The sequence below is a fragment of the Neorhizobium lilium genome, from assembly GCF_004053875.1.
Taxonomy (GTDB): Bacteria; Pseudomonadota; Alphaproteobacteria; order Rhizobiales; family Rhizobiaceae; genus Neorhizobium; species Neorhizobium lilii.
Window position 1 is genome coordinate 228,119 of the sequence record NZ_SBIP01000006.1, and the last position, 57,127, is coordinate 285,245.

General features: G+C 56.1%; 56 protein-coding genes and 1 pseudogene (2 of these 57 cut by a window edge). 29 read left to right on the forward strand and 28 right to left on the reverse strand.

From position 1 onward, the window contains the following. The 3 genes in view from EPK99_RS23385 to EPK99_RS23395 are tightly spaced (at most 35 nt apart) and all read left to right on the forward strand, a layout consistent with a single transcriptional unit that may run on beyond the window. Positions 1-84, forward strand: the 3' end of a protein-coding gene (locus tag EPK99_RS23385; protein ID WP_128445562.1) for a GMC family oxidoreductase. It extends 1,686 nt beyond the left edge of the window; only the last 84 of its 1,770 coding nucleotides appear in the window; its start codon lies beyond the left edge, outside the window; it ends in the stop codon at positions 82-84. 35 nt (positions 85-119) lie between these two features. Further along, positions 120-1,037: a DMT family transporter gene (locus tag EPK99_RS23390; protein ID WP_128445502.1), complete on the forward strand. Its 918-nt coding sequence runs from the start codon at positions 120-122 to the stop codon at positions 1,035-1,037. Positions 1,038-1,052: 15 nt separating this feature from the next. After that, entirely contained in the window at positions 1,053-2,255 is a 1,203-nt protein-coding gene (locus EPK99_RS23395) for a hypothetical protein (protein ID WP_128445503.1), read from the forward strand. Here EPK99_RS23395 and EPK99_RS23400 read toward each other — a convergent pair. The 8 genes from EPK99_RS23400 to EPK99_RS23435 form a co-directional block, all read right to left on the reverse strand. Continuing rightward, on the reverse strand, positions 2,194-2,925 hold the full coding sequence (locus tag EPK99_RS23400) for an HAD family hydrolase (RefSeq protein ID WP_164901869.1): 732 nt from the start codon (positions 2,923-2,925) through the stop codon (positions 2,194-2,196). The two genes, EPK99_RS23395 and EPK99_RS23400, sit on opposite strands and share 62 nt — an antisense overlap. Then, positions 2,903-3,709, reverse strand: a complete 807-nt coding sequence (locus EPK99_RS23405) for a phosphodiesterase (protein WP_128445505.1) — start codon at positions 3,707-3,709, stop codon at positions 2,903-2,905. The genes EPK99_RS23400 and EPK99_RS23405 overlap by 23 nt, the downstream gene beginning before the upstream one ends. Before the next feature lie 60 nt (positions 3,710-3,769). Beyond that, a complete protein-coding gene (locus EPK99_RS23410) occupies positions 3,770-5,065 on the reverse strand; it encodes an ABC transporter substrate-binding protein (RefSeq protein ID WP_128445506.1) in 1,296 nt (431 codons plus the stop codon). A gap of 82 nt (positions 5,066-5,147) precedes the next feature. Then, positions 5,148-5,978 (reverse strand): carbohydrate ABC transporter permease, encoded by an 831-nt coding sequence (locus tag EPK99_RS23415; RefSeq protein ID WP_128445507.1) that lies wholly within the window; start codon positions 5,976-5,978, stop codon positions 5,148-5,150. Further along, positions 5,975-6,895 (reverse strand): carbohydrate ABC transporter permease, encoded by a 921-nt coding sequence (locus tag EPK99_RS23420; RefSeq protein WP_128445508.1) that lies wholly within the window; start codon positions 6,893-6,895, stop codon positions 5,975-5,977. The genes EPK99_RS23415 and EPK99_RS23420 overlap by 4 nt, the downstream gene beginning before the upstream one ends. Beyond that, the gene (locus tag EPK99_RS23425) at positions 6,892-8,085 is read right to left on the reverse strand and encodes an ABC transporter ATP-binding protein (RefSeq protein WP_128445509.1); all 1,194 of its coding nucleotides are present in this window, start codon (positions 8,083-8,085) and stop codon (positions 6,892-6,894) included. Before EPK99_RS23425 ends, EPK99_RS23420 begins: the two co-directional genes overlap by 4 nt. Before the next feature lie 130 nt (positions 8,086-8,215). Further along, positions 8,216-9,031 carry a MurR/RpiR family transcriptional regulator gene (locus tag EPK99_RS23430; protein WP_128445510.1) on the reverse strand — a complete coding sequence of 272 codons (816 nt, stop codon included), beginning with the start codon at positions 9,029-9,031 and terminating at the stop codon, positions 8,216-8,218. 309 nt (positions 9,032-9,340) lie between these two features. After that, positions 9,341-10,186: an EamA family transporter gene (locus tag EPK99_RS23435; RefSeq protein WP_128445511.1), complete on the reverse strand. Its 846-nt coding sequence runs from the start codon at positions 10,184-10,186 to the stop codon at positions 9,341-9,343. 591 nt (positions 10,187-10,777) lie between these two features. Here EPK99_RS23435 and EPK99_RS23445 point away from each other — a divergent pair. Then, complete coding sequence (locus EPK99_RS23445; RefSeq protein WP_128445512.1) at positions 10,778-14,191, forward strand: DEAD/DEAH box helicase; 3,414 nt, start codon at positions 10,778-10,780, stop codon at positions 14,189-14,191. Beyond that, positions 14,188-15,990, forward strand: a complete 1,803-nt coding sequence (locus EPK99_RS23450; protein ID WP_128445513.1) for a phospholipase D-like domain-containing protein — start codon at positions 14,188-14,190, stop codon at positions 15,988-15,990. Before EPK99_RS23445 ends, EPK99_RS23450 begins: the two co-directional genes overlap by 4 nt. A gap of 245 nt (positions 15,991-16,235) precedes the next feature. Here EPK99_RS23450 and EPK99_RS23455 read toward each other — a convergent pair whose 3' ends face one another. The 4 genes from EPK99_RS23455 to EPK99_RS23470 form a co-directional block, all read right to left on the reverse strand. Beyond that, positions 16,236-17,831, reverse strand: a complete 1,596-nt coding sequence (locus EPK99_RS23455; protein ID WP_128445514.1) for a trypsin-like serine peptidase — start codon at positions 17,829-17,831, stop codon at positions 16,236-16,238. Positions 17,832-17,843: 12 nt separating this feature from the next. After that, a complete protein-coding gene (locus EPK99_RS23460; protein ID WP_128445515.1) occupies positions 17,844-18,785 on the reverse strand; it encodes a lipase family protein in 942 nt (313 codons plus the stop codon). A 257-nt stretch (positions 18,786-19,042) separates the two neighbouring features. Then, positions 19,043-20,242, reverse strand: a complete 1,200-nt coding sequence (locus EPK99_RS23465; protein WP_245582546.1) for a hypothetical protein — start codon at positions 20,240-20,242, stop codon at positions 19,043-19,045. A gap of 28 nt (positions 20,243-20,270) precedes the next feature. Beyond that, entirely contained in the window at positions 20,271-21,284 is a 1,014-nt protein-coding gene (locus tag EPK99_RS23470; RefSeq protein ID WP_128445516.1) for a hypothetical protein, read from the reverse strand. 79 nt (positions 21,285-21,363) lie between these two features. Between EPK99_RS23470 and EPK99_RS23475 the strand changes: the two genes are divergently transcribed. Together EPK99_RS23475 and EPK99_RS23480 are read left to right on the forward strand one after the other, a co-directional pair. Then, positions 21,364-22,251, forward strand: coding sequence for a hypothetical protein (locus EPK99_RS23475; protein WP_245582547.1), 888 nt, complete (start codon positions 21,364-21,366; stop codon positions 22,249-22,251). Between the two features lie 282 nt (positions 22,252-22,533). Continuing rightward, positions 22,534-24,162 carry a DUF262 domain-containing protein gene (locus EPK99_RS23480; protein WP_245582548.1) on the forward strand — a complete coding sequence of 543 codons (1,629 nt, stop codon included), beginning with the start codon at positions 22,534-22,536 and terminating at the stop codon, positions 24,160-24,162. Positions 24,163-24,544: 382 nt separating this feature from the next. Here EPK99_RS23480 and EPK99_RS23485 read toward each other — a convergent pair whose 3' ends face one another. The 7 genes from EPK99_RS23485 to EPK99_RS23515 form a co-directional block, all read right to left on the reverse strand. After that, complete coding sequence (locus EPK99_RS23485; protein ID WP_128445517.1) at positions 24,545-26,002, reverse strand: type I restriction-modification system subunit M; 1,458 nt, start codon at positions 26,000-26,002, stop codon at positions 24,545-24,547. Then, entirely contained in the window at positions 25,999-26,883 is an 885-nt protein-coding gene (locus EPK99_RS23490; RefSeq protein ID WP_128445518.1) for an HNH endonuclease family protein, read from the reverse strand. The genes EPK99_RS23485 and EPK99_RS23490 overlap by 4 nt, the downstream gene beginning before the upstream one ends. Beyond that, the gene (locus EPK99_RS23495) at positions 26,883-28,523 is read right to left on the reverse strand and encodes an AAA family ATPase (RefSeq protein ID WP_128445519.1); all 1,641 of its coding nucleotides are present in this window, start codon (positions 28,521-28,523) and stop codon (positions 26,883-26,885) included. The genes EPK99_RS23490 and EPK99_RS23495 overlap by 1 nt, the downstream gene beginning before the upstream one ends. Then, a complete protein-coding gene (locus EPK99_RS23500; protein WP_128445520.1) occupies positions 28,513-30,243 on the reverse strand; it encodes a restriction endonuclease subunit S in 1,731 nt (576 codons plus the stop codon). Before EPK99_RS23500 ends, EPK99_RS23495 begins: the two co-directional genes overlap by 11 nt. Positions 30,244-30,248: 5 nt before the next feature. Then, a complete protein-coding gene (locus tag EPK99_RS23505; RefSeq protein ID WP_128445521.1) occupies positions 30,249-30,632 on the reverse strand; it encodes a type II toxin-antitoxin system VapC family toxin in 384 nt (127 codons plus the stop codon). Beyond that, complete coding sequence (locus EPK99_RS23510; RefSeq protein WP_128445522.1) at positions 30,629-30,886, reverse strand: type II toxin-antitoxin system Phd/YefM family antitoxin; 258 nt, start codon at positions 30,884-30,886, stop codon at positions 30,629-30,631. The genes EPK99_RS23505 and EPK99_RS23510 overlap by 4 nt, the downstream gene beginning before the upstream one ends. Before the next feature lie 175 nt (positions 30,887-31,061). Next, complete coding sequence (locus EPK99_RS23515) at positions 31,062-32,162, reverse strand: RHE_PE00001 family protein (RefSeq protein WP_128445565.1); 1,101 nt, start codon at positions 32,160-32,162, stop codon at positions 31,062-31,064. Between the two features lie 229 nt (positions 32,163-32,391). Between EPK99_RS23515 and EPK99_RS23520 the strand changes: the two genes are divergently transcribed. From EPK99_RS23520 to EPK99_RS23535, 4 genes are all read left to right on the forward strand, one after another. After that, positions 32,392-32,634 carry a type II toxin-antitoxin system Phd/YefM family antitoxin gene (locus EPK99_RS23520; RefSeq protein WP_128445523.1) on the forward strand — a complete coding sequence of 81 codons (243 nt, stop codon included), beginning with the start codon at positions 32,392-32,394 and terminating at the stop codon, positions 32,632-32,634. Further along, a complete protein-coding gene (locus tag EPK99_RS23525) occupies positions 32,634-33,053 on the forward strand; it encodes a type II toxin-antitoxin system VapC family toxin (protein ID WP_128445524.1) in 420 nt (139 codons plus the stop codon). Before EPK99_RS23520 ends, EPK99_RS23525 begins: the two co-directional genes overlap by 1 nt. Then, complete coding sequence (locus EPK99_RS23530) at positions 33,043-34,209, forward strand: site-specific integrase (protein WP_128445525.1); 1,167 nt, start codon at positions 33,043-33,045, stop codon at positions 34,207-34,209. The genes EPK99_RS23525 and EPK99_RS23530 overlap by 11 nt, the downstream gene beginning before the upstream one ends. An 82-nt stretch (positions 34,210-34,291) precedes the next feature. Further along, positions 34,292-35,032 (forward strand): hypothetical protein, encoded by a 741-nt coding sequence (locus EPK99_RS23535; RefSeq protein WP_128445526.1) that lies wholly within the window; start codon positions 34,292-34,294, stop codon positions 35,030-35,032. Positions 35,033-35,039: 7 nt separating this feature from the next. Here EPK99_RS23535 and EPK99_RS23540 read toward each other — a convergent pair whose 3' ends face one another. Then, entirely contained in the window at positions 35,040-35,777 is a 738-nt protein-coding gene (locus EPK99_RS23540; protein WP_128445527.1) for a GGDEF domain-containing protein, read from the reverse strand. 261 nt (positions 35,778-36,038) lie between these two features. On the opposite strand from EPK99_RS23540, the gene EPK99_RS23545 reads away from it, so the two are divergent. Both EPK99_RS23545 and EPK99_RS25830 read left to right on the forward strand, forming a co-directional pair. Next, complete coding sequence (locus tag EPK99_RS23545; RefSeq protein ID WP_245582549.1) at positions 36,039-36,602, forward strand: alpha/beta fold hydrolase; 564 nt, start codon at positions 36,039-36,041, stop codon at positions 36,600-36,602. Further along, entirely contained in the window at positions 36,602-36,853 is a 252-nt protein-coding gene (locus EPK99_RS25830) for an alpha/beta fold hydrolase (protein WP_245582550.1), read from the forward strand. The genes EPK99_RS23545 and EPK99_RS25830 overlap by 1 nt, the downstream gene beginning before the upstream one ends. Before the next feature lie 28 nt (positions 36,854-36,881). On the opposite strand, the pseudogene repC (EPK99_RS23550) reads toward EPK99_RS25830, so the two are convergent. The 5 genes and pseudogenes from repC (EPK99_RS23550) to EPK99_RS23580 form a co-directional block, all read right to left on the reverse strand. Continuing rightward, positions 36,882-37,063 (reverse strand): annotated as a pseudogene (gene repC / locus EPK99_RS23550) (replication initiation protein RepC); the annotation flags it as partial. Between the two features lie 1,534 nt (positions 37,064-38,597). After that, complete coding sequence (repC, locus tag EPK99_RS23565) at positions 38,598-39,827, reverse strand: plasmid replication protein RepC (protein WP_128445529.1); 1,230 nt, start codon at positions 39,825-39,827, stop codon at positions 38,598-38,600. 155 nt (positions 39,828-39,982) lie between these two features. Further along, positions 39,983-40,963, reverse strand: a complete 981-nt coding sequence (gene repB / locus EPK99_RS23570) for a plasmid partitioning protein RepB (protein WP_128445530.1) — start codon at positions 40,961-40,963, stop codon at positions 39,983-39,985. After that, positions 40,960-42,186 carry a plasmid partitioning protein RepA gene (gene repA, locus EPK99_RS23575; RefSeq protein WP_128445531.1) on the reverse strand — a complete coding sequence of 409 codons (1,227 nt, stop codon included), beginning with the start codon at positions 42,184-42,186 and terminating at the stop codon, positions 40,960-40,962. The genes repB and repA overlap by 4 nt, the downstream gene beginning before the upstream one ends. Before the next feature lie 612 nt (positions 42,187-42,798). Continuing rightward, positions 42,799-43,128 (reverse strand): single-stranded DNA-binding protein, encoded by a 330-nt coding sequence (locus EPK99_RS23580; RefSeq protein ID WP_128445532.1) that lies wholly within the window; start codon positions 43,126-43,128, stop codon positions 42,799-42,801. Positions 43,129-43,442: 314 nt separating this feature from the next. Here EPK99_RS23580 and EPK99_RS25835 point away from each other — a divergent pair, with 314 nt between their 5' ends. Both EPK99_RS25835 and EPK99_RS23590 read left to right on the forward strand, forming a co-directional pair. Further along, on the forward strand, positions 43,443-43,979 hold the full coding sequence (locus EPK99_RS25835) for a helix-turn-helix domain-containing protein (RefSeq protein WP_245582551.1): 537 nt from the start codon (positions 43,443-43,445) through the stop codon (positions 43,977-43,979). A gap of 143 nt (positions 43,980-44,122) precedes the next feature. Further along, positions 44,123-44,560, forward strand: a complete 438-nt coding sequence (locus EPK99_RS23590) for a hypothetical protein (protein ID WP_128445533.1) — start codon at positions 44,123-44,125, stop codon at positions 44,558-44,560. A 74-nt stretch (positions 44,561-44,634) separates the two neighbouring features. On the opposite strand, the gene EPK99_RS23595 is transcribed toward EPK99_RS23590, so the two are convergent. Then, positions 44,635-45,405 (reverse strand): hypothetical protein, encoded by a 771-nt coding sequence (locus tag EPK99_RS23595; RefSeq protein WP_128445534.1) that lies wholly within the window; start codon positions 45,403-45,405, stop codon positions 44,635-44,637. 454 nt (positions 45,406-45,859) lie between these two features. Between EPK99_RS23595 and EPK99_RS23600 the strand changes: the two genes are divergently transcribed. Beyond that, positions 45,860-46,066 (forward strand): hypothetical protein, encoded by a 207-nt coding sequence (locus EPK99_RS23600; RefSeq protein WP_128445535.1) that lies wholly within the window; start codon positions 45,860-45,862, stop codon positions 46,064-46,066. Here EPK99_RS23600 and EPK99_RS23605 read toward each other — a convergent pair whose 3' ends face one another. After that, positions 46,067-46,576: a thermonuclease family protein gene (locus tag EPK99_RS23605; protein WP_128445536.1), complete on the reverse strand. Its 510-nt coding sequence runs from the start codon at positions 46,574-46,576 to the stop codon at positions 46,067-46,069. Then, positions 46,566-47,186: a hypothetical protein gene (locus EPK99_RS23610; RefSeq protein WP_128445537.1), complete on the reverse strand. Its 621-nt coding sequence runs from the start codon at positions 47,184-47,186 to the stop codon at positions 46,566-46,568. Before EPK99_RS23610 ends, EPK99_RS23605 begins: the two co-directional genes overlap by 11 nt. Before the next feature lie 87 nt (positions 47,187-47,273). Between EPK99_RS23610 and EPK99_RS23615 the strand changes: the two genes are divergently transcribed. From EPK99_RS23615 to virB10, 13 genes are all read left to right on the forward strand, one after another. Next, positions 47,274-47,834: a lytic transglycosylase domain-containing protein gene (locus tag EPK99_RS23615; protein ID WP_128445538.1), complete on the forward strand. Its 561-nt coding sequence runs from the start codon at positions 47,274-47,276 to the stop codon at positions 47,832-47,834. Positions 47,835-47,878: 44 nt separating this feature from the next. After that, a complete protein-coding gene (locus EPK99_RS23620; protein WP_128445539.1) occupies positions 47,879-48,202 on the forward strand; it encodes a TrbC/VirB2 family type IV secretion system protein in 324 nt (107 codons plus the stop codon). Position 48,203: 1 nt separating this feature from the next. Continuing rightward, on the forward strand, positions 48,204-48,494 hold the full coding sequence (locus tag EPK99_RS23625; protein ID WP_128445540.1) for a VirB3 family type IV secretion system protein: 291 nt from the start codon (positions 48,204-48,206) through the stop codon (positions 48,492-48,494). 47 nt (positions 48,495-48,541) lie between these two features. Then, a complete protein-coding gene (locus EPK99_RS23630) occupies positions 48,542-50,902 on the forward strand; it encodes a VirB4 family type IV secretion/conjugal transfer ATPase (protein WP_128445568.1) in 2,361 nt (786 codons plus the stop codon). Next, positions 50,895-52,058 carry a transglycosylase SLT domain-containing protein gene (locus tag EPK99_RS23635; protein WP_128445541.1) on the forward strand — a complete coding sequence of 388 codons (1,164 nt, stop codon included), beginning with the start codon at positions 50,895-50,897 and terminating at the stop codon, positions 52,056-52,058. The genes EPK99_RS23630 and EPK99_RS23635 overlap by 8 nt, the downstream gene beginning before the upstream one ends. Positions 52,059-52,069: 11 nt before the next feature. Continuing rightward, complete coding sequence (locus EPK99_RS23640) at positions 52,070-52,786, forward strand: type IV secretion system protein (protein WP_128445542.1); 717 nt, start codon at positions 52,070-52,072, stop codon at positions 52,784-52,786. A gap of 6 nt (positions 52,787-52,792) precedes the next feature. Continuing rightward, the gene (locus EPK99_RS25420) at positions 52,793-52,966 is read left to right on the forward strand and encodes a hypothetical protein (RefSeq protein WP_164901871.1); all 174 of its coding nucleotides are present in this window, start codon (positions 52,793-52,795) and stop codon (positions 52,964-52,966) included. A 4-nt stretch (positions 52,967-52,970) separates the two neighbouring features. Further along, a complete protein-coding gene (locus EPK99_RS23645) occupies positions 52,971-53,990 on the forward strand; it encodes a TrbL/VirB6 family protein (RefSeq protein WP_128445543.1) in 1,020 nt (339 codons plus the stop codon). Positions 53,991-54,044: 54 nt separating this feature from the next. Then, positions 54,045-54,278 (forward strand): hypothetical protein, encoded by a 234-nt coding sequence (locus tag EPK99_RS23650; protein ID WP_128445544.1) that lies wholly within the window; start codon positions 54,045-54,047, stop codon positions 54,276-54,278. 13 nt (positions 54,279-54,291) lie between these two features. Continuing rightward, on the forward strand, positions 54,292-54,663 hold the full coding sequence (locus EPK99_RS23655; protein WP_128445545.1) for a hypothetical protein: 372 nt from the start codon (positions 54,292-54,294) through the stop codon (positions 54,661-54,663). Positions 54,664-54,819: 156 nt separating this feature from the next. Next, positions 54,820-55,554 (forward strand): VirB8 family type IV secretion system protein, encoded by a 735-nt coding sequence (locus EPK99_RS23660; RefSeq protein WP_128445546.1) that lies wholly within the window; start codon positions 54,820-54,822, stop codon positions 55,552-55,554. Continuing rightward, on the forward strand, positions 55,554-56,333 hold the full coding sequence (locus tag EPK99_RS23665) for a TrbG/VirB9 family P-type conjugative transfer protein (protein WP_128445547.1): 780 nt from the start codon (positions 55,554-55,556) through the stop codon (positions 56,331-56,333). The genes EPK99_RS23660 and EPK99_RS23665 overlap by 1 nt, the downstream gene beginning before the upstream one ends. Further along, positions 56,330-57,127, forward strand: partial view of a type IV secretion system protein VirB10 gene (gene virB10 / locus EPK99_RS23670; RefSeq protein WP_128445548.1) — the 5' portion only. Its footprint extends 627 nt past the window's final position; the window shows 798 of its 1,425 coding nt (coding positions 1-798); its start codon is at positions 56,330-56,332; its stop codon lies off the right edge, out of view. The genes EPK99_RS23665 and virB10 overlap by 4 nt, the downstream gene beginning before the upstream one ends.

Here is a 57,127-nt window from a genome sequence, read left to right on the forward strand (position 1 = left end):
GAAGATATCATGCAAGCCGGCGAGTTGAATGAATTCGTCGGCCGAGGCTCCGGGACAGCAGTGTCGCTACAGGCCGGAAATTGAGAGCTTGCCCTTGTGGTCGAATTCCGAGGTGCCCAATGTCCAACGCAAATTATATAGGTCAGCGAACCTTGACCGGAATAACATTGATGATGGCGGCTCAAGTATTTTTTATCGGAACCGACACGTCGGCCAAGTGGTTGACAGTCATCGGCACGCCGGTCCTTCAGATCGTTTTCGTACGATATTTAGTCCATTTTCTTGCATCTGTGATCTACTATATGCCTGCGCGCGGATTTTCGATATTCGCCACAGCATATCCGGGGAAACAGTTTCTACGTTCAAGCTGCCTGCTGTGCGCGACGATCGCTAATGTCGTCGCATTGAAATTCCTTCCTATCACAGTCACGACAACGGTCTCCTTCGCAGGCCCTATACTGGTGACGGTATTGGCTGTCCCGCTTCTCAAGGAACATGTCGATGTCGCGAGGATCCTTGCAGTTTGCTTAGGTTTTCTTGGCGTTCTCATAGTTTTCCAGCCTTGGGGAGGAGACTTCCATCCGGCTCTGCTTCTGAGCTTATGCGTGATGGCCTGCGGCTCCCTGTATTACATCCTCACCCGAATGCTATCCGGCGTCGACGGCATGGCCGCGATGCAATGTTGGTCCAGCGCGCTTGGCGTGGTGCTTCTGCTTCCGCTCGCGGCCACTTTCTCAGCGTGGCCAGCTACTCTCTACGAATGGGTCATCCTTGTCCTGGTTGGCATCTTCGGAGCCATCGCCCACACCCTCGTCGCTGCCGCTCACCGTTTCACTGAGGCGTCGGTCCTCGCCCCCATCGTCTACACCCAGATCGTGTTTGCGACGCTGTCAAGCATCCTGATCTTCGGCACCTGGCCTAGCGCTGCGACATCAATAGGGGGTGGTTTTATCGTTTTGTCCGGTGCGTGGGTCCTGCAACAGGCAAGGCATCGACGGGCACGGCCGCCTAAGATTCGAGTGAGTGAGCCTACGTAACGCAGGCCAACGCGCATGGGTCAGATGAACCCGCTGAAATACAAGCGCGCACCAAAGGAGGATGGCGTCATGAAAATAAGCGACTGCACTTTACGGGATTACGTCGGTTCGGCATTCATCAACACTGCGGCCCTGGATTGCTCAATGCTCGCGGACCTATTGGATCAACTCGATTTAGACGAGCTTGAAATAGGAGACCCATTTTCCTACGAGTCCGATGCGTTACTCTTGAGCCGGTTGAAACTTCGCGCTCCGATAGCGACATTCTACGGACCGAAGAACCTTTCAACGATCCGGGCCGATTTGGAGAAAATCAAGGCTCTGGGGGTGGACGGCGTCGTTGTATCGATCCCGGCGTCCGATAAGTTTGCGCAAATCAAACTTCCGTCAGCGGCCTGGCAGTATCGTTTCGACCTGATTTCAACAACATTGGAACTCGCCGCCGAGGTCGGATTATACGTCGTCGCAACTGGCGAGGATTCGCCGTCTGCGGATATCAATTATCTGCGGGAATATCTTGCCATAGTGCATTCAGGCGGAGCACAAAAGTTTCGATACGCGGAGTCCGTCTCCCGCAGTTTGCCAGTACAGACTTTCTCCCGCATCAAAGGGCTTCTTGAGGCCGTTCCCGGCGCTCAGATTGAAATGCATTGTCACGACATGTTCGGGTTGGCGTTGGCTAACGGCATAGCCGGAGCCGAAGCGGGGGCGACATGGATTTCAGGGACGTTCTTGGGAGTCGGGGAACGAGGTGGAAACATCAACACCCTCGACGCTCTCGCCGTCGCGAAATTTTTGTTCGGAGATAGTGATAGGGATCTGTCCAATATCTCCGCCATCTCCGAGAAGGTGGCAAGCGACCTCGGGATCACCTTTCCCTCCTTCCAACGGGTCATTGGGCGGCACAGCTTTTCATTCGAGCAACTTGGGCCATTGAACAATCAATCTGCCTATCTTCCCTTCGACCCCGGCGATGTCGGACAGAATGTGTCCGTCGTTCTCAGCGGCAAGCATAGTCTTGGGACACTCGCGTATATCGCATCCCAAGCAGGCCTCCAGCATGATGAACTCGCGCTCCAAGCCGCCGACGTCAGTTTAAGGCAAACGCTGTCCGACACAGGAAAAGTGGTTGATCAGGAGACGGCAGAAGCTGTGATCAGAGCGATGCTGGATGAGCCAAAGCGCTCGAACCACATATCTCAGTTAAAAGCAGTTTGAGCTCGCTGAGGTCTGAAATGACAAGGTCCGGGCCAAACATTCTCAACTCCCCCTGCATTTGGGGAGAATGATGTTTACCTCCCACGAACGCGCAACTGCGCATGTGGGCGCGTCGGGCCGCTTCAAGCCCGACGCTGCTATCTTCGATAACCAGGCATTCATCCGGCTCAACGCCCATTACTTCTGCTGCGAGAAGAAAAACCGAAGGGTCTGGCTTCCGCAAACCGACGTCGTCCGATGAAAAAAATCGCGGCCCGACCAGGCGCAGAAGCCCAGCCGATCTCATTCGGTGGATCAGATCGGGGCGAGAGGCGTTCGATGCGATGCAATAGGGAATCGGAAGACCTTCCAGCGCGTCTACCGCGCCCCGGGTCGGAACCACCCCACTGGATATGGCGGCTCGCCAATCGATGCGAACATCCTCTATAAAGCCCTCTGGCAGCCGGCTGCGTATAAGCGCCTCTAAAAGAGGCTGATCCTGTTCCTTGGCCGCTCCTGACAATGCCGACGAGACGGCATGCGCTGCGACATCGAACCCAAGAAGGGTAAGTTTAGCCGAAATGATTTCGGCCACAAGGATTTCCGTTTCGGCAAGCGTTCCATCAAAGTCAAAAATGACAAGTTTTGGAGGGCAAGAGCCGACCAGGCTACGCGACGGCATAAAGTTCATTTTTCGGATCTCCGGGACGGATTGCCTGATAGCTTTCAAGCCCATGATGGGAGTGCACGATGACATTCTCGTCACCAAGGAAAATCACATCGTAGGACGGTGCCGCCGCAACAAGGGTTGATCGTCCGTATTGCTGGAAGTCGAGGGCGATGTGGTGGGCCGTACCACGGTTTGCGGTGAACGGAACGCCGCCAAAGCTTCCGGCCGCGGTGAGGTGCCGGTGGCCGAAAAGCATGTGCCGGACCGTCTTGTGCTTGGCGATGACACGCAAAAAACCCTCTGGATCCCTCATATCGTCTTCCGGGCCGAAAAAGGGGGCGTGGAAGTTGCTGGGTGTGTGGTGCATGGCGATGACAACCGGAACATCGACCGATCTGACAAGCTGCTCGTCCAGCCATTCCAACCGACCGCCATCAAGTGCGCCGCAATCACTGTCCTCATCATTTGTGTCGAGAAGAATGATCCGCCAACCCTTCAGGTCGATGACCTCTTGGGCGAAGCCGTATCCGCCGAAGACATTACGGTACGCACTGCGGTTGTCATGGTTTCCCAGCGTCAAATGGACCGGAAGTGCGACATCGGTGAGCATCCTCTGCAGGAGCTTGTAGGCTTCTGGGTCTCCTGTGTCGGTCAGATCTCCGGTAATGAGAATAGCAGCACTATCCGGGTGCTCCGAGCTTATGTGAGCCAGCGCGTCGCGCAACCGATGTGCAGGATCCAATCCGAACAAGGTTTTGCCCGGCGCGACAAGGTGAGGATCAGTCAGTTGGATGATCTTTTGCATGAATACGTTCCTTTTCGGCCCAGCTCAAGGAAGCCGGGCCTCATCAGCGAGGTGCAGGATTTAGTTCTGAAGGAGGGAATTCGTCGCATCGACAAGCCGCTTCAGGCCATCTTCCGGTGTGATGCTCCCACGTTGAAGTTGATCGAACACCTGGCGCTGAGCAGCCCAGATTTCCTTGCTGTTGCCGCGAGGATAGCTATACCAGGGACGGGCAAAGCCAACCTGCTTGAACGCGGTGGCATAAGTCGAATTCTGGGCGTAGAATTCTTTTAGCGTATCGCCGGCTTTGAGGTTGGTCGGCATATAGCCTGTCGACCTGGCGACGAAGGCCTGCGACTCCGGACCTGTGACGAATTTGACGTACTTCCACGCGGCGTCCCGATGTTTTTGGTCTTTTGCTGTAATTGCAACTGCATTTCCGCCCGTCGGCAAACCGCCGGTTTTGGCGGCAATCGGGAAGGTTGCGGTTCTCATCTCGAAACGGCCGCCGACCGTTTTGGTGAAGTTTGCGACGCTTGACGGCGACGTCACGAAGAACCCGAGTTTTCCAGCAAAGAACTGCTGTTGGTATGCACTTGCCTTCGCCGCGACATTCATTTTGGTGTCATTCGCGATCCGCTGCAGCAACTTCATGGCATCAAGGCCGATTTGGTTGTCGAAACCGACAGTTCTCCCGTCTGCGCTGACCATTTCGCCACCGAGGCTGAGGACGGTTGCCTGCCAGTCCCAGTCGGATTCGATTGCTCCGACCGAGAAGTCCATCCCGCTTATTCCGTTGCCCAATGCACCGATGTCCTGCGCGAGCTTAATCAGTCCATCCCAATCCTTGGGAAAGGCATCAGGATCGTGTCCTGCCTGTTTGACCAAGTCTGCATTGAAGTAAACAATCGGGGTCGAGGCATTGAAGGGGATAGCATATTGCGTGCCATCGACCTGTCCGAGCGCAAGAAGCGCCTGCCCGAAATTCTCGGAGATCCAGTCTGAACCTTCCGCTTCTATGAAAGGCGTCAAAGGGACTGTCTGCTTCCGCTTGGACAGCGTTTCGACCATAGCGTTCAACTCGCTGTAGCCCGAAAAATAGACGTCTGGAAGATCGCCAGTCAGCGCACCCCGAGCGATTGCCAATGTTGCTTCCGTGTAGTCGGGTGGCGACAACCGAAACTTGATCTTAATATCCGGATTCGCTGCCATGAATGACTGGGCAAGAGGCTCGTGGAAGCTTTTCGACTCCGGCCATGGATACATCACATCAAGCGTAACGTCTTCGGCCATTGCGGAAAGTGGTGAGCCTAAGCTGGTGCAGCCCAAAGCTATGGCAATGAGTGCCGCCTTTGGCAGGTTTGATACGATTGGCATTTCTGATCACTCCGTTGATTGAATTTTTGCGGATATGTCGAGGCCGAAACGTAGGAACGCCGGGCCGTATCTATTCGGGCCGCTATTTCACGCCTGTCATGGTGATGCCTTGAACAAAGCGGCGCTGAGCGGCGAGGAAGAAAACAACGAGTGGCAGCGTCACGATCGTTGCAGCGGCCATCAGAGGACCGGTCTGATCCCCACTCTCTTCGCTGCGAAAGAACAAAACGCCAAGCGTCGGCGGCGCGAGATCTGGCTCGGTGACCACGATCAATGGCCAATAAAGATCATTCCAATGGGCCGCGACAGAGAAGATCGCGAAGGCAGCTATGGCAGGCTTGCTTGCGGGCAAAATCAGTCGCCAAAGGATTCCTTTTTCCGAAAGCCCGTCGAGGCGAGCGGCTTCAATGATCTCGTCTGGATATCCGCGCAGATATTGCGCAAGCATCAGGATTGCAAAGACGGATACGGCAAAAGGAGAGATTAACGCGAAATACGAGTTCAGAAGATCCAGCTGAGCCAATCCCACGAAGAGCGGCAGAGCGACGGCTTGAAAAGGTATTGCGAGACAGCAAATTACCGTCGCCGTCAAAAACGTCCTGCCGCGGAAAGATAGTTTCGCGATAGCATAAGCGCAGGGAAGCGCTGTGGCGATCTGCAGAAGCAGTATCACGCCGCACACAAACACACCGTTCGCCAGGAACCGTGGTAGAGGCGTCGTCAGCAGCGCTTGGGTGTAATTGTAAACAACGTCCCATTTCGTAGGCCAGAGTAAGGAGTCGCTGTTAAACGCGTCACCGGATGACCGCAGCGACGTTATTATCATCCAGAAAAACGGAAATATTGAATAGACCACACCGATTGAAAGAACCGCGTGTTCAAAAATAACGGGTTTCAAGCTTCCACGATTCATGCTGCCTGCTGCCTTCTTGCAATTCTGAACTGCACGAGAGAGATCGCGCAGACCATCGCGACGAATATCAGGGTGAGAGCGCTGCCATAGCCGATCCGAAGATAGGAGAATGCTTCCAGGTAGGTCTTATAGAGAATGACTTGGGAACGGCCTGCAGGACCCCCTGAGGTAAGGACGACGACCAATTCAAAAACTTGGAAGGTGCGTATGGTTGTTAGAAGCGCGGCAACCAAAGTAGTCGGAGCGAGCTGAGGCCAGGTGATACGCCTGAACTTCTCCCATCCCCGGTCCGCGCCATCCAAAGCGGCCGCCTCGTACATTTCCTTTGGAATTGTGGTCAATCCAGCAAGAAAAATGATGAAACAGAAGCAGGTGTGCTGCCAGATTGCGATAAGAGCGATGCTCCCTAACGCGAAATCAGGATCGGAAAAGAAGCCTATTGCGGGAAGCTCAAAGTACTGAAGAAGTCTGGCTATAGGCCCGATCCGATCATGGAGAATAAAGCTCCATACAAGCGACATGACGGGCATGGTCGCGGTGATTGGCAAAAAGAAAACCAGCTCATAAAACCGGCGTGTAACGGTCCTGGAATTCACGAGCAGTGCGAAGAATAGCGCGAGGACCACAGTTGTTGGGACAACCATGCCGGCGAATAGGAAGGTGTTCGTCACAGCCTGCCTCACCTGCGGATCTCCCAGCGCTTTGGAAAAATTCGCTAATCCGACCCAATTCAGGCCGGCATCACCCAACTGATAGTCGGTAAAGCTAAACGCGAGGACGGTGGCGAACGGTACAACGGTCGTGACAACGATCAAAAAGACCGCCGGTCCAATGCACCAAAAGGCCATTTGTTCTGATCTGGCCCTAGCCGCCATAGCCCCATACCGGCCCATAGTATCTTGGCTGATTGCGGTCATGATACAGCTACCAAAGGTGCCTTTGTCTCGGCTGATAGCGCATTCGCGATCGGAATGGCTTTCCCGCTGGGATCGAAGAGGTGGAGACCGGAACCGTATGCCTCAAGCCAAAGTGAGCCAGTTAGAAGCCCTGATGCCACCATCGATCGATGATCCGCCGCACGCGCCTGGGCAACGAGTACGCGCCCTGTCCGCTTGGCTGTACACCAGAGAAGCACCTCTGGTCCAAGTAGCTCTACGCGATCAAGGCTGACTGGAATGCCGAGAACTGCCTTGGCGGTCGGGGCCGGTCGTAGGGCAAACGCCTCTGGTCTGATGCCCAAAGTTAGCTTCTGTTCGCGTTCCACAGTCCGTATGTTGCACCGCTCCGCCTCTGCAACGACCACGCCCGCGTCGTTCAGCGCCGGGATGCAGTTGATTGACGGGTGACCGATAAACCTCGCCACGTCGACGTGCGCGGGAGCGGAATAGATTGCCTCAGGAGTGTCATATTGAAGAATCTGGCCACCCATCATCAATGCAATACGGTCTGACATGGTCATCGCCTCAGTCTGGTCATGCGTCACATAGAGGACTGTCGCATCGAGGCGCTTGTTCATAGCCACCAGTTCGCTGCGCATGGTCACACGCAATTTCGCGTCCAGGTTCGATAAAGGTTCGTCCATAAGGAATAATCCCGGAGCCCTCACCATGGCACGGGCGAGGGCCACACGTTGTCGTTGACCTCCTGAAAGCTGCGCGGGCCGCCGGTCGAGCAAGTGGTCGATCTCAGCAACCGACGCCACTTTCCGCACCTCCGCCGTTATGTCCGCCATCAGCATCCGTTGCCCAGGCGCATACCTGCCAAGAAGTGGAAGACGCTGAAACGGAGAAAGACGCTCCATCTCAAGGGGTAGCGATATATTTTCTCCTACCGTCATGTGGGGGTAGAGCGCATAGCTCTGAAATACCATCGCAAGATTACGGGCACGAGGAGGAAGGTGATCGATCGAATGGCCGTTCACCGAGACCGTCCCCTGATCTTGAGCTTCAAAGCCTGCAATGACGCGTAAAAGAGTGGATTTTCCGCAACCGGACGGACCCAATAATGAAACGAACGATCCGGCCTGCACATCAAGACTGATTTGGCTAAGAACGTGGGTTTGCCCAAAAGCCTTTGTCAGATCGCAAATACTGAGTGTCGCGCCCATTGTGTCCTCATACTCGTCTTTGGTGAGCACGAGATATCGGAACCAAGTTTCAGATTTATGACGTTTGGAACTTTATTCCAGTCTATTCGAGTCAAGTGCTGAGGCTAGAGGAAGAGGACCCGATGCGATCCTATCGTGATTCCAACTGCTGAAGGCAGAGCGACAGGTATTCACTTAACAGCACTATTGATGGTACGTGCATCGCCGACCCGGCCTCAGGCCATGCTCCCGCTGTCGTCACCACGATTACTTCCTCGGCGTTCTGCGCAACCGGACAGTCAGAGCGGGTCGTAATCGCCATCGTGTGTGCGCCCGTTTTGCGCGCGATCGAGAGAAAGTCCTTGGTTTCGTCAGTGACGCCTGAAGACGAAATGCCTATCGCAAGGCTTGAATTGTCCAATGTTCGCGCGAGCCCATGCGATAAGCTTGCCGAGCTGGGGGAGTGAACCGGAAATCCTAACCAGATGAGGCGCATTGCCAAAATATCAGCGCACACTGATGATGGTCCCATTCCGAACACTTCGATACGCCGGGCAGCTCGAACTCGTGTCGCAAGACCCGTAATTTGGGACTCATCGAGTATACGCGCTGACGCCGCGATTGAATTCTGCAGAGCCATGCTCAACACCGCTAGTTTCGGGGGGAGGTAGATATCCTCCGGTGCCGTTCGCTGGGCAAGATTGAGAACCCTCCCCCTCTCTATCTCTCCACTAAGTGCGATCTTAAAATCCCTAAATCCGGAAAATCCCATCGTCCGGCAGAACCTTACGATTGAGGCCGGCCCGCTACCTGTATTGCGTGCGAGATCCGCTACGGAGAGCGATAGAACAATCTCAGGATCTTGTGCGATGTAAAGCGCAACCCGCGCAAGCGCCGTTGGCGCGGAATTGATCGCGGCGTAAATCATGTCGAGCAATAACGGCTGGGTCTGTCTTGTTTCTTGCATGCTAATCCACTGGAGTCAAAGAAGCTTCTAACGACGAGTCAATCCAACGACCCCGATTGCGTTGTATGCACACTAGCAGTATTTCTGCGTAATTATGACAGTTCCAATTTAGCCAACGGGCAAAGAAACGGCGCCAAATGAAGGTCCGGCCTGGTTCCGGATTAACCTGACATCGCAAGAGGCTTCCATCATCAGTGATAATCCCGCGCCCTCGGAGAGATGGCGCGGCTTCTGCTGGCCGAAGGTAGCAAAACATCGAAAGCGTGCTTCCCTCCCATGTGCCAGGTCTGGTCGGATCTGAACTTGCGCTCATTTGGACATCTTGAGCATTGCGGTTCCGATCAATGTCACGCCAATGGAGACTAGCTTCGCCAGGTCGAGGCGGTCCCGGAGAAAAAACACACCGAAGAGCACAGCGAATACCATGCTCGTCTCCCGGACCGCCGAGACGAGAGCCAAAGGGGCTTGTGTCATTGCCCAAGTGACGATCCAATAGGCCAGCAGGGAAATCATGCCGCCGAGCACGCCCACTTTCCAACCTTTGCGCAGCGAGACACGGACCTGCCCCCTACGCAGGTATAACGCCACCAAGGTTATCGGGATGCCGTTGAAGAGGTGAGACCAGAGGGTGTAGCTCCCGGCGCTTTCGGCAAGACGGGCACCCAAGCCGTCGACGACGGTGTATCCGGCGATAAGGACGCCGGTGCTCACCGCATAGAGCGCTGCCTTTGGTTCACGAAAGCCTCCCGCTCCCCGCGTTAGGGTCAGGCTGATGATACCCAAAGCGATGACCGCAACCGAAATACCCGCCTGCGTGGTCAGTGTTTCTCCGATGATCGCAACGGATATCAATGCAACGACCAGCGGTGAGCATCCCCGGGAAATGGGATATACGTGGCTCAGATCTCCGTAACGATATGCCTTGATCAGAAACAGGCAATAGGCGGTGTTCAGCACACATGAAGCCCATATAAAGGGCCAGCTTTCTGGTGTCGGGAACGCCACAAAGGGAACAACCACGATACCGACGGCAACCTGGCTCATCATCATGATTGCGATCATGACCAGCCTATCGGCATTGACTTTAACGAGCGCGTTCCATGCCGCGTGCAAGACGGCCGCACCGAACACCATCGCAAACACGCCGGCTGTCATGTAAACTCCGCATTCGATATTGTCAGAATGTCCACAACTTCCGATTAGCAGCTTTTACATGTCGAATACGTGACAGCGTGTCCTTGTGAGCCGGATCAACATTGAAAAGTCAGCTGGCCGCTCTGCCGAGCAGCCGCTCTCGCCGCGCTGGCCTCCGGCGCGCCGCTCAGCCTGGTCGCTCCCATGCGCGAAATGTCGATGATGGTCGGGGCGCTCATGGGCATGCTGATCCAGCGAGAGAAAGTGGGGCCTTGGCAGCTCGCCAGATGAGCAGTGCTGATCGTCGGCGTCATTCTTCTGTCCGGAGCGTGAGCAGGCTTCGCAAAATGCGACCCTCCCAAGCGCACCCTTCTCACACAAACTTCATTCGTCAACCGACCGATTCTGTCGTTGTACACGCGCACCGTTACCTACCGTTGTCGCTCGATTAGCGGTTCCGGATCTCTCGCTAAAATCAAACGCACCCAACAGACCGTGAAAGCTTTTGATTTCATAACGTTTATATGTGCAATGTCCTTGCCAGGATGGTTGACTTGGGTAAGCTTCAAAAAGGCGAAGATTCCCTTAGCCGCACACGGCGAGGATGCATTAATGTCGAAGCCCTCAAGAGCCGCTAAACCGACGCTTGACTCCAGATTTAGTTTCGCGGGATCGTCGTTTCATGGCGCGCCAGGAGGATGGACATCGCTGCTAACACCCGCCACGGGCATCCAAGACGGCGAGGAGTACCTGCTTCGGCTGTTTAAAAAGACCGGGTCGGCACTTGATACCGACCTCAGAAACTTGATCGGTCGGGGTTTGAGACGCATTCGCCGCGTCCTGTCTTCTAGGCAAGCGCAGGACGTCCTGGTCTCTGTAATCGAGGTTGTCGAGGACGACGACGAAATCGGTATCTTGATGCTTGATCCAGGCAGACCTCTGCGTGGAAGTGCACAGGGAAATCGAGGCCGCCAAGACCAGTACTTGGTCAGTTCCGGCCGACTTGTCTTCTGGCGGAACATGGTCCGGGTGGCACGGGCCCTTGCATTTTGCCACGATGCCGGCATCGTGCATGGGTCGGTCAGCATTCACACGATTTTTTCCCATGGAGATAATCGAGAAGATTACCGTCTCGGCGGCTACGAGACTTGCGTGCACATCGCTGATACTGGTCTTGCAGGCACGGGGAAGCTGGGGCAAGCATCTCACGCAATCTCATTCCGTCAGGACTGGATTGACCTCGGGCAGACTGCGTCTGAACTGTTGAATATTGACGCCGCGCAGTCGCCTGCCCTGCTTTCCATCGAGCGACGCATCCTCGAGAGACTCAGCAATCCTCCGCAATTCCAGCTCTACGACGGTCGGATTGTCCTTCGAGAACTGGCCGAAGTGGTGGAAGAATTAGAGCGGGTCGGTTCAAGCGCCGATGCGGAGCTAGTCCTTTACCCGTCTCGGCAGGCACTCCAGAGCGATCTAGCGTTGCTGACATCCGGGGCAATTCCGGCCAGTGATGTCGAAGCGGTACTAGCCTTTGTCGAGCGCGATCTGCATGCTCCGACGACGCGTCTGGCAGTTTCAGATCGTGGGGCCGTCCGGATCGTGACCGATCTCGCCATCTACACGATCGAAATTGATGACCCGAAAATTGCCACTATCCGGGACGCTCACAAGCGGCGACCGGGTGACTGGAGCGTCTACGATGCCGACGATCTTACTCACCGCATATATCTTGCCCGCAATCGTAGCGACTCGAATAACAGGGTCCGATGGCTGGGGCCTGCCGCCAAAAATTGGACAGAATTAGGCTCGCGCGGCCTACCAGCAGTCGCCGGTAACGACAGCCCGATCTGGTATGCGCTTATCCTGCTCGAAGCGTTCTCCCTGTTGCGAGAACAGTTCAGATTTTACCCTATCGAGGTGCTGACGGGAGTCAAAAACGACAGAGGCATGGTTTGGGTCGTTCCCGTGGCAGATCCCGATCTCGACGCACGGCGGGCGAATGCGGGGTTTAAGCCTGTCGCCGAATCCATGGCCCGAGAACTGTCCAACGACGACGGACGCGCGAACTGGACGTTCTCACGGTCGAACTCTCTTGGCAGCGATAGGGAACGTGCACCTCAGTTGAACTTCGAGGGCACTGAGGTCATTGCGGGCAAAAAAGCCTATGCCTTCACCACCGGGGACGTTGTCGTTCCAGACTCCTGTTATTTGCGCCCACGCCGCGACAGCGGTTTTGAGCGGGCCGTTCGTCGCCGCCTGCAAAATATAGTCGCTGCACGAAGCAATGTGGAGCTCTTACGCGCACTTGACGATCCGGCGCAGGTATTGATGGATGACGCCCTTAGGGAAGTCGCCACGCCCGGTCCCGTTCCGGAAGGCATGGACCAGTCAAAATCGGCAGCCTGGAATGCAATTCGCGAGGGTCAGTCCATCAATATGGTCGTGGGACCCCCAGGTGTCGGCAAAACTTATCTTATCTCCAATCTTGTAAAAAGCATTCTTTCCTTGGCGCCGGATGCCCGCATCCTGATTGCCGCTCAGAACCATGACACACTTGTCCACATGGAGGACGAGTTGGAAAAGGAGCTGCGCGGCTCTTCGCAAATCATTGTCAGGATCGAGCGAACGCAGACGGAAGAAAAAGATAGTGTTATGAGGGGACGGTCACGGGACCTCCTTCAGTCCGTATCTCCGCAGGGCGCCACGGCTCTGATGTCCAACCAGGTTCGGCAGATAAAGCACGCGCTCGATCCCGTCGATGCTTCGGAGCGGGCGGCGGGGGATCGCGTTCACCGTGACACGGAGAACCTTCTGGTGAGGTCGTCCGATATCACCTTGGCGACCACCTCTTCCTACGTCATCGAGGAGATGATTGCCGACGGTGATCAGTTCGATTGGACGATCGTCGAAGAGGCGGCCAGAGCCAATGGCGCCGAAATGATTGGCGCTCTCTTGCTGGGAAATCGTCGGCTACTGATTGGCGATCACAAGCAATTGTCACCGTTCGATCATGTCGAGCGTCAAAAAATGTATGACGGTGCACGCGCCGCTGAGCTTCTGCGCGACGCGAGGACCAAGCTCGGCGCAATCAACGACCTCCCTTCGGAGGTGGACGAGGCACTTCAACTGATCAGTGAAGATCAGGACTTGTTAAAGGATGTTCTGGCCATTTCCGCCCGCATGGAAGAGCCCTTCGGTTCAATCGCGTTACGGGAGGGCTACAGGGAAAAAGCAACGGGGGGTGCCAGCCGCTTCGTGAACACGCTGCTCGAACAAAGCAGAATGCATCCCGCAATTTGCCAAATTGTCTCCAATACGTTCTACGGCGGCGAACTGATGCCATCGGATCGGGTCATAACGCGCACGCCCGCCGTGGTCTCTCATGGGATCCTGCCCAACGCGCCCGTTGTGATCATGAACCTGCCCCCATTGAGCAAGGTCGATCGTCCCGCATTCGAAGCGCGGGTCGGTCGGTCTATACGCAATGATGTCGAAGCAAAGGTCATTCTGAACGCGCTTAAGCACCTGGGGCCTGTCGTAGTGGATGATGGCCGGCTGCCAACGCTGGCGGTCCTCTCGCCATATAAAGCCCAAGTTGACCACCTTAAGCGGTCGATCGACAGACAGATAAAACAGCCGGCTGGCACCCTGCAGGGTTTCGCGAGTCCGAGGGGCGACGGACACTTCGTATTCACCAGCGACAGCTTTCAAGGCAGCGAAGCGGATGTCGTACTCGCCAGCTTGGTCCGCAACAACCAACTCGTAGGTTCACGCGCACTGGGTTTCATGAGGAACCCTCAAAGGGTGAACGTGCTGATGAGCCGCGCCCGGCATAAGTTGATCGTCGTGTCGAGCCTTGAATTTGTTGAGGACGCTGTCGATGGCGTTTATCCGGACCGGCTGGGCGGCGAACTCAGTTTCCTGATAACGATGGTTGGGGAACTGCGCAGACTATCGTTGATCGCCGATGTCGAGCAAAGCGTGCGCATCGTCGACCTAGATTCAAATGGTGCGGTGAAGCTGTGAAAATTTATATTCCTGCATGGCATTATCGCGCACGCGCAATCGTGCAACGCACGTGGGGCTGGAGTCCGATAGAGGAGATGATCCTCCTTGCATTCGATCTGGAACCAGGCACTATCGGTGATATTGCCGGGCGACTGCGTATTCCTAATCAGGTAGCACGGTCCACGGTCGCCAGACTCATGCAGTTCGGTCTCGTCGAGTTGCGGGTATCTCCCAATCCAGTACTTTCGACCAGTCCCACGGGACACGAATTTATTCGAACGGGCCGTGCATTGCCGGAACGCGTGGCCGAGCGTGAGATGGGCATCAGCCTTGTTCTTGAAAAAGTAGGACATTCCGTTCTTCGAAGGAAGGACGTCACCATCGTTCCGACCAACGGTTTCGACCATGACGGACGCGTTGTCGCATTTCCGATTGGAGAGCAGCCCGAGACCGACGAGACCATGGCTCATCGGGTCAGTCAGTTCGTCTCACAATCTCTACGCCCCGGTGAATGGCTTCGGGGCGTTCGGACCACAGGTTCGGTTATGGAGAAAAAATTTCTTGAGATCGACCTTGCCGCTTTCAAGAGGGGAGAGATCCCCGAAGGGGCGAGCGCTAACCTGGTCGCCGCGGTGAACGAAACCCTCAAAACGGCGGTTCTCCCTCGGGCATCGAAGGGCGAGCCATCCGCGCTTATTTCGATTGAAACCTCCTTCGCTTTCGATCAGCTGATTGTTGGATCGCCCGAGCACATCGAGCGCTTTGAACGCATCGCGCGGGCTGCAGTTTCGGACATTTTCGTGCTGTCGACATTCGTCCTCAGCCTGTCAGACGAAAGAGGAAAGGTTCACCGGGAACGCATCTACACCGCGCTGGAAGATGCATATCGGCGTGGCGTGCGGTGCCATCTGTTTTTTGGCACGTCGCTTGATAAAGCGAAGCACGCATTAGCGATGGAGGAACTGCATGAGAGACTTTCGGCAGTAAAACTAAGCCGTGGCTTCCTCCTGGTCCATCGCGATAGCGTTGGAAGTCACGCAAAAATCCTTGCTGCCGACGACGGTCAGGGTGGAACAGTCGTTGTGATCGGATCATGCAACTGGTTGTCCTCACCCTTTTCCGCCGTGGAGGTTTCAGTCGAACTCCGCGAGCCGATAGCCGTCGCGGCTGGCCTGGACATCCTCAAAGGGATAGCGGTCTCGCTCGCCAGTGCGAGCCGATCGGTAGAAATTCTTCAATTCCTTGCATCTGAAGCAAGACGGGCAAGACCCCCGCTGTCGGCCGGGTCCGATCAGACAGCAGCAATAAAGGCACGGCTGACTGTGCTCCACGCGCAAGACCATGGACCCCTCCTCCGAAAGGCAGCCCACACCGCAAATGAGAGGTTTGTCTGCATCACGAACAGAATGGGCGCCACCGTCGTCCCTGGGCTCTTGAACCCGGCCGAGGTCGCGGGAGGTCGGCTGAAGGATGTTCGGATTTATTACTCACGACAGTCCGGGCCGACCAAGCGCAAGCACATGGCCGCTCACCGCAAAAGGTTGGAGGGAACCGTGGAGGTTATACCGGTGCGCGAACCGCAGGTTCACGCCAAGTTTCTCATATGGGACCGCAACGACGTAGTCGTCAGCACGATGAACTGGGGGTCCCAGTCTGGGTCTGAAGCCGACCCCCTCGATGAGGTGGGGCTCCATTTAGAAGCACCCGGCATAGCGACCCACTTGCTAGGACTGTTCGACGAAAGCTTGAAGAAGGTGTTGGAGGTTTCCAGCAACGGCGGTGAAGAACTTGCCCCTGAGATAGCAGGCGGGCAATAGCATGCCGGTGAGCACGGGCGGCATGTCTCTTCCCTGAAAACAGCCGAACGGTACTTGTATTGGTTCGGTGTCATACTTCCGCGTCGAAACACACTGCCTTCGAGTTGCCAAACCATCCGGAAAACAACGGAACAGGCCAAAAAACGGCAATCATCATCGGCTGTGGCATCGATCACCACCCAGACGATCGATCGAAAATGTGTCTTGGAGAGTTGCGCTCAACGCCCTTTTATTCACATCACCTTCTAGTTAATGGAACCTGCGTCGCAGATTGACTGAATCCATATTCCTTCATTCGCCGCCCACCGCTCCGGCTTCAAATTCAAGCGCGGGATACTTTTACCGCCAGCATGGTGGAGAGCTACGATTTGCCAATTGTGCCCATTGAACACCGGGCTGCCGGAACTTCCACCTTCGGTCGCGGCTTCGTAATGCAGGCGACGATAGGGATTGTCGACAGGCTCGCCTCTAGGAGGCCCGTCGTGATCAAGCAACCGATTATTCTCGAGGGAATAGGAAAGTTCGCCTCCTCCTGGGTACCCGATGATGTAGACCCTCTGCTTGCCGTCTGCCAAAGGTAGTCGCTTAGCAAACGGAAGTGATTTAGCCGCGGGCGCGGTGCCTTCAAACCTTAAAATCGTGGCATCCAGCGTATTCACAGTCCAAGACCGGATAGATGAGAATTTATAGCTGACACCCTTCTCCGCGCCTTCAAACACAACCTCTCCTTCGTCGCGGTAAAGCGGAGGGCTGTCGTTGGGACGTCGGCTGAGATCGTGATCCGCAGGATCGTCGCTCATGACGTGCGAATTCGTAAGGAGGCAAGGCTCGTCGCCGTATTCAGGAACGATATCGCCTCCGCGTACGATGAAACCTGTTCCTATTCGCGTGTCCGAACCTGCTATCCTTATCGCTCCGACGGACAGCGCGCTCTCCAGACCTTGCTTGTACCACTGGAATGTCCGGGGTCCGTCAGGTCCCAGGATCACCTCGAGTTGCATATCCGACGGGGTAGGCAGGTAAGCCAGTTCCCTCACTTTGTCGGGCACCAGCGTCGCATGATCATACTCCTTTTTCAGCAGCACGGCGCGTAGTGCCTGGACAATTCCCTCGCCCCGCCCGCCGGCTTTGAGATCCCAAACATCTCCAAACTGCCGGATCATGCCTGCAACATTTTCTGCGGTGGTTGCTGGATTCCTGATAATCTTGCCGATTTCCCGTTCGGCGGCACCGAGGTCATTGAGCGCAATATAGGCCTCTGCTTTCGAGGTATGAAAATTCATCCCGCGTCCGGCCTGTGGCACCTGATTGAGGCTTTGCATAACGGACGTTGCTAGCTGGAGCCGGTCAATCGAGATCGGAACTGGCGCCTCAAGCTGGCGTGCCAACGTCGATAGGGCGATCAGGTTTAATCCAGCGCGCACCTTGTTTTCCGGACCTGCGTCATAGAGTGCCTTGTATTCATCCATGGCAGAGACGAGCGCCTTGCGAGCGATATCGCCACCGCCATCTCGCGCCTCCACCAAAAGATCTTTCCACGCACGCGCTTTGAACTGATGCGTTAGCTGCTCGAGAGAGCCATCCTTTGTCGCCCTGTCGAGCGCTGCAAGAGCGGCTGGCACCGTATTGTCGAGAAGGCTCTTGATCTGTACGTCGGGTGGTATCAGTTTTGCTAAGTCATTTTTCGCTGCAAACTCGACGATCTCCGAGAAGGTCTTCGAGTAGCGGATCGAGTTGGTCTCGGACGCAGCCCGCAAGACAGACTGAAGATCGCGACTGGTGAGCGACCTCAGAAGTGTAAACGCGCTATTGTCTGGGAATGGTTTGATATCTTTCGACATGCTGGGCTACCCTCAAAGTTCGAGCATCCGCGCGATTTCCTGTCGGAGGTCGTCGGCTTTGAGATACTTCACGATGGAATGCCTCCACGCGCCGGAATTCGAGACCTCGACGTCTTTGATCTCCGCCTTGCCAACCCTCTGAAAATCGTTAGAAATGAAAGGGTCGAAGCCTGCGACCGGGTCGAGCCGGTCGAAAACATTGACCCATCTGCCATCATTCCGTTCTGATGGATAACCATTCTGCCGCGTCCATCCGGGCTGAAGCTTGTCTTGGATCTCATCCAGACCTAGCGGACTTCCGACCGTAATGAGGCCATCGACATGGGCGGATTTCTTGACCCGTTTCAGGCAATCATAAGCGATCACTGTTCCCATGCTGTGACTGATCACGATATGTGGGCCATTGGCTCGGTCGACAGCATTTACAGCTTTCACGAACCGTTTGCGGATTTCATCCTGTACCTTGAAGGTCGTTCCGGGCCGCGGAGAAAAGCTGGTGTTGAACAGATAGTGGTGAACATCGCGGAGGAAGGTTTCGAGAAATGCTTTCTTCACCGGCCAAGGAAGGGGAACCCGTTCGTAAGGAAGCCCTTCAAGCCCCCGGTTTGGCGGAATAGCTTCGACGGCTTCCGCGGCTGCCATGGTTCCGCCGAGCTTGAACGCCAGTCCGGCGATGAAGGACGCTTCCTCGTTGGTGGATGCGACCGGCGAGCGTGTCTCAGCGCTCGCATCAACTTCCTTCGGCGTGAGTGCATCGAGGCTTTCGTAAGCGGCGACGTTATCATCTGGCGCGGCATATAGGACGTCAGCCCAATACACCATCGACGTCGATACTCCTTCACCTGGCAGGTTGATGCCACCACTGCCGCTGTCAAGTGTCCGAACCCAAATATCCAGAAGCTCATCTGCCGCAGGCTTATTGGATATGCCGTGAATAAACGTAACGTGAGCCATAGTGTCCCCCCCCCGGAAAACAGCGTTACTGTTCTTAAGAGGTATATCAGCACAAATCTCACACCTAGGCTACGTCGGGAAACGTCTTCATACGCTATATCGCGTAAATTAGCACCGCGCTGGCTGATGACCCGCTTCGAGCGCCTTAGATCTTGGAGATAAAAGATCCATTCCTAATCGGCAACAGCCATTCAACCAAAATTATGAAGCATGATGGAGGCCCTATAATAACCCAAGTATGGCCCCGAACAGGGTTGTTATGGGCTATCCTCCAGATAGGGAAGCGTCCATTCGCGCCAGACCTCATCGAGCGCATCTTTTTCGTCGCTCATATCGCAGAGGCCCTTGGCGTAATCCGCAAGATTGGCGAGCCGCTTAAGTCTTTGGTCCTCATTGAGAGGTGGTTCAAATTTTTTATTTAGCCGGGAGCGCCATTCAAAGAACGCCAGACCATCGTCACTGGCGAACTCCTCCACAGCGATCGACGTCGGGACATCGGGGGCGGCTGTCGGATCAAACAGGAACGGTAAAACTCGAAATATCAGGCGCTGAAGCGGAGCATCACGCGTTGCGATTATTGTCTCGCCAACAGGTTGTTGACCAAGCGACGTAATGGCAGGAAAGAAGTAGTACATCCCAAGGTCAAGCGACCGGTTCCTGAGATAGGCAACGGACAAATGATCCACTTCGCCTTTCTGGCCAGGTTGAAAGTCAAAGAACCTCTGAACGAACGAATAGGCGAGCTTTGGGTCTCCTGGGAGGCGTAACCTCTGATTCCTTTTTAAAAAGAGGCTCAATGCGCCGAGTGACAGCATCATACCGGCTCTCGGCACATCGGCGTTGCTGACTTTAACGAGCTCCTGCATCGCTTCTTCAACGTTACGTTTTTCCAATAGCTTTTTGATAATCGCAACGTAGTAGAACAGCAGAGTCCAGTTGTAACGCTGGGCGTCTGCATGTTTGCGCAGCATATTAGCAAGATCGGTCGCATAGCTCCCGCGAAAACAGACACCGCGCTCTTCGTAGTGCACGACAATGTCCATAATCCACCGTTCAGGATCGATGCGGAATTTCTCGTTGGCCAACCACTCCTCCGTAAGCGCGGGTAACAAGTTCACGATGACGTTATGCCGTGGCATGCTGCTCGGCAGTTGCTCGACCCAAGCCGGATTTCGATAGCAGTTGCTGTCAGGCGCGATCTCGAAAGGTCCCTCGTCCGGTAGGATGTTATAATAGGGCCAGATCAACGCCGGTCCGCCGGAAAGTGCTATGAGGCGCTCCGCGTAGGGAACGGGCGTGTCCTGAGTCAGCTGGGTGAAAACACTGACTTTCGGGCGATTCAATCTCCGATTGAGCCATCGGCACAGAATGCAGTTGGCCCGGTTCTTCATCCTCTGTAACTTTGAGAGTTGGGCAAATTTCAGATTTTTCGTCAATCTCGTTACGCCCCGTTCCATCTATTGTCTCGGTGAACACGCGTCCTGTCTATGGTGCCGGTAAAGCCATCACCGAAGAGAGTACCGCTGTTGCCAGCGCCTTGACCTCCTCCAAGTTTTGCGGGTCGGGCGACGCAATGCCGCCGTGAGCTATCAGGTTCCGCACCCTTCTCAATCGTTGGAAGCTGTCCACGCACTCCTGGGGTAGCGAAGTTAAGACATGCTTTTGTAGCCAAGAGAATTGGTGCTCAAGCTTTTTTCTGTCATTCGCGGGAATCGTCGCGGCGGATACTGAGGTAACGACCGATGGATATCGCGTGGCAAACTCCGTTTTCGTCAGCAATTCAATCGCAATGAAAAAGAGCAAAAACTGCTTGATTGGGTCAGTCTCCTTCAGTGCTAAATCATAAAAACCAGCGACCTTCCCGTCGAGGCAGAAAGAATGCCTCAAGGCGTTGAGCACTGTAGCTTTGACCTCATCGGCCGCGATCGGTTTGGAAACAATGGCATAAGCGCTCATCGAGAAGCTCATGTCGCGAAGCCGCTCGCCGCTCCTTGCAAGGCCAAAGTTCGCTGCTTCAACCGCGCGAAAAGCTGTTTCCGCACTTGAAAAAGCAACCGTCAAGCTGGAGACAACCCGCGGCGCGAGGCTATCTTGTATTCCATCCAGCTCTGACCTTGCTTCCTCGAAGCCGCCATTGGTCCAGATTCCATTTCCATCTTTGCGCGAATGCGTAGCGGTCGTCGCATATTCTTTGGACGGCCCAATTTTCAGAACCAAATAAGGACCGATCGTGCCGTTCCTCTTGCGCCATTCATCCTCATCTTCGACGAGCTCGTCTTCGACAAGAACTTTGCAGGTCTGGTTCACGCTCCCACCAATGGCGAGGATGCAGGAATGACCTTCAAAGACATAGCTCAGAGGACCGACGACCGGCTGGTCTATCCTGAAGCCCTCAATATGATAAATCAGCAACCGGCAAAAGCGACCATACAAGCGATTGCCTCTATTGAGCTTGCTGAAGCCTATGCTTTCCAAGCTGTGACCTGACAAACGGATCATTTTAAATCCTTCGAAATGCTAACGAAAGTTCCGCTCTCTGCGATTACCATTTTGGAATAACTTCTGTATTGGTAAACTGTTGAAAAAACATCGGCAGGGGAAAATTGTGGGCGAGGCAAAAAGGAAAAAGCTACTGGAACAACCTTCGCTGGAGGCGCTGAAAGCTCGCCGTATGGAGATGGTCAGCTTGTTCCAGGAATTGAACATCGACTTCAGCCAGCCGGGCTTTTACGACCAGCCCAATTTTGTCGCACATGAGCAGAGAGACAAGCGGTTTGCCGAAAACTATGCGGAATGGGTATTACTGCGGGAACGAGACCAGCACTACGACGCACACGTCCAGGCCATTGTTCCTCAGGTGACGGAAATTCTTCAGCGGCGAATAGTCCAGCACAACTGGCATGGCGCGTGTATTTCGATGACCGCCATACTGACACGCATCCTCGACCGGCTGGGTATCTGGAATATTCCCGTGCGTGGTTCTGCATCTGTCTATGCCGAGGGCGCGTCACGCCATTTCGCAATCATCGACCAAAACGAGGGGACCGGTTTCGATACGGGCCACATGTGGGTGATTGCACCGCCATACGATGTCATCGACGTAACCTTGCACTATCAACGCTGGCAGGGGGATGGGTTCCAACGCCACGTACCGCCAATCATCCTCGGGAAAGGGCTTGCAACAGTTAAGGCGCGTGCGCAGGACGTTATCGCTCCGGAACTTCGGTCGCAAATGCCCCACGACTCAGATATTCATTACAAGGTTTTTCCAGACCAACGGCGGGTTCTCGAAAAATTCCCCGCAAAGCGGTTTATCAGCGGATCGACCGATATCCGCTACGTGCCCGGAGACGTCAGTCTACCGGACTTGCCACTGGAACGGATCAACGAGGGGGCGAGAGCCGGTGTGCCGGGAATTCGAGTATGGACGGATGATATCCTGCCGACGTTAGGCACCACGGCCTAATGTCGATGTCCGACGAGTTTTCTTTATCCTGAATGGCCAGGATAGGCTCGTCAAGGCTGCCAACCCAGCGTTTGGGGGTCAGAGGCGGCGGCTATTGTATAGCAACAGCAGCTGAATGAGATTACCAGTGATGCAATTGCGAGCTGCGACTCGCACATGAAACGAATAGAGATTATCAAATGTACAAGCCCGGCGGCACCATCAAATCCCTACTCGATAAAGTCGCCAACCAAGACTACGATCCAGCGCGAATTCGTATGGTGGCCCGCCCAGATTTGCGAATTGTTCGACAGTATTATGCAAGGGTATCCGTTCGGGACATTCCTCTTTTGGAAAATAGAGCAGGAGCGGCGCACCGAGTACAAATTCTATGATTTCGTCCGTCACTATCATCAGCGCGACCGTTTCCACTGCGAGTTTTTAAAGAATCCGCCCAACCGCGAGCTGACTGCGGTCCTGGATGGCCAACAGCGGATGACTGCTCTGAATGTTGGGCTCCGAGGTTCCTACGCCTGGAAAATGCCTGGCAAGCGCTGGAGCACAGATGCCGCCTTTCCAGTTCGTCATCTCTACCTCAATCTGCTCAGCGAACTCGATACCGAGAGTGGATGCCGCTATCACTTCGAATTCCTGACGGAGCAACAGTCGGTAAAACCGGAGTCGGACGAGGTGTGGTTCAAGTGCGGTCGCATCATGGAGGAGGAATACGATGATCTCATCGACAGCCTCGATGAGATCAACCTGGATAAAGAGGCCGTCAAGACCGCCCGCGCGACACTGCGTCTGTTCCACAAGACGATCCACGACAAGGATCTGATCACCTACTACGAGGAAGAAAGTCAGAGCCTCGAGCATGTCCTGAATATCTTCATTCGCATGAATAATGGTGGCACACCGCTCTCCTACTCCGACCTTCTTCTGTCCGTGGCCGTTGCTCAATGGGAAAAGGTCGATGCCAGAGAGGCCATTCATTCGCTGGTGGACGAGATGAACAAAGAAGGTGACGGATTCAAGTTCACCAAGGATCTGGCTCTCAAGGCTGGGCTTATGCTGTCCGATATCGGCAGTGTTGGCTTTAAGGTTGAAAACTTCAACAAGACCAACATGGCAATCCTGGAAACAAACTGGCCGCGGATACATGAAGCAATGCTACTTGCAGTGCAACTGCTTGCGTCTTTCGGTTTCAGCAGCCAGAACCTGCGTGCTGAAAGCTCAATACTGCCAATTGCCTACTATCTTTACGCCCGCAAGCTTGACGGGGCATATCTCCACCGCGCCGAGTTCGCGTCAGACCGCGAAGGTATTCGTCGCTGGCTGATCCGCAGCGTCCTCAAAGCGTCCGGGATTTGGGGTAGCGGTCTCGATACGCTGCTGACGGCTCTCAGAGAAAAGATCGCGGCTAATGCTACGAGCGGATTTCCGGTCGCCGAGCTGGAGGCGGTCATGGTCTTGCGCGGAAAGTCACTGTCGTTCACGGATGTGGAAATCGATGAGCTGTGTGACCTACCTTATGGCGATGGGCGGACGTTCGCGTTGCTGTCGCTGATCTTTTCCGGCTTCGACCTGTCTCGCCACTTCCACGTGGACCACATCTATCCCCAGGGCCGGTTCACCGCAGCCCAGCTGCGCAAGGCTGGTGTCCGCTCGGATCTGTGGGATGCGCTTCAAGACAAGCACAATCGCCTGCCGAACCTTCAGCTTCTCGAAGGCTCGATTAACAATCAGAAACGCCAGAAGATGCCGCACGAATGGTACGCCTGGATCAAGCCAGACGAAGCGGCACGTCAACAATACCTCGCCGGTCTTGAGATTGCCTACCTGCCTGAGGACCTTAATGCTTTCCAGGAGTTCTACGATCTACGTCGCAAGGCGTTGAAGGCGCGTATTATGGTTGCGCTTGAACAAAACTAGTAGCGGGTATTCGTGTCTAATTCCAAGGAGAGGCGATGACAGTTAGTCTCCGACGGGCACGGCTACCGCGCCCCGGAAGCAAAATCACTCGGCAGAGCCGCCGCGCGAGGCAATCCATGACTGTGGGTTATGCGTCACAAAACGAACGCCACGTTCAAGAAGGTTGCGACGGAAACTCTCGCGGAAGCTGGCTTGTTGTCAGTGCCGCCTGTAGTGTCGCGGTCTTTCTGCTAGGGCGGACCTGACGTTGGGACTCAAAATATTTGGTGTCACTGTTGGCGCACTAAAACCAGTTTACAACGTAAACCACCACCGCACCCCACGACGGCTGGGAAAGAGCGCTGTGATCGTTAGAGGGGTATCCGGCGACCACCTCTCCCTATTACTTCGTCTGTCCCAATTGATGAATATGCGACAGTGCGAGCCGTAGATCTCCAGCGATAAGGTTAGATAGCTCGTCTAAGCGCGATAAATTGCTTGGAGCCGCCGGCGGTATTGTCTCACCCCATGTGAGGTCCAAACGCGCGTCTTCAGTTCCGAGTATGGCCGCTCTGTCGAATGGGCGCCACCGAGGTTCATCCGCTCCAATTGCCCGCCCAGCCCTATCTTGCGCCTTAAATAGCTGTACGAATTCCGACAAATCCTCGCCTCGCAACGGCTTTGTTTTAAGCGAAAACCGATTGTCACTCCGAAGGTCATAAACCCAAACAGAGTCGCCGGCGCCGACTTTTGGCCGCCGCTTGTCAAAAAACAGTACGTTTGCTTTCACACCGGCCGCATAAAAGAGGCCGGTGGGAAGCCGGAGCAGTGTATGCACATCGCAACTTTCCAGGAGGCGCCGACGAATAACTGCGGCCGGTCCCGCTTCGAAAAGAACGTTGTCTGGAATAACGACCGCCGCTCGCCCAGAGGGTTTTAACATAGCGACAATGTGCTGGAGGAAATTGAGTTGCTTGTTTGCGGTTTGAACCCAGAAATCCGGCCGGACGATTGTCAGCTCGTCAATGACCCGACCAGCCCTCCGGTCTGTGCTGGCGTATGTCACACTACCCTTCACGCCAAACGGCGGGTTAGTGAGAATCACATCGACATGCGAGGCTGGCGGCTCCCTCAACGAGTCGCCGCAGACGATCGGTAGCTCGTCGTCTTCCTGTCCAGAAACCCCGTGGAGGAGAAGATTCATCGTTGCTAACCGAGCAACTTCTTCTACGAGCTCCACGCCACGGATTGCGCGAGTTCTCAGATGTTCACGTTGAGCCGGCGTTAGCCGCGGATTTTCCGACGTTAAAAAGTCATGTGCGGCGAGTAGGAATCCGGCGGTCCCACATGCCGGATCGCAAACAACTTCACCCGGGCGCGGATCTATGCAGCGAACAATGGCGTCGATTAGCGGTCGTGGGGTGAAGTACTGGCCTGCGCCGCTCTTAGTGTCTCGTGCATTTTTCTCCAAAAGCCCTTCATATGCATCGCCCTTGATGTCGGCGGAGAGGCCCGACCATTCAGTTTGGCCGATAAGATCCACGATCAACAGGCGTAACTTAGCCGGATCTCGAATCTTATTTTTGGCGTTTCGAAAGATCAGGCCAAGCATGCCCTGCCGTTGACCCAACGCTTCTAGGACTTCACCATAGTGTCGCTGCATGTTTTCGGTATCAAGTATGACAAGCGATCGCCAGCTATACTCTTCCGGTATCAACCCATCAAACTGTTCATCCGACATCTTTAGAAAGAGGAGATACGTTAACTGCTCTACGTAATCGGGATACGATAGACCGTCGTCACGCAAAACATTGCAATATTGCCAAAGTTTTCGCACGAGATTGGAGGCGGCGTCTCTCATGCGGCAGCCCCATCTACAGCAGCATCGGCATTGACGATGTGCGGCAGCACTTCGCGCTCTACCCAGTCGTGAAATCTATATCGGCGAATGTAGGCCTGAGCGGCGCGAGAATATGGCTGCCTCGGCTGCGTCAGATCTATAAGTCCACCTATGACTCGGTCAAGCCAATCACGCGAGCCGACTTCGCCGCGACCAATTCCGGCCGCCGCCGCATTGCCATCGTCGACGCGCCTGGTGATATCCGCGTAAAGCATTTGGCGCTGCCCTTTAATTGATGGCCAGTCGAGATGAAGATAGACACGGCTTGCCTCAAATCGCTTTTTGGCGATCTCATCATTCTCATAACGAGGCGAGAGCGCAACTTTTCCGCTGATATCATAAGTCACGTAAGCGGCATCACCGGCCCTGATGGGGTCAAGAAGCAGAGGCAATTCATGGCAGGCGGCACTTGGATCTCGCCAGCGTTGCTCGGGGTCTAACAAAGGAAAATGGTCGCCCTTCCCGTGAGTGTTCCCCGTTTCCGGATTCTCCCGCAGCCGGTTGGCACGATGGCAACTCAAACGAAAATTACGCCAGTGCAATGCTTCCCACCAGTAGCCACCGTGCAGACGATCCTCCTGAATACGGCCCTTCGGTCGAAAGTGATCGATATCGTCATCTGTACCAGGGTTGACGCATTCGGTGTACCAACATTTCTCCCCGTAAATACGCTCGAAGTGGGTCCGAAATGCTACCCACTTCTCGCGGTGCCCATCGACAAGTTCTCGACGGCGCACGGGATCCAGTTCGGCGAGGATTTCAAGCCGTGCTTGTTCGGCGGCAGCAAGCGCGGGAGCAGCGTCCGGATCGCCCACTAAAAGGTTCAAATTAATGTAACGCATCAGGTATTCTCGCTGCCCCCAACTGAAATCTCTGCGACGATGTCGGCAGCAAGCTTCTCCCGGTCGTGCAACTGCTCGGGTGTCAGCTCAACGGCTTGACGCCACTCGGGGCGTTCTCGCTCGGTCCATTTCTGAAGAAACAACTCGAATAACTTGTCTTGCCCCGAACGCCAGAATCCGAGACCGTCAAGCCGCTCTGTCACCACCTTCAGTTCTTGACGTTCCTGTTCAGTGAGAGGCTCTTCCTTCATAGAAAGTCGACGCTGGATATCCAAATCACGCTGCGTGGGCAGATCTAGCCCACCCGACCGAAGTCTAAATAAATCGCTAGACAAAATAGCTTCGATGCCCATGCCTCGTGGGTCTTGCGCGGGTTGCTGGGCACTGACATGTCCCTGCTTGTCCCGCACAAAAACCTGTACTTCAGTACGCTCAAGGCGTGAAAAAACCAGCGGGTCATGTGACGTCATGATGATGTGGCACGTCTCGCCGCGCTTTTTGAGCTGTATAAATCGATCCAGGAACTCAAGATATTGGGTGCTCCAGGCAGGGTTGAGGTGGGTGTCTGGCTCGTCCAACAAAAACAGCGCTTCATCTTCAGCGGTAAATTTGAGAAGACCCAGAACGAGGAGCAGCTGTTGCTCTCCCTCACTCAAATCGCGATAGGTCACAGCGCCGCCGCCAACGGCTTCAGTCATCCGTACGCGCGTACGTACCTCCGCTAGGACCTTTGAGATGTATGTGCTCTCAAGAGCTGTGAAGAACGAATACTGACTTCCATAAGAACGATAAACGCTTTCCAGCGCTGCAGAGTTGGGCAAGAACAGATACAGAGATTCGACCAGTGGATCTTTCTGTAGGTCGATAGGAATCCTGCGATCCATCCGCATCGGCAAAAGAGCTGCCGAGTAAAGGCGATCGAGGAAGTCACGGACCTCTCCTTCAGCTTTCCAAAAGCGGGGGTCACCGCCCTTCTTACCAGTTGTGAACCAAGGCGGTCGTTTGAGCGCAAATAGTACGCTGTCAAGTCCCTCGATCTGCAAGTGCTCGCGAAGAAATTCACGGTCCTCTGCTCCCGCGCCATTTTCCTGGTCCATAAAAAATGCAAGAAGTGCGAACTGACCGTGAAGAGTCTGCGCATAAAAGAGGCGCCGGAGGGCGTTGGAATCGACTGGCTTTGCGTCACGCTTGGACTGGGGCTGAATAATTAGCCGGTAATACCGCCGGCGATGTTCTTCATACAAGCTCGCGAGACGATCGCTAGGGCCTGAATAGTATCCAAATACAAAAGCAGGGCGGAACAGCGGCTTACCTGCCGCATCCACTTCCATAAACCGTCGCTTAGAAATTTCCTTAAAGGATCCGTTCTCCTGATCGAGAAGCTCGAACCTGAGCCCCCCGTCGGCCCCCGCAACCACTCTAATACTTTGCGCACGACACCTGTACTGAAGTTGATAGTCAAATGGCGCAGGAAGATCGAGATCAAGGTTGCGAAAAATTAGGGTGAGTGCCTCTATGAGGTTGGACTTCCCAGCACCGTTTTCACCAACGAGTACGGTATAAGGCGACTCTTCGTCAAAATCGACGTGGAAGTCTTTTAGATTTTTCCAGTCACCAATCGTAACCTTATCAAGACGCATCACGGAGCCCCACTGCTGCGTTCTCGCGGGCATCGCCGACTGGTTCTATCGTTTGACCAACTTCGTCGCGTAAGGCCAAGTAGAAGCGCTCGACATCAACAGCCAAGTCGCGGTCATAGCCTGCAGCAGCAAAAAGCTCTGGCAGTGACACCAGACGATCGGTTTCCGCAAGCACCAGAGGAAGCGATTTTACGTCTTGAGTTTTTCTCGTGTTGCGGCGCGGTGGCAGTTTCACAGCAGTGTCCTTTGTGATTGACCGGCTAAGGGTCCGTTCGGGCTCAGGTGGCGAACCAAGCCGAGCAAGCAGGGCCGAAGCGGGCTCGTCTTCAAGATCTTGCTCAACCAGCCGCCCGTTTGCTGCGGCGGCCCAAATTTCATATCGCATAGCTTCGAATCGGGCGAGCGACGCCTGGATGGCGGTGCGTTGCGCTCGTGAGCCCTCGAGGCGACTTTCGGCTTCAACAACGATACGATCTTGTTCGGCTTCGGGTGGCAAGGGGAAAGGCATCGCGGCAAACCTGGAGGCACCAAGATGTTGAATTCCAACGCCCCGGGCGACCCGGCCAAATGCTCCGCTTTCAGCAAGGTAGCGGAAGACCAAAAGCGCATAGCTGGGCGATGACAAAACTGAACGAAACCGAATTACTGTGTTCTGAAAGCAGCATCCCGGAATCTCGCCGCGCCAGATCGCTGGTCTGCCGACGTGAGTAGAGGAACCTGACGCCTCAGATAGAAGGATGTCACCGGGCACAAGTTCGTAGATGCGCCGTTCATCCGGAGTGAAATCCATTCGCAGCACATCAGATAGTTCAAGCCCATCAGTGGTTATGTTGGCTGCGCGAATGTAGGGCGTCGGAAAATCTCCGTGTTCATACTGAGGCGCCCGCTGACGTCCTAAGCGAATTTCTCCTACTTCGGCAACACTGGAAACGACCCAGCCAGGCGTTGTGCCAGTTGCTCCGGTGGGGTGATCCAAACCTTCCACACCGGAGAACACAGATCGATTTAAGGGTTGGTGAGCTTGCGCTATAAGTTCACGCGCTGACACAAACTCGCGACCTTCGCGCGCCGCCAACACCGCCTCAGCCTCAACCAGGGTGCCGGTGACTGCGGCTTCAAGAATGACAAAGTCCTGCTCGACAGTTCGAGCAAGCGCTGAAACGAGAGCTCCTTCAGCCGCAGCAACGTCCATGAGGCGGCGGTCCGCTTCATCCACTATCCGCCGCTGTTCAGCCAGCGGCGGTAAAGGAAAATCCATTTCAGCAAAGCGAGCAGCGCCAAGATGCTGGATGCCTACCCCACGAGCCACTTCCGCGAATGCGCCGCTCTCCGCCATATGCCGGAAAACGAGGAGGGCAAATTCGGGGATAACGGCGTGAGGACGGACACGAATGACTGTGTTTTGAAAACAGCATTCGGATATTTCTCCATGCCAGATCGCAGCGCGGCCCACGTGTTTAGCGCTGCCCGACGCCTCCGTGAGCAGGATGTCGCCAATATGAAGTTGAAATACCTCACGCTCCGCGGGCGAAAAATCCATTTCCAGTACGTCGGAAACATCAATCCCAGCGGCAGTAATGTTTGCCGCGCGGAGGTATTTTGTCGCGAACTGCCCGGTGTGCTGATCGGGCGAACGCTGGCGACCTAAACGCACAGCGCCGATTTCAGCGACTGTGGTCATCACCCACCCTTCCGGTAGTATCATCGTTTTAGTCGCCATCGCCCTTAAATAACTCTCTCAACGTCGGTTTTCGTGAAATCATCACCCACAAAGAGCAGACGGCAAGCATGTTCCTTTGCGACTTCGTAGGAGAAACAGTCACCGAAGTTCAGTCCAGCTGGATGGACGCCCTTACCCCACATTTCATATGCGTGAGCGACGCGCCGCGCCGACGCGGGCGTGAGAGTTACAATCTCAAAGCCCAGCCCGTCGATCAGGCGTGCCATCTCCGCCCCAACATTCCGACGGGCGGACACGATGAGAGCTTCCGCGACTGTTCCCGCAGAAATCAAAAGGTCACTCTCGGCTTCGAGCGTACCGATGCAGAAATTAGCTTCCGGTTCACCAAGGACGATCGCCATCAGTGCCGAGGTATCTACCGCGATCATTCCGGAAGGCCGTCAGCGCCGTAGAGAAAATCCTGGCTACGCGCAGCGCTCGGTCCGGTCGTCGCTTTGACAGACGCTGCGGCGCGAACTGCCTCGAGTAGAGCCCTACGAGACTTCCTGTCCTGTCCCGTTTTTACAGGGACAAGGCGCACTGCGGCATGGCCATGTCGGGTCAAAATAACTTCGTCTCCCGCCTCGGCTCGGCGAACCAATTCAGTCAACTGACTTTTCGCCTCAGTTACAGACACGTGCATCGGCACCCCAATCCGGACCATTTACAAGTCCAATAATACAACATATCTAGACCAAAGTCTGGTCCAAAATCAATGGCTCGATCACTTACCGAACAACAGGAAGTTCGGTTGCATGTCATTTTTGCCAACCATTATTGCGGATGTACTTCCGATCGCAGTCGCACGTACCGTCATATCAGACTACCCCCCACGCGCGAAACCTCCCCCTGCCCGTCATCTCCCTAAGCGGCAGCTGCGCCGCCAAGTGACGCGCACCTTGCGGCGTGACGCCAAGCTCCTTGGCGATCAGGTTGGCAGACACGACGGGCCGCGCCACGACCAGGTCGACGAGCCGTGACAGGTTCGAATTGGTCCGTTTGGCGGATGCCTGACGGTCCAGCTGCTGGCGGGCGAGCAGGATGCGGTCATGCTCCTTCATCCCCAGTTCCGCCGCCGCCGCGAACGCTTCGAGGAGCGCCAGCAGCCGCGTCATTCGACTTCTGGAATGACGCTGTTCACGTCGGACGCTGCGCAGCCCGACATTGAGCGCCGGCAGGTGGGACGGCGTCGTGCCGTCGCGGCGCAGCAGTGAGGCGACCAGCTGGCGGCCGAGCTCGGTGCGGTGCTGTAGCACTTCGATCGCGCTCCAGGCATCGAGCAGAATTGCGCCGCGCAACACCGGTGAGAGGCCGTCGGTTTCGTTAAGCCCCACACGCCACTGTCCCAATCGCTCGTCTTCGTCCCAGTCGGCGTCATAGACCAACGGATCGCGGGCATCGGCCGGTCGGGGGATGGTCGATCCGTTGAGAACCGCGGTGCTGCGCGCCAGCACCGCGTCAATCTCGGCGAAGTCGTCGCCGTGCGAGTCATCGTCCAGCGCCAAACCACCGTCATCTGCGCCGACGGGGCGCGTCAAACCGGATTGCGCCGGAACGGGATGGTCACTTGGCGCTCCCCTCCCCCGCAAACGAGCAATACCTGCGGCGCTGAGCGCCCAGTCGGGCGGATGTGCAAAAATCTGCCGGCGGGCGCGCAGGATCGAGTGCGCAATGGTCAGTTCGTGGGTCGGCGTGCGAATATCGAGGCGGGCATCGTGCAGGACGATGTCCTCAAGGTGGACCAGTTCGCCGTCGACCCAGAGCGACGCGATCGCGTCGGCAAAGTTCTGCCGCTCGAGAAAGCCGTCGCGGATCGGCGAGCGGGCGATGCGCTCATCCAGACGCGCCAAGGCTTCCCCGGCACGAGCCGCCGGCGAATTCAGCTCTCTCAGATCAATCGTGGCGATGTCATAACCCATTGATTTCATGATGCATGATCTCCGTCGAGAAAGCAAACTGTAGATTTGCTAGCGTCACAGTTTGTCATCTCCAGCGAGGCTATCACTAACGATAGTATTCAAGTATCGATAGTAATATGGTTAGGGCTTGACCAACTTGCGGAAACCGCCGTATCATCGCGCAGAATGTCGAAAAACGATGTTATCCGCCATCTGCTCGACGAGAGAGACAAACCCTGGAGCATCCGTCATGACCGTTACCGTCAAGGTCGCCGAGGCCAAAACCCACCTGTCCGATCTGCTGGCGAAAGTCGAAGCCGGTGAGGAGGTGATTATCTCGCGCGGCAACACGCCCGTTGCCCGGCTGACCCGTATCCGCCGCGACAACGATGTCGATGCGTTGATCGCCGAAATCAAGGCCCAGCGCGCCGGCCGGCCTGTTACCACGCAGGACGAAATCCGCGAATGGCGCGATGAAGGCCGCCGTTACTGATGTCCTTCGTTCTCGATGCCTCCATCGCCGCCGCCTGGTTTCTTCCCGACGAACAACACGACGCCGCCGATCGACTGATGTCGGAGATACGGTCGACGGTCGGTCTCGTGCCGGCACTGTTCTGGTTCGAGACCCGCAATCTGTTTCTGGTGGCTGAACGGCGTGGCCGCCTTCGCCCCGGCGAACCTATCCTGCTGATGACACAGTTGCGAGGGCTGCCGCTCGAGGATGCCGGATCGGGCGGAGACGGCCTGGTCCTGGAACTGGCGGCCCGTTACACGCTGACCGCATATGATGCGAGCTACGTCGCGCTTGCCAGAATGCAAGGGCTGCCTCTGGCGACTGGCGACCGAAAGATGGCCATCGCCGCCCGCGGCGAGGGGATCACCGTCGTTGGGCCACTCGAACATGAGCACTGAGCTGACGCCTTCAGGCAATAACGTTCTAAAGCGCGCCGAGGAACTGGATGCGCTAGACGCGATTTTGCCGTTTGTTCGGCGCGACCAGCTCGCCGAGCTGCTCACCGACGACGACGTCGCGACGCTCAAGCACCTGGCCAGCGAAGGCATGGGCGACAACACCATGCGGGCGCTGGCATCCGATCTCGCCTATCTGGAGGCGTGGTGCGTGCTGGCGACAGGCGCTCCCCTCCCCTGGCCTGCCCCTGAAAGTCTGCTGTTGAAATTCGTCGCCCACCATCTTTGGGACCCAGTCGAGCGGGGAACCAACGCCGACCACGGCATGCCCGAGGACGTCGCGATCGCTCTGCGCCTCAAGGGCTTGCTGAGAAGCACCGGACCGCATGCGCCAGCGACCGTTCGCCGTCGGTTGACGAGCTGGTCGATCCTGACGCGCTGGCGCGGGCTGACCGGATCGTTTTCAGCGCCGTCACTGAAAAGCGCGCTTCGGCTGGCCGTTCGAGCCAGCAATCGCCCGCGGCAGAGAAAAAGCAAGAAGGCCGTCACCGGCGATATCCTCGCCAAACTGCTGGCGGCTTGCGCCGGCGATCGGCTGGTCGACCTGCGTGACCGGGCGCTGCTGCTGATGGCTTTCGCGTCCGGCGGCAGACGACGCTCCGAAGTGGCGGGGCTGCGCGTCGAGGATCTGGTGGACGAGGAACCAGTTCGCGCCAATCCGGCTGACGAGCACTCCCCTCTCCTCCCCTGCCTCACGATCCATCTCGGCCGCACCAAGACCACCACGTCAGACGATGATGAACATGTTGTGCTGATCGGCAGGCCTGTGACGGCACTCAAGCACTGGCTGACAGAAACGAAGTTCGAAGCAGGGCCTGTTTTTCGGCGTATCGATCAGTGGGGCAACCTCGATCGGCGCGCGATGACGCCGCAGTCTGTCAACCTTATCCTGAAAACGCGCATCAGGCAGGCCGGGCTGGACCCGGCACAGTTTTCTGCCCATGGTCTGCGATCGGGTTATCTGACCGAGGCGGCGAACTGCGGCATTCCCTTGCCGGAAGCTATGCAGCAATCTTTGCACAAGTCGGTCACGCAGGCGTCGGGATACTACAACAATACCGAACGGAAGATGGGGCGCGCTGCGCGGTTGGTTCTGTGACGGAGAACTGCGCATGGCGCCGGCATGAGCAGCAGCCCGCCATGGCCGGTCCCCCACCCGCACATGCCGAGGACAGGTGACGATGGGAACAACGAACCCTCACCAATTGACAAAGAAACAGCATATTATTCCCCGCAAGAGTATTGCCCGGTTCTGCAACGACGGCGGCCTTGTTCGTGTCACGCGAAGGGACGGCGCGACCTTTCCTGCAAAGCCAAAGAACGCCGTTTTCTTTGCTTCGCGCATGTGGGAGGAGCGTAGCGAAAATGGCCACAAACCTATCGAAGACAAGTTTCAAGAGATAGCGGATGCCGTCTGCAATGCGGAGCTCACTAGCCTTGATCAGCGGCAGAGCGATCAGGTCACTGCCATGTTTGCGTTGTGGGCAGTCCGATCTCGTCTGGTCGAAGCAAATGCCGCCGGGTCCGGGCTCCAGGCGATGCCAGGGGTGAAAGGTCTTCTACCACACGCTAATATCAGCGGATGGTCTTCCGATGACCGCGACCAGTTGGAAAAATCCAACTACGTTGTCTGTGATCCGGATGGATCCATACCAGGTCGAATGTTCGCGTGGCCCCGGATGCAGCGGGAGATCAATTTGATTTGCAACAGAGGCAGCGCAATGAAATGGGGGGTGTTACACGCGGGTGAAGGAGAGTTTGTTATGCCTGATCGTTATCAGCAAACGTGGATGTTCCCCCTCTCCCCAACCATTCTGTTGGCAGCCGAGCGAGGCCCAGAAACACTTTCAGCCGACGCTGTCGCGAGAGTGAATTCTATTTCAATGTCAGAACACAGACAGTGGTTTCTGGAAAAACGATAAACGGGGTTTATGCAATGACCCTGTTTCGGCCCAAGGCTTTAGCCTGATAGAGATTTTCGTCGGCCGCTTTCAGGCAGTCTGACGGATCAAAGCCCCGCCGACAATAATATGCTCCTATGCTCGTGGAGATCCGGACCTGGATGCCGGAAGGTGTTTTCAAGACGATACGGGCGATTTCCTCCCGAACCTCCTCGCATCGACCGCGCATCTGTTCGAACGCCAGATCGCTCTGAAACAGCCCAAATTCCTCACCTCCAAGACGCCCAGCGAAATCTGAACGGCTTTGGTAGCGGGCGAGGACGAGCCCAACGCAGCGAAGGGCTTCATCTCCGGTCGTATGACCATACCGGTCGTTGATCGACTTGAAGTGGTCCAGGTCCAGAAACAGCAGGGCTCCGGTCCCACCTCGTTGACTCGTCAAAGCCAGATCTTCCATGAATGCGCTTCTTGTCAGAACGCCGGTCAGGCCGTCGCTGCGAGACTGAATACGGAGGGTTTCATAAGCATCAGCCAATTTGTTTAGAGCTTCTTTCGTCGCTGCCTCTGCCCGTCGCACTTTATCCGACTGGGTGAAATGCAGCGCCGACGCCGGGATCGATATGGCCAGCGGACAAAATATGGTCATGAGCAGGCCCGCGCCCGCAACTTCACCGCCCAACAACGGCACAATGCTGAACGAGATCGCCAGCGAGGCCAACACCGATAGCAATCCCGTGACAATCGATTTTTCTACAGTACGACGCATAAATATCACCGTGAGAAACATGAAATTCTATGAACCTTACGAATTTGAGGTGGACTGAAACACTTTCGTAAAAGTCGACTCATGTGCCCAATATTTGGAAAATTGGCCTCTAGCATTAACGCGGGCGGAACCTTGCCGTATAGTGGCTTGCGGGGTGTCACGTAACACGAGCTTCAGATTGTGGTCACAGAGATCGTTTAGGTCCTTCGGCAACACGGTCCGGACGAAAATTTGAAGGTGAACACAGAGCATTGATGATGAGTGAAAAAAACGATCGAAACATCCCATGGACGGATCGCAGTCTACGACACAGCCGGCAGTGAAATCCCCCTCCTCATGATCCACGCCAATTCGGTCTGCAAGGAAACATTCCATTTCCAGATCGAGGCTCTCACCGGAAAACGCCGGATCATCGCCGTCGACCTGCCGGGCCATGGTCAGTCTTCCGACGCCATCGACCCGCTGCGCACGTACAACTTCAATGGATATGCCGACGCCATCTGCGAAGTAATTGAAGCACTCGACGTCGTTCGCTTCGCCATGCTCGGCCACTCTCTCGGCGGCCATGTCGCCTTGGAACTCATGAGGCTCCTGCCAGAAAAGATCACTGGGACGATGATCTTTGGCACACCGCCAATCCCACCGGGCCCTGAAGGTGCAGCGCTAGGCTTTGTTCCCAATCCGGAATTCGCATACACGGGAAAGCAGATCCTCACCGACCGGGAAATCGACATGGTCGTTGTGCTCGCGCTCGGATCGGACGCCGTCCACGATGAGTTTGGAAAACCGCTGTCAGACGAACAGACGGGCGCTCGCGCGAGTTGATGATCGACGCAGCCCTTTCCGGAAAGCACCCGGATCAGCGAACCCTTGTCAAAACGTCGCGCATTCCGCTGGCAATCGTCAACGGCGCTGACGACCCCGTGATCAATCTCGACTACATCGACAGCCTGACTTTCGCCAACCTCTGGAACCGCGGAGCGGTTCGTGTCGAAAATGCCGGACACGGTCTCCACTGGCAAAGGCACAAGGAGTTCAACGTCCTGCTGGATAACTTCCTCACCAGCGTTGCGTGAGACGGAAACAGGGCCGAATATCACCATCTCATCCCGCCTGCTGATCGTTCCCGGAATTGGCGCGCATCAAGGCCATCAGCATCGGGCCTAGGGAAAACTCACCCTTCTCCGCCCGTTGCGTCAGATGGCGTAGATAGCCACGGCCGAGTTGATCTGCCCGCCCCACTCAAGAATGGAAGCTATCGCGGCTGCCGTTTTTTTTGGCCCAATGTTTCGCAGCCGGCTAGGCGCTCCGGGCTAAAGCCGAACATCGGTCCGCGACCACGGCAGCCTACTTCCTCTGCAGTAACCTTCGTCTGAAAAAGTCATCAATAGTTCGCACCTGCCGCGCAACTGGGTCGTAAGCCAATCTTGCGAGGTTCATCGAGTTCAACCACGGCGCCCAACTCAGACCCGCCCGACCTTACCGGAATGAGGCCGAAGTTGTGACTTAGAGGGGAGGCGGGAGGACCGAAAGGGACGGGTGAAAATATGCTGCATTTTTAGTAAGTTAAAAGCATTCGCAGCTGCGAACTCTACGTCTTCGGCGACACGAGATAGTTGAGGGTCTCGGCAACCCGACCGCATTAGGATCCTACGCCGGTGCGCAGCCAACATAGATACGATGGAGCATCGCCGCGAAAACACTGTTCGAAAAAACGTTAACATTTCAGTGGCCTAGGGGCATTCGCAGGTGCGAACCGTCCATCGCATGGATAACCTTCGTCATGGATCAAAGGAGGTAGCAACTCGATCCGGCATTGTTCGGTGAGGCAAGCGCCTTTGTTGGCCCAAAATACCGCGCCTCCGACCGAACAATCCGCTACAAGCGATCGGGCGGGGGAGGGACATTCGCGCGGATGATGGAACCGCTCGCGGAGGATGGCGTCGAGCCGAAGACTGTAACATTCGCCGCCGTTCACCCCAAGGCGCACTGAACGGCTCCCCTCTGAGGGTAAAAAGAGCGGTTTTTCTAACCTGATTGATCAAAGCAAATGCGGTATGAAAACCAACCATCTTTCCGTCCTGATATCGAATGGGCGTCAGTTGGGTTCTTTGAGGACAGAAGCAGGATAGTCCCCCTACCGCCGACCTTACGGTACGTGCAGCGGTTGCTTGGTAATCATGGGATGACGCCTCGTTCCGGGGACGCTCTCAGGTGAAGACAATCCGGCCGGGCATTAGACCATATGGCATCCTACAGGATGCTTTTGGGCGGTCCGGTGTGCCAGGGCTTCGTGCCCATCTCCGCACCGCCATGACGAGCCGCATCGATCACGCCCTTACGACCAGCCAGTGCGGCGTCACCATGCAAGAACGGGACGCCCGCGTCGTTTCCGCGACGCAGGCTAAGGGATCACCGTGCCCTCCGAAAGATCAGGGCGACGTCGCCTTCGGCCGCCGCGGGCAGTAGGCGGCGTAGGCTGGTTCGGGGATGCCTGTGGGTGCGGAGCTGCGCGTGATCGGGACAATGAGGATGCGGTTTGCCAACTCCATTGAACCGATGCGTAAGGGTCGAAACAGAACGCCGGTTCCAGGTTACCGCTATCCAAACCGTTCGCTGAACAAGAAAATTTTGTGCAGTTGGGCGCGATCTCAATAGGACTTCCTCATGACCAGCTGTCGGGGGAGGGGAGGGGGATGTTGGTAGACGGCACCACTAGCAGCGGCGCGGCGCGGGATCAGTTGACACCCCACCGTTAGCTCCTTGTGACGATGACAGACCGGGCCCCGTGAACCGGAAATTATCACTTTGCCCCGTTTCTTAAGTGCCGCTCTGACATCCCGCGTGTCGTAGCGCATGTCCGCTCGACTTCAGAAGAGCAACAATCATTGGCCCCAACGAGAATTCGCCGCGGCTAGTACGACGAGTTAGGTCTCGAAGGTAACCTCCTGGGGAATTGATAAAATTCGCTCGCTCTAGAATACCTGCCACCGCGACTGCCGCATTCTCTGGCCCCATCGCTTCGCATGCGTCTTGGTATGCAGACGGACTGACACCCAACGTCGAGCGAACCACCACTGCGGCCGACATCAAATCTCGCCAGTTACCGATCATCCCGCCGGGCCCATAGTCTGCGATCGTCGGGCAGGCCCTCAAGATCAACGCCAACGGAAACGCCTTCATCGGTTCACTTTTCTGCCGCCTCTTGGGCTCCGATTTTCCGTCCTGCTCTTTTTCAGAGCTTGGTTCAAGTTCATTAAGAGATTCGGTTTTTGAATTCTGTATGTGGCGCTCGATTTGAGCATCATTGGTGCTTATTTTTTCGGAATTATCGAGAAAATCCAGCTGGTTGACGACCTCTTGCTGCAATATCTCCATCTCGGAGAGCGTTGCCTCCACGTCCGAAAGCGTCGGGGTCCGGGGAATCCTACCAACCAGACGGACATACCTGTCCTCGAGCCCCTGCCAATCACCGTCAGCGCCCTCTTCCATGGCTGCCGAAATTAGCTTGCGGACATCCCGGCGGCAGATCGTTAAGCTTTCCTTGGCAATCCGGAAGGTCGCGCGATCGGCTAGAACTTGCTGCGCCCGAGCGGCCAATTCTTCGGATCTGGCGAGAAGCGGCGACAAATCGAATCCGAATGCCGTCTCCACTTGGCCGGTTTTATCCTTGCGCGCATATCGCTTGCCGTTTGCGCTGTCCTTGCGGACAATCAGACCAGCTTGCACTAACATAGCGATATGTCTGCGCAGAGTGGCTCCCGCCATCCCGTGAGCGCGTAGCGACAATTGATAGTTCGATGGGAAAACAACGAGCTTAGCATCCTGGCGCAGTTCGGTCTCCGGATAGAAGCTCAAAAGCGCGTCGAGTACGGCAAGGCTATTCGTCTGGATTCCAAGCGTTTCTCTTGCGGCGGATGCGTCTCTGAAGACTTTCCATTTATCGGCAGTCTTTCCCTGCCTGATGTCGGCCAGCGCCGTTTGATGCCGCACGAGAGAAAGCGTCATCGGCCGCCGCCCAAAGGGCGTCGTTACATTTCTTGTTTGCATTGTCTTTCACCTTTTAGAAGGCAAAAGAAATCCGCTCACCAAAACGGTGCCAAAAGCTCTTGACGAGGATTCGTGGAAATGCGATTCTGTGTTTCTCAGGACTACAGAATGAGGTTCCACGACGGCAACGTTGTTGGGGCCTTTTTCTTTTACGCCTATCCTCCCTGTTTTCGCTTATGATTCGACAAGTGTGCCTCGTAGAGGGCGGGCACCTGCTCGAGCAAAAAGGCCGCAAATTCGGGCGTAGCCTTCCTATCGATTGTAATTTCGAGCTTTGTTTTATTCTGCGTGATCTGGCCTAAGCGAGCGCCGGTCGGGCTCGACAGCACTGTAGGCGCTCCGCGCGCTACCCGCGTCGGCCTCAAGTGGTTTAAGACAACTTTGAAGCGCTCCTCCGAATTGAGAGCTTGCACACTCTCAGATCTGGCCATGGCGATCACCTCCGGCGTTTCATTCGCCTTTTCAAGTAAATCCGCCAATTGCCGCCAGTTCGGCCGGCCAACGCCAGGGGCGGGACCGATTGCGTCAATCAGATCTTCAGGTAACGCGTCAACGAGCTGGAGCATCGTCGACAACGTCGTCTTATCAACCGACAGCGAAGACACGATCACGTCCCGAGAAAAGCGCTCCTTGAGCCGTGCAGCGAACCGAGCCTTTTCAATGAACGTTAGATCTTCACGCTCATTGTTCTCTTGGCCCTGCGCAATAACGAGCTGTTCGTCAGTCAGGTTGCGAACAATTGCTTTCGCCTTGAGACCGAGTTCTTTCAGTGCGCGGAGGCGACGGTGACCGAAGGCAACCTGATACCGACCATCGTCGTCAGGATGTAGACGCACCAGAATTGGTACTTGCTGTCCTTGTTCTTGAATTGACACTCTCAGCCCATCAATAGAGCTTTCCATACGGTCTTGCACAAATGACGGGTCGATCAGCCCGGTATCAATATCGATGACCGGCTGCCCGTCGATGAGGCTTTTTTCTATCTCGTCGGCACGGCGGCTTCGGTCATTCAGATCGCCCACCGACTTCTTTATTGCCGACATTGGATTGCTGGTTCCGTGCAGCGGACGCTCGTGGGGTGGAGCTCCCGAAGTGGCGGGCGCAGGAAGGTCAGCGAAGAGATTCTTGCGGCTCATGACCTCCCCCACGTTCTTTTTATCAGTCCCTCGATCTCTGCATTCACGCTGTTCATCGATTCCAAAGCGCGATCGTATGTGGCCCGTGTAAATTGATTGCGATCGACCTCGAAAAGTGTCTGGTTAGTTAGGCCGGCATCCGAAATGGCGGTGCTCTTAACCATTGAGTTGACCATTACGTGGCTGCCGAAAAGAGATCGTAGGAATGCTACCATTTGATGCTGGGGACCGTCAGAGGGCTCAAAGCGAGTGATCAGGTAGCGCATCCAGTTCTGCTTATCGTCGGCTCCTGCGGCCGCGATTGTATCCATCAGATCGCTCGTCATGGCTAGGAACTGATTCATCGATAGAACGTCAAGCATCTGGGGGTGAACCGTGATGAGCACCGAGGTGGCGGCAGTGAGCGCGGAAAGCGTTAGATACCCAAGCTGGGGCGGGCAGTCGATAACAACCACGTCATAGAGATCGCGAATGTCATCAATGGCATCTGAAACCCGCGCAAAGAAAAGCTTGTCCCTAGATTCCCGCTTTGAAAGCGCCATAGGCGTGGTGTGCTCGAATTCCATAAGCTCGAGGTTGCCAGGGATCAGGTGCAGGTCAGGGATATATGTCGCCCTGACGATATCTTGGATTGGACGCCGCTCTTCATCGTAGCGGATAGCACCGTAGATCGTATCGTTCGGCCCGACATCAAGCTCAGGCTGGCTGCCAAACAATGCGGACATACTCGCTTGGGGATCCAGATCGATAGCGAGGACGCGATAGCCCCTCAGAGCAAGGTACTGAGCAAGATGCGTCGCTGTTGTGGTTTTACCAGATCCGCCCTTGAAATTCATAACGGCAAGCACCTGAAGCGCCTCATTTGGCCGACGATGCGGGAGATATCGTCCAGCAGGGCGGCTTCCGGCATCCATATACTGACGTATCTTCGCAAGATCGCTGACCGAATAAGTGCGGCGATTGCCCGGTCCTGACGCGACCTTGAAATTCAGATTTTCATCCTTTTCCATTTCGCTGACAATCGTGCGCAGATAGCCCTCGGCGAAATCGAACAGTTTTTCGGCCTCCGCAGGTGAAAAATTTCGGATTGTTTTTCTCGCGTGCGGCGGAAACATCTTGGTTTGGTAGGCTTGCAGTTGCGCCGAAAGCGTGCGCGAATGAGCACGAACGAGCTCTCGAAACCCGGAAAACTCCTCTTCAGCGCCAATATCCAAATTTACCATGTTTAGGTTTGCCTTGCCCAGTTTGCGGAACTTTGCCGGAAAACGGCTGAAGTCCGAGACTAGGTAAAGACCGATTCTGTTGGATGAGCAAGTCTTTTAAAGTTAACCACGCGTTAAGGGGAACGCGCCCCAAAGGCACACCGCGCTAAAACGGATAGTAGTATCAATCGGTTGACATTGGTGAATGGCCGATGCGAATTTCAAGGAAAAGTATCGATAATCTGCGACGCCGCAACCAGGGAGTCGCCTGAGCGAAGTCCGATCGTTGCCCCGCGTCGGCTTCAGTATTGCATCCTTAGCCCGACCTGAAAACGCCAGCGCATACAAAATGTCCAATGGTGTGCGGCGAGAGTCCCTGGTTGGCTTCTGCGGTGGCTGAGTTGGCCGTGCGATCCTGTTCTGTGCGCTTGTGACGGAACGGTGTATTCTGTATGGCAAGGCGACCCTTTCGGCGGACCCTACAAAAGCGAGTTCGCCGCATCGCTGCCCTGGGTCGGATTGGCGCGCTGGCGACGGCCCAATCGGCTTCGTGGCGCGCGATGTCATGGCGGCCCGATCTTTACACGACGACCGCCTCGAGTTGATTAACCGAGGCTGCCCTCTCGGGATCCCTCACTGGTCCAAGCGTGGCTTGCTTTTAGAAACAAGATTGAAGAGCTGAACAATGACGTCAGTTGTGTAGACGGCTGCCCCATCTCTGTCGTAACTCGAATTTGCGACGCGGGATTCTACGTAGACGAGATCCCCTTGCCCGACGTTCTCCTCGATCCACTTCGCTTGCTCTTTATCGAGCACCGTCACCTGGACCCAGTCGGTCGCAGATTTCATTTCCGCGCCGGCATGCCAATCGCGATTAGTTGCGATATTCACCTTCAGGACGTTCTTGAGCGCCACGACGTTGCCCACATGGCCAAGAAGTGTATGGCGGTTGACGCTGCGCATGGGATTTAAACCTTCCTTAACTGAAGAAAACCGTTTAATCGTGCAATTCGAACCAATGCCGTTCGGTACGGCCGGAGGTGTCGTTCTCGATGTCAAAAAAATAGGGCTCCGACCTCAATGGCCTGAGCAGGGAAATAGTTCGTATGCAGTCACCTTGTCTGTCGGAGTTATGAAAGCCGTGAACCCCTCCTTGGCAAGTGTTGACTGTCTTGACGCAAAGGTTCTGCTCTGTCGCGAACCCGTTGCGATCCTGGCTGCGGCCGACCTGATAGCCGCTTGGGCAATCCGAGTATCGCTCGTATCCAGGCGCGCCCGTGCCGGCTTCGCGGCAAACGGGCCAGTCGAAACCGGGCTTCTTCATCGCCGATATCAACCGCTTCATCGGGGGATGGCATGCCGGGACACCGCGCCAAGTTGGGTCGGACGAAGAGGCACACAGCAGGACTTCACAACCCCATTCGTCTGCACTGGCCGGGGTAACGAAAGGGCCGGGGTACAACAGAACACCAGCGACGATAATCGTGATTTTGAAAGACATCGGCAACCTTCCCGTTCAATTCAACAAGTTAAATATAATTAATCAGATGGCCACGAGCAAGCGAAAGAAAGCCGATACCGATCTCGGCACGATGATCCTGCGAAACATCGCAGCCACGATGGAACGCGAGCGGGAGCGGCGCGGCCTGAACAAGAAGGAACTCGCTCATCTCTGCGAGATGACTTCGCCCTATTACCTGCGGATCCTCGACGGATCGGCCAACCCTTCGCTGCAGGTGATTACTCGGATCAGTACGAATTTGAAAATTCCCTTGCAGGAACTGATGATGGGGCAAAAATCCGGCAACCCGTGATTTAAGCCGTGCTCTCGCCCAGGGCTGGTTCGCGACATCCAAGAAAACGTGCCGAGCGCTCCTATTGGAGCCTATCGACGCAGACGTGAGTAAATTATATTTATCTTTCCGACGCCAAGGCAGCTTAAAAGCGAGTGGGTGAGATGAAACTGAATTTGAAACGTATTGCAGGCGCGGTCCTTGCTTTAGCCGCGGTACCAGCGGGTGCGGCAGACAATCCAATGTGGAAAGACGGGCTTGTATGGTCCTGCAGGTTCTCATCGACGATCGAGTGTGAGAGATCCCAAGACTGCACCACGAAGCTCATTTCGGGCGGCGTCGAACTGGACTACCGGGAAAATAATGTCACCGATTCAAGCGGCGTAATCCGTCCGATTAAGCGGCACTATGTCCAGACGGTGACTGGAAGCCCGATATCCAGCGAAGTCAAAATCGAGCTCCAGACCAACGATGTTTTATGGTTGTTGCCGGTCGATGGGGCAGGGACCTTCTCGCACAATTGGATCGGGGCGATGGTGTCGCCTAAGCCAGGCGTTGTGTTGCAAGAGTTACGGCCGCTCGAATGCAGGCCTAAACCGTAAGCGCGCGTCGAGGACCGACGCGGAAAAATGGGCGCGGCGGTGGTTGATTTCTGCTTCCTACTGTTTCCGGAGCATCACGATCTGGTCGGAGGATCAGACATCGGCTCAAATTCAAGGGGGAGGGCGGAGGCGGGGGCCACCAAAGTCGACGCATCAGACCATCTGAATCTGTTAGTTTCAATAATTGGGGTCATAATTCTGAGGGGCCTATCGGAGGTGGTCGTCAACGACCCTCCGTTGGCCCGTTTCGCTTTCGAGTTTCGGTAGACACGCAACCATTCGTTCCATCGCGGGGAGATGATCTGGATCGTGTTCGGGCGGTTCCAGATCGCGTTGTAGCGATTTGCCTTAACACTGATCAGCCCCATACAAGCAGCCTCGCGGATGGCGTAGCGTGCGGTCGTGCAGCCCACGCCAGCGCGCGCAGCGATTTCAGCCAGCGACATTGTCGAGGCTCCCTTTTCGATAACGGCGCGAGCGATGATCGCAAGGACGGCAAGCTTGCTGACTGTGAACAGTTTCGCCAGGCACGTCGGGATGACGCAGTCCTTCGCCACCGCGCGCCGAAGTAGCCAAGCCTTACCCCGGCTGGCTGCAGGGATCGCAGGTCTGTGGCGGGGCGCCGAACCTGTGGCCGATCGGCTTGCAAAGCCCGTCGGTCTCCCGGCCGATTTGCGCTGGTGCTCGATGACCGGCGCCAGATACTCCATCTCTCTGTCGGGGATCAGGCCTTCACCATTGAGCACCCAGGCGGCCTTCGCATATTCGTCGATCTGTTGTGCCGATCTGGCTGAGAGCAGGCGCGCCAGCAGGTTCGGCCCAAATGTATTAGGGGTCGTCGTCATGAACTCTCCTTTCAGGATGCGGAGAGGAAATCGGACGCAAAGGCACACGTCACCGTGGCAAGAATTCACTTGCAGCAGCGTCTTCATTGTGCGAAAAAATCAGTGGCTAAAAGACATCTCGCACGTAATCGTGTGTTCTTTGACCCGCCTCTCCGAGGCGGGTTTTATTTTGTCTTGCGCATAGGCACTCCTCGGATTCGCCATGTCGGAACGAGTGGAAGAATTTATTATATTTCTCTATTGGACAAGCTGAAAACGATGTCGGCCCCTAAAAGGCCGCTTTTCACTCGTGTGTGGGTTGCGTGTAGCCCGGGGCCTCGCTAATTATGTGCGTCTCGCCCACGATCCCGCTGTCGATGTTTTAACGTCCCGGCGCAGCGCAAAAGCAAACGTCTTGCTTCTTGCCATTGGAGCCGAATACCCGATGAGCGATGTATGGAAAGGATGTCCGCAAATGGCCATTGAAAGTGCGGCTGAACTTGTGCAATTCCTCGCGGACGAGCTTAGACGCAGCGGAACCGATCATCAGGAATTCGCGGAGATCACAGGGATCGCCGAAGAGCGGCTGAAACTTCTGCAATCAGGGGCGTGGGAAGATCTGACGATTCGCGAAATTGCCGTCATCACGGAAACCCTTGAAGTCGATCTATCGAACCTCTGATCAGCGGCTGCCCCACAGCACTGTAACAGGATGATCGAAGGTCCCCGACCAAAGCCCAGTTCGATGATGTTTCGCGGTCAACTCCGCCACAGCGTATGCCGACGTGACAGGCGCACCTGAGGGCAGCGTTGCGGAGAACGCCGCCCCGGAAGAGATAAGAGCTGTTCCGACATCGACGGTGGCACCGTCGATCTCAGCGGCGCACACCACGAGCGCTGTCTCGGTCCTGGCCGCGCCAATCGGTTGGCACGCAATTGTGCCGGTCGAGAACAGTGCTGCGAGCGAGGCGATCGAACGTATGCCGCAGTCTCCTTCCTCGCCCTCTTTCGATCGATACACTGTGCCTCGAATGCAGGCCTGAACTCCAAAGAGCCTGTATCTTCGACCTTCATGCGTCCAGGTGTCGCCGGTTTCAAAATGAACGCCCGAAGGAAATGAGATGGTTCGTTGTTGTGCGTTCACGACAGCAATGGTGAGGACAAGGAACAATCCGGCCAAATCAATCCGCATTTTGGAACCCCATCGACAGTGAAAGCGCTTGCGTTCCCTCGAGATCGAGCCTTCGGGACTGTCCGTCGACCGTGCGCCCAATGTTGGCGAGACCCAGGAACACCATGCTGTCGTCATCGTAAACAGTGCGAAACGGCTCTCCATCTCCTCCAACCAAGATAAAACAAGACGAGGGAATCGCTTCTTCTGGCTCGTTTGCCAAGAGCAGCGTTTTGCACAGTACGACGCTCGCACGTTGGTTGTAGATTGTTCCCGCGTAGTCGCGCGCTGCATCCTGGCACGACCAGATTTGCATCCTGTTATAGATAACGTTTTTGGTTGGGCAGGCTTCGAGGCCGCGTAGACGAATCTTCCGTCCGGCAACGGTTCGATCGGTAGCGCTGTTGATCGATACGTTCCCCTCGATCTCGTTAACGGCGCGATCGACCAGACGGCCATTACTGTCGAAGCGCTCCAGTATGAACACTCTGCCGTTCTTTTTGCCGAACTGTAGAAGATAGGTTGCAGCCGGCTCGGAATAAGCTCTGTAGGCTTCATCAGCAGCGGCGGAGGAGTGGGTTAGCACGAGTCCAATCAATGCGCCTGCGCAACTGATAAGTTGTCTGAACACAACGACACTCCTTTTTCCTGATTGACACGGTAGGGTTTTACAAATTAATTATAGTTAATCGCATATTGTTGCAATGGAAACTGAGATTTGAAAAGCACCATCCTTTTTCTTGTATCAATCAGCTCTCCGGCGACGGCACTGGCGTGTGATCCGGCTGATCTGAAAGTCGTCCAGGAGATGGTCAGCACGATAGCCACCGAAGAGGACCTGGATCCCGCCCTCGCGCTCGCAGTGGTTGATGTCGAGAGTGCAGGCGGCAGGCACCAAGTCTCGGATGCCGGCGCCATCGGCATCATGCAGCTGATGCCAGGAACGGCCGCCGATTATGGCGTGACGGACCGTTGTGATCCTCAATCCAACATTCGCGCGGGCGTTCGCTACCTCAAGAAACTCTATACGGAATTCGACGATCCACTTCTAATGCTCGCCGCCTACAATGCCGGGCCGGAGCGAGTGTATCAGAAGCGCGGCATTCCGGAATTCAACGAGACCGCTCAATACATCGTCAAGGTGATGAACCGCTGGACGTTGAATGCCAAAGCGTCCACGGCGCAGGAAAAGCGCAGACCCGGCAGCGCGCCAGTCAAGCAACTGGCTGGCCTTTCCGCATCGCCGTGGCGTGACGAACACGTCTGGGCTGCCGAATAGCGCCCGGCTGACAATTATCTCCTGCAACTATCAAGGATACTCGCATGACCCCGTCTTCGATTTTATCACGAACACACCGCAGAGCCGGACTGTGGCTCGGTCTGACCGTTATTGGTGCCGCTCTCGTTCCCGACTTTGCCTATGCGCAATCGGCAGCACCCGTGGAAGGTATCCTCGACTGGTTCGTCGGCGTACTGCAGGGCAACGTCGCCCGCTCGCTTGCGATCATCGCCGTCTGCTTTCTCGGCTTCCTCTTCCTGACGGGACGCATGGCCTGGCAAGGGGCCATTTCAATCATCATTGGCATCGCGATCATCTTCGGCGCTGCCGAACTGGTCGATGCGATGAAGTCGTCCGCGGGTATGTGACATGCACGATGACGCACCCGATGTCGAACCGCTCATCCTGCCGCTGACCAGACCACCGATGTATTTCGGGGTCGATATCATCGTCTTTGTGGTCAACGGACTGTTCGGGATTGTTCTTTTCATCGCAACCTCAAATTTCCTCGCGCCGCTGATCGTCCTGCCAATCCATTTTATCGGGCTCTACCTCTGCCAACGTGACGTCCATATCGTGCGCGTGGCCCAGGTGTTCCTGTCGATGCGTCGGGCAATCCGCAACAGGAAGTTCTGGAAAGCCGGGAGTTACAGCCCGTGAACATCATCAACCTCGATTTGAAATACGGCCGTGAACGCGCGCGGGAAATGGCAATCAGTACACATGTGCCGTACCTGCGCCACGTCGATGAAGAGACCATCGTCACGAAGACCGGTATGTTGCTGCAGGTCATCCGGCTCTCCGGGCTTCCGTATCAGACCATGGACCAGGCCGAGATCAATGCTCGCCTTGCCAACCGCAACATGACGGTGAGGGCGCTTGGTTCATCCCGGTTTGCGCTTTATGCCACGATCATTCGTCGCCAGATCGCGCCCGCGATCGACGGTGACTTCGATAACGCCTTCGCCGATGAGCTGAATGCCCGCTACATGGAGGGGCTGAAACACCGGACGATGTTCGTCAACGAGCTTTACCTGACCGTCATCCGGCGCCCGATGACGGGGAGGGCGGGCAAGGTCGACCGGATGTTCGACGTTTTCCGCATGGCCGACAATGAGGTCGAGGCGAGGGGCGAGGCGCTCCGCGATCTGAAGGACATGGTGACCGGGATCGTCGGCGATTTTCGCTCCTATCGCCCGGAAGTGCTTTCCTGCGTCGCGCGCGAGGGAGCGATTTTTTCCGAAACAGCCGAATTTATCGCGAAAATCCTTGCTGCCGGTGACGAGCGATCGATGCCGCTGCCGCGTATGTCGCTTGCGGACTATGTCGGAACGGGAAGGATCCTGTTTGGACGCAAGGCGACAGAAATCTGGTCGGCCGATGGTGCCGTCTCCAAAGTCGCGGCCATGGTGTCGATCAAGGAATATCCGCCGATGACGACGCCCGGACAGCTCGATGGGCTGCTGCGCCTCCCGTATGAATTCATCGTCACCCATTCCTTCGCCCCTGAGGACCGCACGAGCGTTACCGAGGCGATTGCGACGATCAGCCGGCAGATCTCCAATTCCGACGATGGCGGCACGGCTGTCGAGGATGATATCGAGACGGCGCGAGACCGGTTGGCCTCAGGCGAGGTCGTGTTCGGCAAGCACCATATGACGGTTGCCGTACTCTCGCGCGAGATTTCAGGCCTGAACCGGGCGGTGGCTGACGTCACGGCGGAGCTTGCCCGCATGGGTGTCGTCGCCGTTCGCGAGGATCTCAATCAAGAAGCGGCGTGGTGGGCGCAGTTACCGTCGAATTTCGCCTATGTGGCGCGACAAGGGCTGATTTCCTCGGTGAACTTTGCGGGGCTGTTTTCCGCCCACAATTTCCCGTCAGGCCAAACGCAGAAGGTCCATTGGGCGACACCGATCTCATTGCTCGAGACGACCAGCCAGACGGCCTATTTCTTCAATTTCCATGAGGACGACGTCGGGAATTTCACCGTGATTGGGCCCACCGGCTCGGGCAAGACGGTGGCGCTGTCCTTCCTTCTGGCACAAGGCATGCGCGTCGAGCCGCGGCCACGTTGCGTCTTCATCGACAAGGATCGAGGCGGTGAAATTTTCGTGCGCGCCATGGGCGGTCGGTACGAGCGCCTGTCTCCGGGCGAACCGACAGGCTTTGCGCCGCTGCAACTCGAAGACACGCCGGCAAACCGCAGCTTCGGCAAGACGCTGGTCTCCTATCTGGTCACGCCCTCCGATCGCGTTCTCAACGCCGAGGAGATGGCGGTCATTTCCGACGCGGTCGACAGCATCTACGATGATTTCGACCGTTCGCAGCGGCGGCTCGACATGTTGGCCGAGGCTTTGCGGGGGCGCATGCGGTCCGGGATCGGTGACCTTGCCGACCGGCTCAAGGAATGGACAACGGGCGACAAGGGCTGGCTGTTCAACAATGTGAGCGACGAACTCGACTTTTCGAGATCGGTGATCGGCTTCGACATGACGGAGATCCTGTCCGACAAGCGCACGCGTTCGGCGGCTCTGCTCTATATGTTTCATCGCATCCAGGAGATTCTCGACGGCACACCGTCGATGATCTTTCTCGACGAGGGCTGGCGCCTGCTCGATGACGATGTCTTCTCGGGCTTTATCAAGGACTGGCTCAAAACCATCCGAAAGATGAACGGCATTGTCGGCTTCGGGACACAATCGGCCGCCGACGTCGTGCGGTCCGACCTGCGCAATACGATCATTGAACAGACAATGACCAACATCTTCTTTCCGAACGCCTCGGCCGATGAGGAGAGCTATCGTAAGGCCTTCGGACTGTCGGAAAAAGAGTTCCGTTTCGTCAAGCAGGCGGATAAGGCGAGCCGCACCTTCTTGATCAAGCATGCGCAGGATTCGATCATCGCGCGCCTTGATCTCTCGGCCATGCCAGACCTCGTCAAGGTCCTGTCCGGGCGTCCGGAAACGGTGCGCGAGTGCGCGGCACTGCGCAAGCTCCACGGCGACGAGCCCGCGGCTTGGCTTCCCCATTTCTGCGGCTGGGCGACGATGGAGACGACAGATGCGTAAAGCGGTGGTTCTTCTTCTCTCCGCCACCTTTATGGCCGGACCGACACCTGCAGCATGGGCCGACGTTCCGGTTTTCGATGACGATATCAAGGACAAGCGGTTGGACGACGAAAATCATTCGGCCAAGGACACGGAAACACAGACAGATCAGTTGGAAGAGCAAACAGTCACCAACTGCAACATCTCGCAAAAGGAAAAGAGCCGCCGCCTCTATCGTTCGCCGGCCCAGGCGGTGCAGGAGGACGCCAAGAATGTCGAGTTGATCAAGCATTATGCTGACAAATACGACGTTCCTGTTGGCTTGGCGCTCGCCGTTGCACATGCCGAATCCGGGATCTCCACCTGCTCGGGTTCGCCGACCGGCGTCAAGGGCGTTATGCAGCTCACCAAAAAGACCGGCAATGGAATGGGGTTCGACCGCGACATCAATGAAGAGAACATCGAGGGCGGCGTCAAATATCTCGGCATGGGCGTCAACAAGTGCGGCAGCACAAACTATTCCTGCCTCGCATCCTGGTACAACGGGTCGACACCAACGGAACAAGCGAACTGGGCCGGGAAGGTGGGGCGGAACCATGCCTGGTTCAATGCCTATGCCGGCGGCTCCAATATCGAAGATATCGCTTCACCAGCGTTCAAGACCAGCGTGGATTACGGATCGGATGCGACGCGCAGGTCGAACACGGCAGCACTTGGCGCCGTGGAACGGGCGACCTCGGGCATCGATACCGGTACAGCGCGCGTGCAGGAGGCGAACCGTCGCATTGACGCGCTTTCGTCGTCGGTCGGGGCTTCGGAGATTTATCAGGACGCGTGGGATGACAACACGCAGGCGAGGGCGGTGAACGCCGAGCTGCTGAACAATCTGATCACCACGCGCAATCTCTTCAACGAGCTGTTGCAGGCCCGGTTGCAGCTGAACCTGTCCAGGACATCGGAGACAAGCAAGACGCTGAAGTCCGATGCCAAGGTCAATCCTTATAGCTGTGATCCGGTCATCCTCGAAGCAATTAAGGTGGCGCGAGAGGATTGGCCGCGCTGCGCCGCAATTGCCGCAGCTGACGGCGAAACGCAGGTCCTGTCGTCGGGCTCGACAGATAATGGGGTCAGAGACAATCTTCTGTCCATTCAGAACGCTGCTAACGCGGCCGATTAAGGAGGTCCTCCATGAAAATTCTGCTCATCGCTGCCTTAGCCCTCGTTATCTCGACGCCGGCATTTGCCGACGTTCCGGTGATCGACAACAAGAACCTGGATATCGCCAAAAAGAATGCGGAAAACACCGGAAAGATCATGACCACCAATACCAATATCCTCGAACGCACCAAGGAGATCCTTGGTGCGCTTTCGGGGAGCCGGGATGGAACCATGGGCATTTCGGCCACAGGTCTTGGCGGCAATATGTCGGTTTCCGCGGCTCCCTCCTTCTCATCGATCATGAACGGGGGAACCCTGTCGTTTGGGGGCCTTGACGCCACCTCCCAGAATATCGCGGCCACCCTGATCAACGGTCTGCAACTGGTCAAGCAGGTGAAGGCGATCGTCGAGGGGGAGGATACCAGTGCGATGAACAACGCTTTCTCCGGCGGCGTGAATACCGTCGCCCTTCTGTCAGCCTTGACGCAGCAGGCAACGCAAGGGGTGACGCAGCGCGAGCAAACGCTTCAGTCGGTAACGGGTCAGATCGGGTCGACGGAAGACGTCAAGGGTTCCGTCGACGCCAACACGCGCATGCAACTCGAGACGGCGCGGACCATCAACGAGCTTATCGGCGTTTCCAACGGCGCGGTCTCGGCGCTCAACACCGAAATGCAGATGCGGCTGACCCAGCAGTCCGAAACGGCCAAGTTGTTGCAATACAAAGACGTCAATCCGTTCAAGTGAGGTGGCATGCGTTTGGTTCTTACGACATTGCTCGCCAGCCTCGTGATTTTGGCCGGCTGCCAGACGAAGGGCGAGAAGAAGGCGCCATGCCCGCCAATTTCTGGTTATGCTCCGGATGACGATCTTTGCGGGCCGGCGCTGCCAGTCAATAATGCCTTCAATTCGGTTTTGAAGGGCTGAGCCGATGGCAGCGACCACGATTATATCCGACATTTTCGAGAAGCTCGACAATATAGGCGAGACGTTCATCCAGAACGCCTATGAGGGACTGGCGCTTCAGGTCAATGTCCTGTTCGGGTCGATGCTGACGCTCTACGTCCTCTGGTGGGGCTACATGATCCTCGCTGGGCGCGATGGCTTTTCGGTGCCGGAAGCGGCTTGGCGGCTCGGCCGGGCGTTTTTTATCTATTACATGGCGACAAACTGGGCCGCCTTCTCCGCGACACTCTATAAGCTGGTGCAGACCGTGCCGAACCTGATCTCTGACACCATTATCGAGTCGATTGCAGGCTCAGGCGGAATCCTAGACGGCGGCACAGACGACACCACAGGCGTCGTGAAAATCCTCGATGCGGTATTCGAAACTGCGGGCAAGGTCTATGAACAAGTGGCCACTGGCACGTTCGAATATGTCGGCGCATTGATTGGCGCGGTCGTCTTCGTCGTGGCGATGATCTTTATCGCAGTTGCCGCCGCCGCCATTCTCGCTGCCAAGCTGATGCTGTTCATCACGTTGGCGCTCGCACCAGTGTTTATCATCCTGGCCCTCTATCGCTGGACCTTCCGGTTTACAGATGGCTGGCTGCTGCTGATGGTCAATCTGATGGTGACACAAACACTGATGATGGCGTTCCTAGCCTTCCTCTATCAGCTGATCGAACTCGCGATCAACACAGCCAACAACACGGCGACGGAGAGCAAGCTCTCTTACGTGGCGCCGTTTGTAATCGTTTGCCTGCTTGGAATCGTGGTGTTCCGGTTCATTCCGGCGTTTGCCGCCGCCATTGTGGGTGGCGCCGCGCTTGGTGCAGGCGACTCGGCCTTTATCGGAGGGCGCCGTTCAATAGCTTTTGCCGACCGTCAGGTAAGCGGGCGGGCCAGAATTTTGAGAGCTGGTTTGGGAAACCGTAGGACGTCTGCCGACGTGCAGGCTGCCCGCGCTCGTGCAATCCAGCGGGAAACTGAAAAAAATGGACAGCTCTAGGCTGGTCGGCGTCGACCGAAAATACTAATTATAATTAAGCGAAAGGAGAGTGCCGTGCACCCTTGGGAAGATGACCGTCGCCGGTTCGGCGCCATTGATGAGCAAAAGCGCATCAACGAGGAAATGGCCCGGGATGACCGTCGAAGTGGCGGTTCGAGGGGCGGCGTTGGCTACCTGCTTTTTATCGTGGCCGTCATCTTCTTCAAACCGTTCGCCGAGTTTTGCGTCGAGCTCTACAACAACATTGCTGGACACGTTCACCATATCGGGACGTTGATCGGCCTTTGAAGCGGGGCTTCTGATGAAAACACTCACAACGGCGATAATCTTATTCGCTTTTAGCGCACCGAGTATTGGCTTTGCGCAATCGCCAAGTTCCATCGTTCCAGTCCTTAAAGGCGCTTATGCGCCTGCATCGGGGGGTTGCGATGCCGCGGCCGCGGCTTTTGTCTATATTGAGGACAAGGATATCGGCGCCAACAAGACCGCCGGCAAGGTGAAGTCGGTCAAGCACGAAGGCAATTCCTATGTTCTCGACGTCCTATGGGTCGAGGCGGGGTCCGATGAGACAGATGGCGACCGCGATACGGTCGTGATCGAGGTAAAGGATACGCGGTCCTTCATCTTTTCAAATACGACCTCCAAGCGTACCCTGATGCGGTGGTGCAATTGACTGGCGTAGCGGTCGTGCATCGGGGCTGACAAAACCCGAAGCCATCCAGAAGATCCCGACCTGTTTCCAAATCGGCATGACCGACTCAGTCCAGGCCCGGCCAGATAATAAAATATAATTAATCATGCCGCAGCGCGGCTGATCGGAAATTGAAAAATGCCCGATGTAGAACTTACTGGATCAAGTCCTGAACCTAATCCACCAGATCTCGGTGCCTACTGGAAAGCGGGTGCCTCCTGGGAGGCGGAGCTCTATCGCAAGGAACGTCGATCGCGTAAGATCGCCTGGACCGTCGCGACGATCGGGGGGATCTCCACCGTTCTCAGTCTTTCTGCGCTGAACCTCTTGGTTCCGTTGAAGCAGTTCGAAGCCGTGGTCGTCATTGCTGACAAGACCACGGGCTTTGTGGAAGTGGCGCGGTCGCTGGACGAGAGCAAGCTTTCCGAGAATGACGCCATCAAAACGGCCAATGTTGTCCGTTACATCCGGGCGCGGGAGACATATGATCCACGTTCATTGAAGGACAACTACGATCTCGCGCAGCTTTACTCGACAGGGCAGGCGGCGACTGACCTCCGTCACGAGTTTGAGCCATCGAACCCGCAGTCGAAGGACAAGGTCCTTGGCCGCGAGACCCGTATTTCCACGACGATAAAATCCGTTTCGTTTCTGAATGCGTCAACGGCCACAGTGCGCTTTTCGACAGAAACGCGTCGCGACAATACCTTGCGTCGTGAGCACTGGGTTTCGGTCGTTCGGTTTCGCTACACGACGGCGCCGCTTAAAAACGAATATCGCTTCGATAACCCGCTTGGTTTTCAGGTCGTCGAATACCGGCGTGACCAGGAATCGCTGCCAGAGATACTGCCGGCAGAGAAGGCGGCCCAATAATGCGGACAGCTTTTCTGACATTAGCCGTGCTTTCCTCGCTCATGGCAAGCACCTCAAGGGCAGCCGATCCGCGCATCCGTTATATCACCTTCAACAACAACGCCGTGGTGACCGTGCCGGCGGGTCTCGGGGTATCGACGATGATCCAGTTAGGGAGTTCGGAAGTGATCGAAACGATCTCGGCCGGCGATACGGCGAGTTGGTCGATCGTCCCGAAAAAAGGATCCGGCATTCTCTTCGTAAAGCCGCTGCGCGAGAATGCGGAGACCAATATCAACATCGTCACCAATCAGCGGGTCTATGCACTGCTCCTCAAAGGCTCGGCTGCCGCCGACCTCAGAGCTGCATTCCAGGTCCGCTTCAAATATCCGGACGAAGACGTGAATGCCCGTCTGCTTGCCGCCGCCCAGGAAAGTGCGAAAGACCCGCTCTTGAAGGGGCTCGATCCGAGCCGGCTCAACTACGATTATGTATTCCGCGGTGACATCAGTCTCAAGCCGCGCGTTGCTTTCGATGATGGCACCCAGATGTATCTCGAATTCTCTGGCGAGATTCCGGCCATTTTCGTGGTCGAGGGCAAGCGCGAGGAATCTCTGGTCAATCTTCGTACGCAAGGGAAATACGTCGTGGTCGACAAGATCGCCGCGCAATTCACGCTGCGCGCCGGCGACAAGTGGCTCTGCCTCTACAATCGTCAGGCCAACCGCCGTTCGTTCGATCTCATCGAAGACACCTATGGTCCGAAGAAGCTTGGGCAAAAGCAGGATATGCAACGATGAGCAACATCGATTTCGACCGTCTCGACGGACAGAGTAACGTCGCCAGCGATCGCAATGGGCGCTTGGCCAAGCTTGCGCTGCCTTTCCTGCTTGTAGTCGGAGCCGGCATCCTGGCCTACGTGAACTGGCCAAGCGGCCCACAGACCTCAAGCCTGACCGACGGTACGTCAGAGGCATTCGAGACGTCTAACACTAGCATTCGCAATTTTCCAGACGAACCGGCCAAGCAGGCAGCGGATCCGAATATCGTGCAGATCCCGGCAGTGGAAGAAAAGAAGCCGGTTCAAGCTTCTGAAGTCGATGTCACGGTCAATGAAGGTCAAGATCTCGAAAAGCTACGGCAGATCGAGGAGGCCAGACGTCGTGCCGAGGAAGAACGGCTGGCGCGGGAAGAGGCGCGCCGGCTTGCGGAAGAACAAACGCGGCTGGCCGCGCTGGAGGCCAAGCGGCGGGAGGAAGAAGAGAAAGCCCGATGGGAAAGACTGCGCTCGGAACAGATCGTTCTCGACGGATCCAGTCGCCAAAACCTCTCCGACGCGGACAACGCCGTGACGGTCGCCAACGATGGCCAGCTCGTTACGGTCCCGGGCGCTGAATCCGATGCCAACAAGGCATTCCTTGCCCAGTCGGAGAAGCAGACAGCCAGTACCGTCAAGGCGACGAGATTTGACCGAACCGATGCGCTCGTCGCTCAGGGCACGATGATCCGCGGTTTCCTCGAGACGGCGATCAACACTGACCTGCCAGGCATGGTGCGCTCCGTGGTTCGTGAAGATGTTCGCTCCCTCGACGGC

Bases quoted from the DNA above. Each gene is read 5' to 3' on its own strand.
- EPK99_RS23660 (WP_128445546.1), top strand. From the start codon at position 54,820: ATGCCCGATGTAGAACTTACTGGATCAAGTCCTGAACCTAATCCACCA.
- EPK99_RS23470 (WP_128445516.1), bottom strand. From the start codon at position 21,284: ATGATCCGTTTGTCAGGTCACAGCTTGGAAAGCATAGGCTTCAGCAAG.
- EPK99_RS23665 (WP_128445547.1), top strand. From the start codon at position 55,554: ATGCGGACAGCTTTTCTGACATTAGCCGTGCTTTCCTCGCTCATGGCA.
- EPK99_RS23655 (WP_128445545.1), top strand. From the start codon at position 54,292: ATGAAAACACTCACAACGGCGATAATCTTATTCGCTTTTAGCGCACCG.
- EPK99_RS23405 (WP_128445505.1), bottom strand. From the start codon at position 3,709: ATGCAAAAGATCATCCAACTGACTGATCCTCACCTTGTCGCGCCGGGC.
- EPK99_RS23445 (WP_128445512.1), top strand. From the start codon at position 10,778: ATGTCGAAGCCCTCAAGAGCCGCTAAACCGACGCTTGACTCCAGATTT.
- EPK99_RS23415 (WP_128445507.1), bottom strand. From the start codon at position 5,978: ATGAATCGTGGAAGCTTGAAACCCGTTATTTTTGAACACGCGGTTCTT.
- EPK99_RS23520 (WP_128445523.1), top strand. From the start codon at position 32,392: ATGACCGTTACCGTCAAGGTCGCCGAGGCCAAAACCCACCTGTCCGAT.
- EPK99_RS23485 (WP_128445517.1), bottom strand. From the start codon at position 26,002: ATGAGAGACGCCGCCTCCAATCTCGTGCGAAAACTTTGGCAATATTGC.
- EPK99_RS23465 (WP_245582546.1), bottom strand. From the start codon at position 20,242: ATGGAACGGGGCGTAACGAGATTGACGAAAAATCTGAAATTTGCCCAA.
- EPK99_RS23580 (WP_128445532.1), bottom strand. From the start codon at position 43,128: ATGCGCAGCGTCAACCGCCATACACTTCTTGGCCATGTGGGCAACGTC.
- EPK99_RS23630 (WP_128445568.1), top strand. From the start codon at position 48,542: ATGGCAATCAGTACACATGTGCCGTACCTGCGCCACGTCGATGAAGAG.
- EPK99_RS23500 (WP_128445520.1), bottom strand. From the start codon at position 30,243: ATGGCGACTAAAACGATGATACTACCGGAAGGGTGGGTGATGACCACA.
- EPK99_RS23640 (WP_128445542.1), top strand. From the start codon at position 52,070: ATGAAAATTCTGCTCATCGCTGCCTTAGCCCTCGTTATCTCGACGCCG.
- EPK99_RS23590 (WP_128445533.1), top strand. From the start codon at position 44,123: ATGAAACTGAATTTGAAACGTATTGCAGGCGCGGTCCTTGCTTTAGCC.
- EPK99_RS23530 (WP_128445525.1), top strand. From the start codon at position 33,043: ATGAGCACTGAGCTGACGCCTTCAGGCAATAACGTTCTAAAGCGCGCC.
- EPK99_RS23495 (WP_128445519.1), bottom strand. From the start codon at position 28,523: ATGCGTCTTGATAAGGTTACGATTGGTGACTGGAAAAATCTAAAAGAC.
- EPK99_RS23605 (WP_128445536.1), bottom strand. From the start codon at position 46,576: ATGCGGATTGATTTGGCCGGATTGTTCCTTGTCCTCACCATTGCTGTC.
- EPK99_RS23600 (WP_128445535.1), top strand. From the start codon at position 45,860: ATGGCCATTGAAAGTGCGGCTGAACTTGTGCAATTCCTCGCGGACGAG.
- EPK99_RS23490 (WP_128445518.1), bottom strand. From the start codon at position 26,883: ATGCGTTACATTAATTTGAACCTTTTAGTGGGCGATCCGGACGCTGCT.
- EPK99_RS23505 (WP_128445521.1), bottom strand. From the start codon at position 30,632: ATGATCGCGGTAGATACCTCGGCACTGATGGCGATCGTCCTTGGTGAA.
- EPK99_RS23525 (WP_128445524.1), top strand. From the start codon at position 32,634: ATGTCCTTCGTTCTCGATGCCTCCATCGCCGCCGCCTGGTTTCTTCCC.
- EPK99_RS23410 (WP_128445506.1), bottom strand. From the start codon at position 5,065: ATGCCAATCGTATCAAACCTGCCAAAGGCGGCACTCATTGCCATAGCT.
- EPK99_RS23420 (WP_128445508.1), bottom strand. From the start codon at position 6,895: ATGACCGCAATCAGCCAAGATACTATGGGCCGGTATGGGGCTATGGCG.
- EPK99_RS25830 (WP_245582550.1), top strand. From the start codon at position 36,602: ATGATCGACGCAGCCCTTTCCGGAAAGCACCCGGATCAGCGAACCCTT.
- EPK99_RS23645 (WP_128445543.1), top strand. From the start codon at position 52,971: ATGGCAGCGACCACGATTATATCCGACATTTTCGAGAAGCTCGACAAT.
- EPK99_RS23620 (WP_128445539.1), top strand. From the start codon at position 47,879: ATGACCCCGTCTTCGATTTTATCACGAACACACCGCAGAGCCGGACTG.
- EPK99_RS23635 (WP_128445541.1), top strand. From the start codon at position 50,895: ATGCGTAAAGCGGTGGTTCTTCTTCTCTCCGCCACCTTTATGGCCGGA.
- EPK99_RS23595 (WP_128445534.1), bottom strand. From the start codon at position 45,405: ATGACGACGACCCCTAATACATTTGGGCCGAACCTGCTGGCGCGCCTG.
- EPK99_RS23390 (WP_128445502.1), top strand. From the start codon at position 120: ATGTCCAACGCAAATTATATAGGTCAGCGAACCTTGACCGGAATAACA.
- repA (WP_128445531.1), bottom strand. From the start codon at position 42,186: ATGGTAAATTTGGATATTGGCGCTGAAGAGGAGTTTTCCGGGTTTCGA.
- EPK99_RS23425 (WP_128445509.1), bottom strand. From the start codon at position 8,085: ATGGGCGCGACACTCAGTATTTGCGATCTGACAAAGGCTTTTGGGCAA.
- EPK99_RS23625 (WP_128445540.1), top strand. From the start codon at position 48,204: ATGCACGATGACGCACCCGATGTCGAACCGCTCATCCTGCCGCTGACC.
- EPK99_RS23435 (WP_128445511.1), bottom strand. From the start codon at position 10,186: ATGACAGCCGGCGTGTTTGCGATGGTGTTCGGTGCGGCCGTCTTGCAC.
- EPK99_RS23535 (WP_128445526.1), top strand. From the start codon at position 34,292: ATGGGAACAACGAACCCTCACCAATTGACAAAGAAACAGCATATTATT.
- EPK99_RS23510 (WP_128445522.1), bottom strand. From the start codon at position 30,886: ATGCACGTGTCTGTAACTGAGGCGAAAAGTCAGTTGACTGAATTGGTT.
- EPK99_RS23460 (WP_128445515.1), bottom strand. From the start codon at position 18,785: ATGGCTCACGTTACGTTTATTCACGGCATATCCAATAAGCCTGCGGCA.
- EPK99_RS23540 (WP_128445527.1), bottom strand. From the start codon at position 35,777: ATGCGTCGTACTGTAGAAAAATCGATTGTCACGGGATTGCTATCGGTG.
- repC (WP_128445529.1), bottom strand. From the start codon at position 39,827: ATGCAAACAAGAAATGTAACGACGCCCTTTGGGCGGCGGCCGATGACG.
- repB (WP_128445530.1), bottom strand. From the start codon at position 40,963: ATGAGCCGCAAGAATCTCTTCGCTGACCTTCCTGCGCCCGCCACTTCG.
- EPK99_RS23430 (WP_128445510.1), bottom strand. From the start codon at position 9,031: ATGCAAGAAACAAGACAGACCCAGCCGTTATTGCTCGACATGATTTAC.
- EPK99_RS23400 (WP_164901869.1), bottom strand. From the start codon at position 2,925: ATGAACTTTATGCCGTCGCGTAGCCTGGTCGGCTCTTGCCCTCCAAAA.
- EPK99_RS25420 (WP_164901871.1), top strand. From the start codon at position 52,793: ATGCGTTTGGTTCTTACGACATTGCTCGCCAGCCTCGTGATTTTGGCC.
- EPK99_RS23515 (WP_128445565.1), bottom strand. From the start codon at position 32,162: ATGGGTTATGACATCGCCACGATTGATCTGAGAGAGCTGAATTCGCCG.
- EPK99_RS23395 (WP_128445503.1), top strand. From the start codon at position 1,053: ATGGGTCAGATGAACCCGCTGAAATACAAGCGCGCACCAAAGGAGGAT.
- EPK99_RS23455 (WP_128445514.1), bottom strand. From the start codon at position 17,831: ATGTCGAAAGATATCAAACCATTCCCAGACAATAGCGCGTTTACACTT.